Annotated in this window: 54 protein-coding genes and 1 pseudogene (2 of these 55 only partly in view); 25 read left to right on the plus strand and 30 right to left on the minus strand. The window is 37.7% G+C overall.

Going from position 1 to position 57671, the window contains the following annotated elements; translation table 11 throughout:
• A protein-coding gene (locus GYX25_RS01500; RefSeq protein ID WP_174786521.1) for an MATE family efflux transporter crosses the window boundary here: on the minus strand, positions 1-330 show its start. 1050 nt of this gene lie to the left of the window's left edge; only the first 330 of its 1380 coding nucleotides appear in the window; it begins with the start codon at positions 328-330; the stop codon falls past the left edge of the window.
• Positions 331-714: 384 nt separating this feature from the next.
• Here GYX25_RS01500 and yejK point away from each other — a divergent pair, with 384 nt between their 5' ends.
• Positions 715-1719, plus strand: a complete 1005-nt coding sequence (gene yejK, locus GYX25_RS01505; protein WP_174786522.1) for a nucleoid-associated protein YejK — start codon at positions 715-717, stop codon at positions 1717-1719.
• A gap of 31 nt (positions 1720-1750) precedes the next feature.
• Complete coding sequence (nfo, locus tag GYX25_RS01510; protein ID WP_174786523.1) at positions 1751-2596, plus strand: deoxyribonuclease IV; 846 nt, start codon at positions 1751-1753, stop codon at positions 2594-2596.
• 94 nt (positions 2597-2690) lie between these two features.
• Here the strand turns inward: nfo and yccS are convergent, their stop codons facing one another.
• The gene (yccS, locus tag GYX25_RS01515) at positions 2691-4832 is read right to left on the minus strand and encodes a YccS family putative transporter (RefSeq protein ID WP_342211579.1); all 2142 of its coding nucleotides are present in this window, start codon (positions 4830-4832) and stop codon (positions 2691-2693) included.
• A gap of 892 nt (positions 4833-5724) precedes the next feature.
• Between yccS and GYX25_RS01520 the strand changes: the two genes are divergently transcribed.
• A complete protein-coding gene (locus GYX25_RS01520) occupies positions 5725-7371 on the plus strand; it encodes a hypothetical protein (protein WP_174786524.1) in 1647 nt (548 codons plus the stop codon).
• A gap of 1983 nt (positions 7372-9354) precedes the next feature.
• Here the strand turns inward: GYX25_RS01520 and pgm are convergent.
• The 3 genes from pgm to GYX25_RS01535 all read right to left on the minus strand — a co-directional run bounded on the left by pgm (position 9355) and on the right by GYX25_RS01535 (position 11804).
• Positions 9355-10992 carry a phosphoglucomutase (alpha-D-glucose-1,6-bisphosphate-dependent) gene (gene pgm / locus GYX25_RS01525; protein WP_174786525.1) on the minus strand — a complete coding sequence of 546 codons (1638 nt, stop codon included), beginning with the start codon at positions 10990-10992 and terminating at the stop codon, positions 9355-9357.
• 100 nt (positions 10993-11092) lie between these two features.
• Positions 11093-11596: a hypothetical protein gene (locus GYX25_RS01530; RefSeq protein WP_091349483.1), complete on the minus strand. Its 504-nt coding sequence runs from the start codon at positions 11594-11596 to the stop codon at positions 11093-11095.
• A 22-nt stretch (positions 11597-11618) separates the two neighbouring features.
• Positions 11619-11804: a hypothetical protein gene (locus tag GYX25_RS01535; RefSeq protein ID WP_091349485.1), complete on the minus strand. Its 186-nt coding sequence runs from the start codon at positions 11802-11804 to the stop codon at positions 11619-11621.
• A 167-nt stretch (positions 11805-11971) separates the two neighbouring features.
• Here GYX25_RS01535 and GYX25_RS01540 point away from each other — a divergent pair, with 167 nt between their 5' ends.
• Together GYX25_RS01540 and gloA are read left to right on the plus strand one after the other, a co-directional pair.
• A complete protein-coding gene (locus GYX25_RS01540) occupies positions 11972-12472 on the plus strand; it encodes a glycine zipper 2TM domain-containing protein (protein ID WP_091349552.1) in 501 nt (166 codons plus the stop codon).
• A gap of 202 nt (positions 12473-12674) precedes the next feature.
• A complete protein-coding gene (gene gloA, locus GYX25_RS01545) occupies positions 12675-13082 on the plus strand; it encodes a lactoylglutathione lyase (protein ID WP_091349487.1) in 408 nt (135 codons plus the stop codon).
• A 47-nt stretch (positions 13083-13129) separates the two neighbouring features.
• Here the strand turns inward: gloA and gmk are convergent, their stop codons facing one another.
• Positions 13130-13759: a guanylate kinase gene (gene gmk, locus GYX25_RS01550; protein ID WP_091349489.1), complete on the minus strand. Its 630-nt coding sequence runs from the start codon at positions 13757-13759 to the stop codon at positions 13130-13132.
• 208 nt (positions 13760-13967) lie between these two features.
• Between gmk and GYX25_RS01555 the strand changes: the two genes are divergently transcribed.
• Positions 13968-14663 (plus strand): AzlC family ABC transporter permease, encoded by a 696-nt coding sequence (locus GYX25_RS01555; protein WP_238785936.1) that lies wholly within the window; start codon positions 13968-13970, stop codon positions 14661-14663.
• Positions 14660-14983: an AzlD domain-containing protein gene (locus GYX25_RS01560; protein ID WP_160403092.1), complete on the plus strand. Its 324-nt coding sequence runs from the start codon at positions 14660-14662 to the stop codon at positions 14981-14983. The genes GYX25_RS01555 and GYX25_RS01560 overlap by 4 nt, the downstream gene beginning before the upstream one ends.
• 80 nt (positions 14984-15063) lie before the next feature.
• Here GYX25_RS01560 and GYX25_RS01565 read toward each other — a convergent pair whose 3' ends face one another.
• The 8 genes from GYX25_RS01565 to GYX25_RS01600 form a co-directional block, all read right to left on the minus strand.
• Positions 15064-15963 carry a heme biosynthesis HemY N-terminal domain-containing protein gene (locus GYX25_RS01565; protein ID WP_091349493.1) on the minus strand — a complete coding sequence of 300 codons (900 nt, stop codon included), beginning with the start codon at positions 15961-15963 and terminating at the stop codon, positions 15064-15066.
• A gap of 10 nt (positions 15964-15973) precedes the next feature.
• Positions 15974-17443 (minus strand): uroporphyrinogen-III C-methyltransferase, encoded by a 1470-nt coding sequence (locus GYX25_RS01570; RefSeq protein ID WP_174786527.1) that lies wholly within the window; start codon positions 17441-17443, stop codon positions 15974-15976.
• A gap of 18 nt (positions 17444-17461) precedes the next feature.
• The gene (locus tag GYX25_RS01575; protein WP_091349498.1) at positions 17462-18202 is read right to left on the minus strand and encodes a uroporphyrinogen-III synthase; all 741 of its coding nucleotides are present in this window, start codon (positions 18200-18202) and stop codon (positions 17462-17464) included.
• Positions 18199-19119, minus strand: a complete 921-nt coding sequence (gene hemC, locus GYX25_RS01580; RefSeq protein WP_174786528.1) for a hydroxymethylbilane synthase — start codon at positions 19117-19119, stop codon at positions 18199-18201. Before hemC ends, GYX25_RS01575 begins: the two co-directional genes overlap by 4 nt.
• 141 nt (positions 19120-19260) lie before the next feature.
• Complete coding sequence (gene purB / locus GYX25_RS01585) at positions 19261-20631, minus strand: adenylosuccinate lyase (RefSeq protein WP_091349504.1); 1371 nt, start codon at positions 20629-20631, stop codon at positions 19261-19263.
• A gap of 47 nt (positions 20632-20678) precedes the next feature.
• Positions 20679-21326, minus strand: a complete 648-nt coding sequence (hflD, locus tag GYX25_RS01590) for a high frequency lysogenization protein HflD (protein WP_091349507.1) — start codon at positions 21324-21326, stop codon at positions 20679-20681.
• A gap of 1 nt (position 21327) precedes the next feature.
• Entirely contained in the window at positions 21328-22446 is a 1119-nt protein-coding gene (gene mnmA, locus GYX25_RS01595; RefSeq protein WP_174786529.1) for a tRNA 2-thiouridine(34) synthase MnmA, read from the minus strand.
• Between the two features lie 291 nt (positions 22447-22737).
• A complete protein-coding gene (locus tag GYX25_RS01600; RefSeq protein ID WP_091349512.1) occupies positions 22738-23427 on the minus strand; it encodes a LexA family transcriptional regulator in 690 nt (229 codons plus the stop codon).
• Between the two features lie 161 nt (positions 23428-23588).
• On the opposite strand from GYX25_RS01600, the gene GYX25_RS01605 reads away from it, so the two are divergent.
• Positions 23589-23816 (plus strand): helix-turn-helix domain-containing protein, encoded by a 228-nt coding sequence (locus tag GYX25_RS01605; RefSeq protein ID WP_091349515.1) that lies wholly within the window; start codon positions 23589-23591, stop codon positions 23814-23816.
• 63 nt (positions 23817-23879) lie between these two features.
• Here the strand turns inward: GYX25_RS01605 and tpiA are convergent, their stop codons facing one another.
• On the minus strand, positions 23880-24644 hold the full coding sequence (tpiA, locus tag GYX25_RS01610; protein WP_091349517.1) for a triose-phosphate isomerase: 765 nt from the start codon (positions 24642-24644) through the stop codon (positions 23880-23882).
• Positions 24645-24744: 100 nt separating this feature from the next.
• Here tpiA and zapB point away from each other — a divergent pair, with 100 nt between their 5' ends.
• From zapB to GYX25_RS01630, 4 genes are all read left to right on the plus strand, one after another.
• A complete protein-coding gene (gene zapB / locus GYX25_RS01615; protein WP_091349519.1) occupies positions 24745-24990 on the plus strand; it encodes a cell division protein ZapB in 246 nt (81 codons plus the stop codon).
• A 79-nt stretch (positions 24991-25069) separates the two neighbouring features.
• Positions 25070-26377: a DUF2868 domain-containing protein gene (locus GYX25_RS01620; RefSeq protein WP_174786530.1), complete on the plus strand. Its 1308-nt coding sequence runs from the start codon at positions 25070-25072 to the stop codon at positions 26375-26377.
• A 1-nt stretch (position 26378) separates the two neighbouring features.
• Positions 26379-27737, plus strand: a complete 1359-nt coding sequence (locus tag GYX25_RS01625) for a DUF3482 domain-containing protein (RefSeq protein WP_174786531.1) — start codon at positions 26379-26381, stop codon at positions 27735-27737.
• Positions 27685-28218: a C40 family peptidase gene (locus GYX25_RS01630; protein WP_091349525.1), complete on the plus strand. Its 534-nt coding sequence runs from the start codon at positions 27685-27687 to the stop codon at positions 28216-28218. Before GYX25_RS01625 ends, GYX25_RS01630 begins: the two co-directional genes overlap by 53 nt.
• A gap of 108 nt (positions 28219-28326) precedes the next feature.
• On the opposite strand, the gene GYX25_RS01635 is transcribed toward GYX25_RS01630, so the two are convergent.
• Both GYX25_RS01635 and nifJ read right to left on the minus strand, forming a co-directional pair.
• Positions 28327-29514: a pyridoxal phosphate-dependent aminotransferase gene (locus GYX25_RS01635; protein ID WP_091349526.1), complete on the minus strand. Its 1188-nt coding sequence runs from the start codon at positions 29512-29514 to the stop codon at positions 28327-28329.
• 270 nt (positions 29515-29784) lie between these two features.
• Positions 29785-33327 carry a pyruvate:ferredoxin (flavodoxin) oxidoreductase gene (gene nifJ, locus GYX25_RS01640; protein WP_174786532.1) on the minus strand — a complete coding sequence of 1181 codons (3543 nt, stop codon included), beginning with the start codon at positions 33325-33327 and terminating at the stop codon, positions 29785-29787.
• Positions 33328-33868: 541 nt separating this feature from the next.
• Here nifJ and GYX25_RS01645 point away from each other — a divergent pair.
• Complete coding sequence (locus GYX25_RS01645) at positions 33869-35440, plus strand: hypothetical protein (RefSeq protein ID WP_174786533.1); 1572 nt, start codon at positions 33869-33871, stop codon at positions 35438-35440.
• A 170-nt stretch (positions 35441-35610) separates the two neighbouring features.
• Here GYX25_RS01645 and GYX25_RS01650 read toward each other — a convergent pair.
• Positions 35611-35835 (minus strand): annotated as a pseudogene (locus GYX25_RS01650) (AIR synthase-related protein); the annotation flags it as partial.
• A gap of 13 nt (positions 35836-35848) precedes the next feature.
• Here GYX25_RS01650 and GYX25_RS01655 point away from each other — a divergent pair.
• Positions 35849-36241: a hypothetical protein gene (locus GYX25_RS01655; protein ID WP_238785938.1), complete on the plus strand. Its 393-nt coding sequence runs from the start codon at positions 35849-35851 to the stop codon at positions 36239-36241.
• Between the two features lie 17 nt (positions 36242-36258).
• Here GYX25_RS01655 and GYX25_RS01660 read toward each other — a convergent pair whose 3' ends face one another.
• The gene (locus tag GYX25_RS01660) at positions 36259-37560 is read right to left on the minus strand and encodes a tetratricopeptide repeat protein (protein WP_174786535.1); all 1302 of its coding nucleotides are present in this window, start codon (positions 37558-37560) and stop codon (positions 36259-36261) included.
• A 96-nt stretch (positions 37561-37656) separates the two neighbouring features.
• Between GYX25_RS01660 and GYX25_RS01665 the strand changes: the two genes are divergently transcribed.
• Positions 37657-37845, plus strand: coding sequence for a hypothetical protein (locus GYX25_RS01665; RefSeq protein WP_174786536.1), 189 nt, complete (start codon positions 37657-37659; stop codon positions 37843-37845).
• Positions 37846-37863: 18 nt separating this feature from the next.
• On the opposite strand, the gene GYX25_RS01670 is transcribed toward GYX25_RS01665, so the two are convergent.
• The 8 genes from GYX25_RS01670 to rsmE form a co-directional block, all read right to left on the minus strand.
• Positions 37864-39165, minus strand: a complete 1302-nt coding sequence (locus GYX25_RS01670; RefSeq protein WP_174786537.1) for a tetratricopeptide repeat protein — start codon at positions 39163-39165, stop codon at positions 37864-37866.
• A 303-nt stretch (positions 39166-39468) separates the two neighbouring features.
• Positions 39469-40758 (minus strand): tetratricopeptide repeat protein, encoded by a 1290-nt coding sequence (locus GYX25_RS01675; protein ID WP_174786538.1) that lies wholly within the window; start codon positions 40756-40758, stop codon positions 39469-39471.
• Positions 40759-41143: 385 nt separating this feature from the next.
• Positions 41144-42181: a phosphoribosylformylglycinamidine cyclo-ligase gene (purM, locus tag GYX25_RS01680; protein ID WP_174786539.1), complete on the minus strand. Its 1038-nt coding sequence runs from the start codon at positions 42179-42181 to the stop codon at positions 41144-41146.
• Between the two features lie 99 nt (positions 42182-42280).
• On the minus strand, positions 42281-42691 hold the full coding sequence (gene ruvX, locus GYX25_RS01685; RefSeq protein ID WP_091350877.1) for a Holliday junction resolvase RuvX: 411 nt from the start codon (positions 42689-42691) through the stop codon (positions 42281-42283).
• 3 nt (positions 42692-42694) lie between these two features.
• Positions 42695-43252, minus strand: coding sequence for a YqgE/AlgH family protein (locus tag GYX25_RS01690; protein ID WP_091350879.1), 558 nt, complete (start codon positions 43250-43252; stop codon positions 42695-42697).
• Between the two features lie 21 nt (positions 43253-43273).
• On the minus strand, positions 43274-43726 hold the full coding sequence (locus GYX25_RS01695; RefSeq protein ID WP_091350881.1) for a GNAT family N-acetyltransferase: 453 nt from the start codon (positions 43724-43726) through the stop codon (positions 43274-43276).
• 3 nt (positions 43727-43729) lie between these two features.
• A complete protein-coding gene (gene gshB / locus GYX25_RS01700; RefSeq protein ID WP_091350883.1) occupies positions 43730-44686 on the minus strand; it encodes a glutathione synthase in 957 nt (318 codons plus the stop codon).
• A 229-nt stretch (positions 44687-44915) separates the two neighbouring features.
• Positions 44916-45641, minus strand: coding sequence for a 16S rRNA (uracil(1498)-N(3))-methyltransferase (gene rsmE, locus GYX25_RS01705; RefSeq protein WP_091350885.1), 726 nt, complete (start codon positions 45639-45641; stop codon positions 44916-44918).
• A 98-nt stretch (positions 45642-45739) separates the two neighbouring features.
• Here rsmE and folB point away from each other — a divergent pair, with 98 nt between their 5' ends.
• From folB to GYX25_RS01725, 4 genes are read left to right on the plus strand one after another with little or no spacing between them, the layout of a single operon-like run.
• Complete coding sequence (folB, locus tag GYX25_RS01710; RefSeq protein ID WP_174786540.1) at positions 45740-46108, plus strand: dihydroneopterin aldolase; 369 nt, start codon at positions 45740-45742, stop codon at positions 46106-46108.
• 30 nt (positions 46109-46138) lie between these two features.
• Positions 46139-47140 carry an MBL fold metallo-hydrolase gene (locus GYX25_RS01715; RefSeq protein ID WP_174786541.1) on the plus strand — a complete coding sequence of 334 codons (1002 nt, stop codon included), beginning with the start codon at positions 46139-46141 and terminating at the stop codon, positions 47138-47140.
• Positions 47141-47198: 58 nt separating this feature from the next.
• Entirely contained in the window at positions 47199-47405 is a 207-nt protein-coding gene (locus GYX25_RS01720) for a hypothetical protein (protein ID WP_091350890.1), read from the plus strand.
• Position 47406: 1 nt separating this feature from the next.
• On the plus strand, positions 47407-47835 hold the full coding sequence (locus tag GYX25_RS01725; RefSeq protein WP_091350892.1) for an EamA family transporter: 429 nt from the start codon (positions 47407-47409) through the stop codon (positions 47833-47835).
• 30 nt (positions 47836-47865) lie between these two features.
• Here GYX25_RS01725 and moeA read toward each other — a convergent pair whose 3' ends face one another.
• The 3 genes from moeA to rsmI all read right to left on the minus strand — a co-directional run bounded on the left by moeA (position 47866) and on the right by rsmI (position 51265).
• Positions 47866-49092, minus strand: a complete 1227-nt coding sequence (gene moeA / locus GYX25_RS01730) for a molybdopterin molybdotransferase MoeA (RefSeq protein WP_174786542.1) — start codon at positions 49090-49092, stop codon at positions 47866-47868.
• A 110-nt stretch (positions 49093-49202) separates the two neighbouring features.
• Positions 49203-50294 carry a redox-regulated ATPase YchF gene (gene ychF, locus GYX25_RS01735; RefSeq protein WP_091350896.1) on the minus strand — a complete coding sequence of 364 codons (1092 nt, stop codon included), beginning with the start codon at positions 50292-50294 and terminating at the stop codon, positions 49203-49205.
• Between the two features lie 143 nt (positions 50295-50437).
• Positions 50438-51265, minus strand: a complete 828-nt coding sequence (gene rsmI / locus GYX25_RS01740) for a 16S rRNA (cytidine(1402)-2'-O)-methyltransferase (RefSeq protein ID WP_091350898.1) — start codon at positions 51263-51265, stop codon at positions 50438-50440.
• Between the two features lie 505 nt (positions 51266-51770).
• On the opposite strand from rsmI, the gene nlpD reads away from it, so the two are divergent.
• The 6 genes from nlpD to GYX25_RS01770 all read left to right on the plus strand — a co-directional run.
• Positions 51771-52877, plus strand: a complete 1107-nt coding sequence (gene nlpD, locus GYX25_RS01745) for a murein hydrolase activator NlpD (RefSeq protein ID WP_174786543.1) — start codon at positions 51771-51773, stop codon at positions 52875-52877.
• A 121-nt stretch (positions 52878-52998) separates the two neighbouring features.
• A complete protein-coding gene (gpmA, locus tag GYX25_RS01750) occupies positions 52999-53751 on the plus strand; it encodes a 2,3-diphosphoglycerate-dependent phosphoglycerate mutase (protein WP_065637836.1) in 753 nt (250 codons plus the stop codon).
• A 119-nt stretch (positions 53752-53870) separates the two neighbouring features.
• Positions 53871-54449 carry a thymidine kinase gene (locus GYX25_RS01755; RefSeq protein WP_141683378.1) on the plus strand — a complete coding sequence of 193 codons (579 nt, stop codon included), beginning with the start codon at positions 53871-53873 and terminating at the stop codon, positions 54447-54449.
• A gap of 313 nt (positions 54450-54762) precedes the next feature.
• Complete coding sequence (locus tag GYX25_RS01760) at positions 54763-55356, plus strand: UbiX family flavin prenyltransferase (RefSeq protein ID WP_174786544.1); 594 nt, start codon at positions 54763-54765, stop codon at positions 55354-55356.
• An 18-nt stretch (positions 55357-55374) separates the two neighbouring features.
• Entirely contained in the window at positions 55375-55821 is a 447-nt protein-coding gene (locus tag GYX25_RS01765; RefSeq protein WP_174786545.1) for a hypothetical protein, read from the plus strand.
• A gap of 361 nt (positions 55822-56182) precedes the next feature.
• On the plus strand, positions 56183-57671 hold the 5' portion of the coding sequence (locus GYX25_RS01770; protein ID WP_174786546.1) for a hypothetical protein. It continues 209 nt past the right edge of the window; the window shows 1489 of its 1698 coding nt (coding positions 1-1489); its start codon is at positions 56183-56185; its stop codon lies beyond the right edge, outside the window.

A 57671-nucleotide genomic window follows, 5' to 3' on the forward strand; every position in this document is an offset into this window, starting at 1 on the left:
GCCACTCAGCACTGCGGTTAGCATAAACGAGGTACCTGCGACTTTTTCGGCTTTGTCGTTTTCGCCACGACCCAAAAAAATCGAAATCCGGCTCGCCGAGCCAATACCTACCAGCATACCAATGCCTGCAGTTAGGTTCATAACTGGCAAAATAATGCCTGCACCACTCAATGCTTCACGACCAATCCAATGGCCAATAAAAATACCATCAATAATGTTATACAGCGTATTTACAATTGTGCCAATTACCGCAGGCAGTGCATATTGCCAAAATAATAAACTGATTTTTTTATTTTTAAAATCATTATAAACGTCAAGAGAGTGAGCCATTGCTTTTATTTTTCCGCTGCTAAATATTGTAAAGAAGTTTTAGGTAGCTATATGTTTGAGTATAAGGCAGTATCATTATTATTCGAATTATCCATGATATGATCATGGCTGCGTATAGGCTATATTACCAAAATAATATACTGGATTTACTATTTTTACTTATTTTTTATGATTATAGCTTATAGTAATTATCTAAACTTTTCTATTGTTACTGTGTAGTTAAATCTTGTCAAAAAATTTCAGATAACCATGCATTTCAGTATAGATTTAATGCAAGTTAACAGCACTAGTTTAACAGACTGTTAAATTGTTAATAGCACTTTTTTGGTGCTTTGATAGAATAACGTCCTTAATGATTATTGCGATCCAATAGGAACCTCACCAATGAGCGTACAAATAGAAAAGATCATACTGCATAAATTAATTAGAAAAAGTGACACCGAAATCGAATTACAACTTCGCGAATCAATGTTAGGTAATGAACAAGCCGTTGTTAATCTAATCGAAGATATCAACCGCATCTACAACAACAAAAGTAAAGCCTATGGACTATTTAATAGCGATAGCTTATTCGAACAATCACTAAAAGAACTACGCCTTGGCAATCAAGACTTTTTACATTTTAGCCAAGAATCGACCAAACAACTGCGCAACGAATTGGCTAAATACCCTTTTGCTGAAGGGGGAACGGTTGTATTTTGTCAGTACCGTTATTTGGCGGTTGAGTACTTGATTATTGCTGTATTAAATAGTTGTTTAAGTATGCTAGTGAATGAAGATTTAGATATCAGCGAAACACAATACTTAGACATTGACCATGCCGATATTATTGCCCGTATCGACATTACCGAATGGGAAACAGAAGCGGACTCAAAACGTTATTTAACTTTCTTAAAAGGACGAGTAGGACGCAAGGTATCTGACTTTTTTATGGACTATTTAGGTGCTAGCGAAGGATTAGATGCAAAAGCGCAAAATAAAACGCTTGTCAAAGCGGTTGATGATTACTGCCAAGAAATGCAATTTGACAAACAAGACAAAACTAGCGCACGCGAAAACGTTTATAACTACTGCCAAGCCCAATTACAAGCAGGTGAAGAAATTGAACTGAAAAATCTAGCCAACGAACTACCTGCCAGTGTTGACAATAACTTTATTGAATTTATTAAAAACAGTGAATATGATTTAGAAGAAACATTTCCGGTTGATCGCAGTGCACTGCGTCAGCTTAAAAAATTCTCGGGCAGTGGTGGGGGATTAACGTTAAGCTTCGATTCGAATTTATTAGGTGAACGCATTAAGTGGGATCCGCAAACTGACTCCCTAGTAATTAAAGGTGTACCACCTAATTTACGTGATCAGCTACAACGCAATAGCGGTTCCAACTAATTATCAACCAACAACGTTATTAGGACACAACATGAAATACATTGGTGCACATGTCAGTGCAGCAGGTGGGGTAGACAATGCCCCAATTAACGCCTATCAAATTGGCGCAACCGCATTTGCGCTATTTACTAAAAATCAACGACAATGGCACGCCAAACCGCTTGAGACCACAATTATCGACAGCTTCAAAAAACGTTGTGAAAGATATGGCTTTACCAGCAAACAGATCTTGCCACACGATAGTTACTTAATTAATTTAGGTCACCCAGATCAAGAACAGCTCGACAAATCACGTACCGCCTTTTTAGACGAAATGCAACGGTGCGAACAGCTAGGACTGACATTACTTAACTTTCACCCTGGTAGTGACTTAAAACAGATTTCAGTTGATGAATGTTTAGCACGTATTGCCGAATCGATTAATATCACACTTGATAAAACACAAAATGTGGTTGCCGTTATTGAAAATACTGCTGGACAAGGATCTAACTTAGGCTATAAATTTGAACATCTTGCCCAGATCATTGACCAAGTTGAAGACAAAAGCCGAGTTGGCGTTTGTATTGACACTTGCCATGCTTTTGCTGCTGGCTATGACTTGCGTACTGAAAAAGCCTGCCAAGAAACCTTTGCCGAATTTGAAAAAATTGTAGGTTTTCAATACTTGCGAGGCATGCACTTAAACGATGCCAAAAGCGAATTGGCCAGCCATGTCGATCGTCATCATAGCCTAGGCAAAGGCAATATTGGCGAAGCAGCCTTTAAATACATTATGCAAGATCCAAGAATTGATGAAATTCCCCTTATTTTAGAAACCATTGATCCCGATATCTGGGCGCAAGAAATAAACTGGTTAAAGCAGCAGGTAACTGCATAAAAATTATTATATTTTCTACTTGACTATAAACAAAGTGGGTAATGCTTACCCACAAACTAGGTTAAACATTGCATAAATGTTTAAACATGTTTCATTATTCCAATTGCGCTACAAGTTCAATTATTTCCGGCAAAATATCCAAAATTAAAGCCAATTGTTGCATTACAAGCAGATCATTATTGGCTTTATCGTCATCTACTGAATTGACGGAAATGGTATCGATATAATCGACAACAGACTTCTTAATGAATTGGTATTCGCCATCTATCTTTTTATCGCTTAACAGATTAATAATATAGACCGACAAATCGTCAAACAGATCGAGCGTCTGTTTTGAGATACATTTATCACGATGTGCGCCTAAAGTTGAAAGATAACTAATTAACGTATGATTAAGCGTCAATAGACGAAATCCCTGATCAATAACCACCGGATTCATATGTGGCTCTTTGGTCATCAAACTAATTAACGACGATAAATCTGCATTACTATCATGCGTAGCTCGTCTTGCTAATCGATATTGTAGATCATTAGTTTTGCCAGACAAATACTGGCGTCCAATTAACGCCAAATAGTGACTATCATCATGACAAACACGATCAACGAGTTTAGGCAGATTTCTAAACTGCCAGTCAGGCCAAATAAAGCTCACGGCAAACCAAGCAATAAAACAACCAATCAACGTTGCAATAATGCGCGAAACAGCCACCGCAATACTGCTTTCGCCAATCAAGCTAAAACTAAAAAACACCAGTAATGTAATAAATGCTGTCGCGTAAGCATATTGTGAATTCTTAAATAGAAAAAATAGCCAACCGGTAATAATAATTAACACCAACTGTTCAGGTACACTTGGAAATAAAAACGTTAACGGAATACCCACTATGATCCCCAAAATTGTCCCCATTACGCGCAATTTTAGGCGATGTTTTGTGGTGGAATAGTTAGGTTGGCACACAAACAAGCTAGTTAAAATAATCCAATACCCATGTGATAAATCAGAAAAACAAATGACCATATAACCCACAAAAAATACCACACACATACGAATCGCATGGCGAAACAGTGCGGACTTAACCGTCAAATTCCCTTTGATTTTGACAAAAATATCATGAAAACGAGTTAACTCCTCGTCAATTAACTGATTATCTTCTTGATCTTTTGACAGATGCTGCTCAGTATCAATATTGGCAAGTAATAGATCGATAGACAACAAATTTTGATGCAAACTTTTAAGCGCCTTAACCATTAACATATTGGCTTTACCGCTAGTATCATACTGGTTAATTGCTTCTTCAAGATACGAAAAATAACGTGAAAATAGCGGGTCATGATGATAAGTCTGATTTAATTTAATTGTCATTGCTAGTTGGGCACAAGCTTTAGCTTGCAAATTTAAAATACGTGCAAACCGAAATAAGATATCACTATGTTTAAAATGCACACTCAGTGCCTGATAATTCCCATGCGCTGAGCTTGCTCGTTCATGAATATCTTGTGCCACAAAATAGTCGCTTAGCATCTTCCTAATATAAGCCTGTCCACGATAGCTTTTTAGCCGATTAAATAGCGAACGTTTGGTGTGATTAAATGCGCTCACAAGCTGATTATTACTATCGGTCAACTGCAAGGTCTGCTTTACAAAATCATTGGTCTCATCAGGATCGAACATTGCCGCCTTAGCATCAAGATATTGCGCCAAATAAATAAAACATAGTGACAGCGACTGCTGGGTTGTACGAATGGGTTGGATGATCGACTCAATTAACGAAACAACATTATACCAAAGCGCTCCAAGTAACAAAAAACAAGGCAACGTATAATTGTCGGTATATAGGTTATGTCCAAGCATGGTATAAGCCGCAATCAAAAGCGATCCAAAAGCAATCACCCCATAACGTTGACCAAGCGACCCAAGCATAATAAAAATAAAAGTCGAAGACACCAAACCGACAATAAATAACACAGGAATATCAAATAACAGCTCGACCGAAAAAGTCGCAATAGCAAAACAGAACAACGTAAAGAGCAAATTAATACAACGGCTTAATAAACGCGTATCAATCTCGGTCAATCCTGCCGCAACCACCCCAAGTGTAAGGGGAATCACAAGCGATGTTTGCCCCAAATACCAAGGAACCAAAGTCGATCCAGTCAAACTAATTAACATTCGAAGACTAAAAAGAAGGTTGCTACTATAAAAGACTTTGCGTAAAGCCAAAATGAATCCGTGCACGGTATATGAACTTTGAATGGGATAATAGCTAATAGGATACTATATTGAGGGAGATTGGGAAAGTATACTTTGTAATCGTTGGTTTTTGTTAAAAAATAGTTAAATAAAAAACTTGAATAAAATCAATGCCTTTTCTGACCGATTTTTGAGCGGAAAATCAGGCCTTTTTTTGTTTTGGTGAATAGAATAAATTAGGTGCGGTGGTTTCGGACGTTTTGACCTTTGGTGAATAAAATAGCTATTGTGGCCACGTCCGATTTAGGGAATTAAAGCGAATTCCCTTTGCAATCCCATGCTTTAGCTGCAGAATGTGGCCTTCGGCACTACTCGTATCATCCTGATACTCGCCTCTACGAGGCCATCTTCGCTTTGCTCAGATGTTCAAATTTGTTCCAGACAAATTTGTCCTCCGCCGCCGCTCGGTCTTAACGCACCGTTTGTGGACGCGCTCCCGACGCAGCACAAACTCGCCAAACATCCTTGTTTGGCGTGCTAACCTCACTCTGTTGTCGGCACATTCTGACGCCGGAACAAGACAAACAGCATAGCCCTAGGTGTTTTTTGGTAAATTGTTTTTTGTTAAAAAGCAATGTAATTACATCCAAAAAGTGGTCAGGAAAGATATTGATTTTATTTAAGTTTTTATTTTGTGGTTTTTAGCCAAAAATATCACCAAAACCATCCCCCCAAAAAAATAGGCCAACAAAAGTTTAACCTTACACACTTAACAAAACCTTAAAATTTTTAACAAAAACTAGCGTATTCTTAATCAACCGGTTATAATTCAAGCGCATTTAAAACAAGAGAAAGCTCATTAATTGAGCGGAAATTTTAAAAAATCGAAATAAAACAAAAAATTACTTGACAGGATAATTAAAATGTGCTACCATGCATGGCATCTGGCATCTGGCATCTGGCATGCCAAACCTACGCCCTAAATCTTTTTCAATTTCACCGTAGTCTAAATCAGATACAGTTCTTATTATCATCACCGAAGTCATTTCGCGTAGCGAAATCGGCGACGTTGTCGGCAAGGTTATCGCCGATTCCCAAATTGTTATCTAAAACTTCATTATTATCTAAATCTGCATTGGTCTTTGCTCTATTGTTGTTATTGTCGTATAAGCAGGATACAGAGGCGTTGACGGTAAAGACAACCAATACTATTTACGGTAGTGCACCGTATTTAACGTTTGATGGAGGACCGACAAAGGTAACCGATACAGACACCTTTTTGGCAATAGAGTTGCCGGATGGTAGAACTATCACGCCTTCAACTAACACATCGAGTTCGATAAACCCGATAAGGTTACCCAATGGTAATTTTACATTTAATGATATTCATATGGTGTTGCCGTCGGGTTCAGATAGCATAAGTCTCAACAATTTAATTACCCAAGGGAAGTGGGGAGATGATGATGGAGATGGACAGGGAGTCAATGGAGTTACCGCATCAGGGAGTATAGATTTAATAATAAAGGATAAAGATGGCAATACCATTAATCGTAGTGATTCATTAAGTATATGTGGTGCCCCTTATAAAGTAACTTTAAGTAGTACAGGAGGGAATTTAGTTACGCAGTATGGTGTGCCGAATAGGAGTACGTTTGGAGGGGGTACAGCGGAGTATTATATCACTTTGTCGTCGCCAGTTATTTGTTCGGTCAGGCCGAATTTGTTGTTGGGTGGCACAACTGGTATAGATTCTCGCGACGGCCCTTACCGAGCAGGCCCATCTAACATATGGAATCCTGATAAGGGCTTTTTAGTTCAGTCAACGAGTTCATTATCTTACGACCGAAATTTTCCTACAACCGGTTCAGATGGATTGTATTTTGATTTGGATATTGGTGGGATAGATGGAAGTCAGTTGAGTTGGTCTATTTACACAAGTGGTGATATCAGTGCAACGGTGATATGGACAAGGCCGCGTTCAGGCTCACATCAAGACCCATTTATGGGAACAGTTCAAAACGACGCTTGGATTAGAAATAAATCACGGAACGTAACACGGGTAACGTTGAATGGTCCTAGGGCGAGTAGTAGTCAGATAAATTCAAATTATCCTAGTTCACTTAGACGTCCATCTTTGCCGCAGACCTTTGAGTTGGTGGGTAGGGATAGAAGTGGTAATGAGGTGAAGTATGGATTTGTGTTGAGGCAGTGGTTCGTCAATCGGGACGTTCAAATGGCTCACGTTTCTAATCAAGCCACATGGTGTAATAGTTTGGGTTATCGTATGCCAAGGGTAAGTGATTTAACCAATGCGAAGTGTGGTGTAGATAATAGTTGGTTCCCATGTGTAAATGGCATAGATGGCGCCAGTCCGTCGTCAGATGGTTATTATTACCAGCGTCACATAGGGGCGGGTTTTTTCACAGAGTGGGGCTCTATGGGTTACTCCTCTGATGCAGGTTTCGTCGATGGTGTCTACTGGACGAGTGATGCAACAGGTAGCAACCAGTTCTTTGTCTCCTCGGGCACCGGCGCCGTCCGCAGCGATAGCAGTGGCTACTATACTGTTTGTACCGCACCTTAGTTTTTAGCGTTTATTCCTTAATCCTTGGGCCACGGGGGCGGTTATGGTGCCTGAGAGGATAATCTATCAAAGAATAAAGCCCCCGCGTAAGTTGGGGCACTTTTCCTTAGGGTTGCGCTGTTGCGGCGAAGCCACAATCGCGCCGCCCCCCGCCGCCGACGCTGAAAGTGTCGATGGCAATCCTAGTGGATAATGCTGTGGCGGTTTAAATTTGTGGTCTATTTATAGTACGGCAAGGTTTCGGACGTTTTGACCTTGGGTGAACAAAATAGCTACAGTGACCACGTCCGAGCAAAGGGAATTAAAGCGAATTCCCTTTGCAATCCCACGCTTTGGCTACAGAATGTGGCCTGCGGCTGCCCGACGCCGCCGCTCGGTCTTAACGCACCGTTTGTGGACGCGCTCCCGGCGCACCACAAACTCGCCAAACATCCCTGTTTGGCGTGCTAACCTCACTCTGTTGTCGGCACATTCTGACGCCGGAATAGGACAAGCAACATAGCCTTTAGTGCTTTTTGTGAGTTATTTTTGTGTTAAAAAGCAATGTAATTACATCCAAAAAGTGGTCAGGAAAGGTATTGATTTTATTGAAGTTTTTATTTTTGTATTTTCAAGGAAAATCAACCGCTTACATAACCTAAGCAAAGCGCCGACATACAACAAATCAACAAAACCACAAATAGCACCCTAATAACAGCAATTTAACCGCTCCAACCCTTTTTTTTAACGACAATTTAAAATTAAATAAAATCAACATATTAAAAAATAGCTCAAAAAAAGGGTTTTCAAAGCCAAAATTGTTGTTTATCTTTATACAGCAAGATTTATCAAATCTTAAGCTCTACCTTAACGCCGTATAGGCGGTTTAGAAAAAACGTCCAATCGTGATTATCATCTAAGCTTCCCTTAACGCCGTATAGGCGGTTTAGAAAAGAAATCATCTTAAATGCCCACGATTCAGAAACCTTAACGCCGTATAGGCGTTTAATTCAAATAAAATCAATCACATAATTGTAAAGACATAATATCTTCCAAAAAAGATAGTTATGTTGTTTGTCCTATTCCGGCATCAGAATGTGCCGACAACAGAGCGAGGTTAGCACGCCAAACAGGGATGTTTGGCGAGTTTGTGCTGCGTCTGGAACGACAAATTTGTCTGGAACAAATTTGAACATCTGAGCAAAGCGAAGATGGCCTCGAAGAGGCGAGTATCAGGATGATACGAGTAATCATAGCCGGTGCGTTAAGACCGAGCGACGGCGTCGGGCAGCCGCAGGCCACATTCTGCAGCCAAAGCGTGGGTTGTCAGGGAATTCGCTTTAATTCCCTGACTCGGACGTGGTCACTGTAGCTATTTTATCCACCTAAGGTCAAAACGTCCGAAACCACCGCACCTAATTCATTCTATCCACCAACCCAAAAAGGCCTGATTTTCCGCCCAAAATCGGTCAGAAAAGGTATTGATTTTATTAAAGTTTTTTCTGGCTGTTTTTAAACAAAAACCGCCTAATAAAAACACAACAACCCATCCCAAAAACGATGGTTATGTTATTTGTCTTATTCCGGCGTCAGAATGTGCAGACAACAGAGCGAGGTTAGCACGCCAAACAGGGATGTTTGGCGAGTTTGTGGTGCGCCGGGAGCGCGTCCACAAACGGTGCGTCAAGACCGAGCGTCGGCGTCGGGCAGCCGCAGGCCACATTCTGCAGCCAAAGCGTGGGTTGTCAGGGAATTCGCTTTAATTCCCTGACTCGGACGTGGTCACTGTAACTATTTTGTCCACCCAAGGTCAAAACGTCCGAAACCACCGCACCTAATTCATTCTATCCACCAACCCAAAAAGGCCTGATTTTCCGCCCAAAAATCAGTCAGAAAACATATTGATTTTATTAAAGTTTTTATTTTGTGTTTTTACATAAAAACCTACATAAAAAAACAGCAGCCAAATAGCTGCTGTTTTTTTATTGCATTTGTTTTTTTCGATTATTTAATCGCTTTAGCCACAATTTGTTGCGCCTCTTGCTGTAACGTATTTAAATGCTCATTACTTATAAAGCTTTCAGCATAAATTTTGTAAGCATCTTCTGTTCCAGAAGGACGAGCGGCAAACCAGCCATTTTTAGTTATCACTTTAAGTCCACCAATTGCAGCATTGTTAGCCGGTGCAGTGGTTAGGCATTGAGTGATCTTTTCACCAGCTAGGTTGTCGGTGGTTAGTTGGCTGGCATCAAGTTTAGCTAGTTTTTGTTTTTCGCTAAACGATGCAGGCGCTTGGATTCGTCCATAATAAGAAACACCAAATTTATCTTCGAGTTCTTGGTACTGTTCTTGTGGGTTTTTGCCCATTTTGGCTGTCATTTCGGCTGCAAGTAGGCATAGGATAATACCATCTTTGTCGGTTGCCCATACTTTGCCGTTGGTTCTTAAAAACGATGCACCTGCGCTTTCTTCGCCTGCAAAGCCTAGCTTGCCGTTGTAAAGCCCATCGGCATACCATTTAAATCCAACAGGGTATTCTAAGTATTTTTTGTTTAGGCTATTTGCCACGCGGTCGATCATCGAGCTTGTAACTAGTGTTTTGCCAATAGCGATATCTTTGTGCCATTGTGGACGATTTTGGAATAAGTAATTGACACAAGTTGATAGGTAGGCATTTGGGTTCATTAGTCCTTTAGGTGTGACAATACCATGGCGGTCAAAGTCGGTATCATTGCCAAAGGCTAAATCAAATTGGTCTTTTAATTTTAATAACCCTGCCATGGCCCAGCGACTTGAGCAGTCCATTCGAATCACTTCGTCATGATCTAGGTGCATAAAGCTGAATGTTGGATCGACTTTGTTATTTACAATATTGAGGTTGATACCGTATTTTTCGGCTATTCGAGGCCAATAGGTGATGCCAGCACCGCCCAGTGGGTCAACGCCAATTTGTAGCGATGATGATTTGATCAGCGCTAAATCTAAAATGTTTTCAAGGTCGTTGATGTAGTCAGTTTCGTACTCTTTGGTATGAATGTAATTTGAATTAATGGCCTTGTCTAAAGTTACGCGCTTGACTTCATTGAGTTTGTTTTTTAATAGTTCGTTGGCGCGGTTTTCAATTTGTTTGGTGATGTCCGTATCCGCAGGACCGCCATTGGTTGGGTTGTATTTTATTCCGCCATCTTCTGGTGGATTGTGCGATGGGGTTATTACAATGCCGTCGGCTAGTTGAGTTTGTTTGCCTTGGTTGTAGGTTAAAATAGCATGCGATATCACAGGCGTTGGTGTATAACCCCAATCTTGCGCCATGACAACTGTTTGTTCGTTGGCAACAAAGACTTCAAGCACTGATTTTAATGCGAGTTCTGATAATGCATGAGTATCTTGCCCTATAAAGCATGGTCCTGTGATATTGTTGGCTTTGCGGTATTCGGCAATGGCTTGAGCTACGGCTAATATATGTGCTTCGTTAAATGTGCCTTTGTTTGAACTGCCACGATGGCCAGAGGTGCCAAATATGACTAGTTGGCTAGCATTATCCGTGTCAGGTTGAATTTGATAATAATTATTCCGTAATGTTTCAACGTTAATAAGATCTGATGGTTGAGCTAACATTCCTGCGCGGTTTTGCTTGGCCATTTTTTAATCCTCTTTCATAAAATAGTATTTTTATAATGGCTAAAAACGTGAATGAGTTAGAAGAGATCGCGTTTTTAGCTTTTATTTGTTATTTGTCCGGTTAAGGTAAAAAAGCATTGGTGACTTGGTTTATCATCGTTTCGGATATGCCCATGTCACTCATTATTGATTCTATAATATATTGTTTTCTGGCAGTGTTGGTGTTGCTAATAACCCAATAAGGTGTGCCAATGATTTCACGGGGTTTGGTGTTTTTACCTGATGTTTCTAGCAATTGTTTGTCTTTGGCCAAATATTGGCGTTTGCTGCCGTGTAATGAGGTGGCCGCAATGGCAAAGAGTGCTGGGTTGTAGTTATACAGTGCACTAAGTAATAATATAAAGCGATTAATAATGGATTTTTCATTTGTGAAGGTATCGCTGGTTAATAAGTCATTAAAAGGCGTATAATGGCTTTCTTTTTGTGCGGTGATATTTTGTTTTGCCAAGGTTGGCTGATCTATTTTCAATAAACGTCGTAATATACTTGATGCATTTTCGCCGATGTGTTTAGTTTGGCCGGCAATAAATTGGTATAATTCTTCGTCGATTTCTATCGTTTTCATTGTGTTACATGTGCCTATTAAATTATTTTACGGGACATCCTAAAGCAGGAGTGCTGTCTAAATGCAAATTATTCGCCGATGAGTGGTTTAAACAATTATTTGATGGTTGTTTTAATTCAGCACTATCATTTTTTTTGGGCGCTTGATTTGCATCATGGCAAGCCGTTATCATAACTGATAATATTAATGGAAAAAATAACCGTTTCATATACTCATTGTTCGCTCTATAAACTATTGCGCTGAGTATAACCTAACTTAAGGATAAATTGTATTGGCTATTGATAAAATAATGAAAATGATGTTGTCGTTTTTCAAAAACGATATTATCCTAAACAAGGTATAATGAGTAAGATACCGATATTATATGAGGAATTAATTATGAAAAAAATCGTCACATTAGCTATTTTAGCTACAATTTTATCAGGATGTAGCAATAGTGATCTTTATTCTGGCGATGTTTATACTGCTGATCAAGCAAAACAAGTTCAGCAAGTGAGTTATGGTACAGTTGTTTCAGTACGTCCTGTTAAAATTCAAGCTAATGCATCATCAGACGGTAAGAGCGAAAACGTAGCAGGTAACTTAGGCGGTGCGGTTTTAGGTGGTGTATTAGGTAATACTATTGGTGGTGGTACTGGTCGAGTGCTAGCTGTTGCAACCGGTGCTATTGGTGGTGCAATTTTGGGTGATACCATTCAAGATAAAACTAGCCAAGCTAGTGCTGTTGAATTAGAAATTAAACAAGAAAACGGATCAAATATTGTTATTGTACAAAAAGGTTCAGCTAAAGATTTCTTTGCTGGTCAAGCGGTTCGTTTAGTTACTAACGGTAAGAAAATTAGTGCATCACCACGTTATAACAACCAATCAAAATAATCACTAATTGAAAATATAATACTTGATTTTGCTCATCTTGATGATGAGCATTATATTTAGTTGAGTGAGTGGCGATCTGTTTTTTATCCATCATTATTCTTCATACATGTCTCCCTTTCAATAACAAAAATTTGCCTGTCTAAATACTAACGTATAAACTCTATGTGATTTTTATTTGTTATGTTTAAAGGAACAATAAGCAATGCGTATTTTACACACGATGATCCGAGTTGGTGATTTGCAGCGTTCGATCGATTTTTATACCCGTGTAATGGGGATGCGAGTGCTAAGAACAAGCGAAAACACACAATATAAATATTCATTAGCCTTTGTCGGCTATGGCGATGAGACAACGAGCTCAGTTATTGAGCTAACTTATAATTGGGACACAGATACATATGATCATGGAACGGCATTTGGTCATATTGCTATTGGTGTTGATGATGTCGCCCAAATGTGTCACGCCGTTAAGCAAGCCGGAGGTAAAGTAACACGCGAAGCAGGGCCAGTAAAAGGTGGTTCAACGATTATTGCTTTTGTTGAAGATCCTGATGGTTACAAGTTAGAGCTGATTCAAAACGATCAGGCTGATCAAGCCTTAGGTCATTAACCGATCCTAATAGTATATCGCCGGTGTTTTGGCGATATATTTTGTTTTTAATTCGATTGAGTACTCAATAAATCAGCTAATAATTGTTTGTTGATAATTGCTTGTTTTTGTTGCTCTAAGCTAGCCGCGGTAATGATTGCGTTTAATGCGTTTAATGAAGCATCAAAATCATCATTAATAATGATATAGTCGTATTCGTTATAATGCGAAATTTCGGCTTGCGCTTTTTGCATTCTTTTGGCTATGACGGCACTGTTATCTTGGCCACGTTTTATTAGGCGGTTTTCTAGCTCTTTTAGCGAAGGTGGTAATATAAAGATGCTTTTTGCTTGAGGCATTTTTTTGCGTACTTGCCGTGCACCTTGCCAGTCAATATCTAAAAAGACATTAATTCCTTGTGATAGGCTTTGTTCTATTTCTGCTTTGGATGTGCCGTAATAGTGGTCAAATACGTTGGCATATTCTACAAATGCATTTTTATCAATTAAGGATTCAAAGTGTTTATGATCGACAAAATAATAATGTTCGCCATGTGTTTCACCAGGTCGTGGTTCGCGTGTTGTATGCGAAATTGACACTTTGGCTTGATGTGGTTGTTGGTTTAGATAAGCACGAATAAGGCTTGATTTACCTGCACCACTAGGCGCAGAGATGATAAATAGAGTTCCTGTATACATAGATATGTTTGCCACGTTGGTTGCTATTGAGTTATTTGTTTTGATTGCCATTAATACAAGTTAAACGATATTATAGCAAAATTTGGCAATATATTGTGGCTTATTGTTAGTTGAGTAGCTTAATTTAGTGTTTAGGTTTTCGTTTATAAGCACTTTGTTACTTGTTTGCAATATTCTGTATAGGTGTATGTTATCGTAAGGGATGATTATGTCTTTGACTTTTAAAGATGGCGTTTATGCGTGTATTCCAACGTTATTAGGCTATATTGGTATTGGCATTGCTGCAGGGGTTGTGGGTAAGTCGGCAAATCTATCTGTGTTTGAAATTACATTACTGGCTATTATTGTTTATGCTGGTGCATCGCAATTTATTATTGCGGGTTTGATGATGGTGGCTACACCTGTTTCAGCTATTATTTTTACTGTTTTTTTAGTTAATTCCCGTCATTTTTTAATGAGTATGGCAACAGCGCCAGCTTTTCGTAAATTTTCATTTTTAAATAATATCGGTATTGGTAGTTTGTTAACCGACGAAAGCTTTGCTGTTGTGATGAATGCCATTGCCAATAAAGTACCTGTAAATGCTGCTTGGATGCATGGGCTTAATGTTACGGCTTATTTGACTTGGATTATGTCTTGCTTTTTAGGTGCGGTAATCGGTGAATGGTTACCCGATCCTAACTTGTTTGGTTTAGATTATGCCTTAGTTGCCATGTTTATTGGTTTACTTTATTTGCAATTGATTGGTGATAAAAGTAAGAGCCTTAAAAATCGACTGTTAGTAATGGTTACCGTTGCTGTTATGTTAATTTTGTTAATGCGTTTTGTGTCACCTGAAATGGCGATTTTAATTAGCACTTTTGGTGGCTGTTTTATGGGTATGGCAATGGAGCGTGATGGATGACAGTTTATAGTCTATTGATTATTTTAGGTTGTGGCCTAGTTACTTGGTTGCCAAGAGTAATTCCTTTTATGTTGGTTCGAAAGTTGCAGTTGCCAAATGTGGTGATTCGTTTTTTGTCGTATGTACCTTTGTGTATTTTAACTGCACTGTTTGTGCAAAATCTGTTTGTGGCAAAAGAGGGGCAGTTTCCTAGTTTCCATGTGGAATATTGTTTGGCGACAATTCCAACTGTCATTGTTGCTGTTATTACGAAAAACTTAATGTGTATTGTAGTTGCAGGTATGTGCTTTATGGCACTGATTCGTTATTTTGTGGTTTAATTTAGGTCAATTGAACTGACGTTTATTGTTGTTTTTGTGAACTGTTAAAATAAAACAGGGCTATTTGCCCTGTTTTTTTGTTATGTTCTTTCTTTTTGTTCTAGTTTGCTAATCGATTTTAATAGCTTTTCGGCTTCGTTATTTTGGCCTAGTTGATTAAGATAGGTAGCCATCGCTTTTTGATAAGTCATGTTGTTCATAATAGCTCGTGGTTGTGAGTGCCACCATTTTATAAGTGCTTGTGTATCGCTATCGGTCGATAATTGCTTGATTCTAGCAATATAAGCCGCTTGTTTAAACTGATCGAGTTGCGATTCGCTATATGCTTTAGTTTTATACATTACTGGTAATAGATCTATAACTGCTTGGTAATCGCCAGTTTCGTAATAAAGTTGATCGGCTAATCTAAGCACTTCGACATTGCGAGGCTTTTCATTTAGTAATTTTTCTAATACGCTACGTGCGGCAGTGTATTCGCGGTTTTTTAGTTGTAGCCGAATTTGTACTAATTGAAAGGCAAAAATTTCTTTAGGCTGACAGCTTTTAGCTGCTTGTTCTAGCGATTGATTGGCTTGAATTAATTCGTCATTGTCGATTTGCGCTTGCGCGGCAAGTAAATACGATAAAGTAGTGTTTTTTGCCCCTTTGGCACTTTTTACAAAGAGTTTTGCTGCTTGTTGATAATCACCTTCTAGCAATAAAATTTGCGCTTGTTCAATGCGTTTTATCGATTTTTTAGGTGATTTTAAGCGTAACCAATTGCCTAATACAGTTTTAGAATTTAATATTTTATTGAAAATAGAATAAATTAGGTAAAGGAAAAGCAGACCAATTAATTCAAGTATAATAAATGAATTAAACGACATGCTGACACGGTAATTTACAAATTCAAATACCGCCGAACCTTGATGTCCTTGTAATAATGGTCCAAGAAAAAATCCACCCACTAGCACTAAGAAAATAATCAGTATTTTTATCATTATTATTCTCCTATTTTGCCAACATTGAACGAACGCGAGTTTGCATTAGTTTTTCAAGTTCGCTGATACTAGTTAGATTTTCAGGAACGTTTTGGTCGCTGATTGATTGACTTTGTAAAGTCTCGAGTTCATTAATAAATGCTTTAACGCTTGGTGCATTACCATCAAAATAGGCATTCACCCAAGTTGCGGTATCGCTAAGTGCACGTTGATAAATAAGATCTTGATGCCTTGGTACCGCTTGTGCTGCAATCAATAGGCGGAAACGGATATTTTCACGCAGATAAAGCGATTGTTCTATGCTTAACGGTGCTTTTAATATTTGGCAATGGATGATTTGCTTTTCATCTTGGCCAGCGTGTTCTAAGCATGCTTTGAAGCTGTTGTCTTTATTATCAAGCTTTTCAATGGTAATGAATTTATCCATAAAAGTCTTGGTGCTGTTGTATAAATTGTTAGACCAATCACTGGTTGACGATGATATTTCGCTATTTGTATTGTCAGTTGCATTATTTGCTTGTGCTTGCTGATTGTTTGCTACGTTAGCGCTTTTGGTTTGTGGTTCTTTGTTGTCATCTGTATTGGTTGAATCTTCGTTATATTGGGTCATGCCAAGATCGATTTCTTGGTAATGACCCACTAAAGGTAATTCGGTAAGCGAATCTGACAATCCAATTAAGTTAATAATAATGCCGTCAGTATCAATAAAGCTTACTTGAGCAAGTGAGTTAATATCTTTACTGATCGCTTGCCGAGCAGGTAATAGGCTAGGATCATCAGCTTGAGCTAGACTTTCGTCAGCACTTTTAAGGAGTAGTCGTGCTGATGTGTAATCTTGGTCATTCCAAATTTTGCGTCCCGCTAAGTGTACTAAATAATTTGCTTGTGAAATCAACCAAACTTTATGATCTGTGGTTGACATAGCCGCTAAACGTTCGTTGATGTTTTGTAAGCTTTGTTCGTTGAGCTTTAAGGTATCATTTACTTGGTTGCTTAATTGCTGTTGTACTTTTTGCTGATCGCCAAGTTCACGCTCTACGCGCTGTTCTAATGTGTTGAATTGTTGATTTTGTTTGTTAACCGCATCGCTAATACTGCTGTTGAGATCGTCTGTTATGCTCTGCTTAGTGGTTTGTTTTAAATTGGCTAGTTCTGTTTGTAATGTTGAGATGGTCTTTTTTTGCATTTCAACTTGGTTGTTACCATAATAAAAGCCAATACCACTTAAGCAAACGGTTAATGCTATTGCAAGTATTGATAGTTTTGAAACCGGCACTTTGTTTGTGTGACTGTTATTACTGTCTTGGGGTTGAGCTTTAGATTCTAAAGTTGTAGTAGATTGTGAGCTTGTTTGATTTTTTTTGTCTTCTTTCATAATCTTATTCGCTTCATTTTGATTCGCTGTTGTCGTTGGTTGACTAAATGAAGTTGTGTTAATAGTTGAGAGTGTTGCGTTGGCACCATAATATTTTGGCGGCATAAATAACCTCATTTAGATTTATTCAAAATTGATATTGGCATTATGACATAGAGTTAACATTGTTTTAAATAAAATTTGATTATTTGCACCTACTATTTGCAAAACGTTTTGCCAGTTTAGTTGTTGTGCTTTTTTTAAAATTCGCTCACTGGTTACAACGAGCTGGGCTTGCTGTTTGTGTTGTCTTTGACAATAAAGTTCAAGCTGTATTAAGTGTTCAACGCTGGTAATAATGATAATTTGATTGTTTATGTTGTTAGCCAAAATATTGTCACAATAGGTTATTGGCTTTCGATGATAACATGCTAGCAATTTAACTTGCGCTTGTTGTGTTGTGAGTGTGTCTGCTAATAATTGCCGGCCTGAGTTACCCCGTAAAATGAGTACGGTGCGATGTGCTAGCGTTGTGTTTTTGAGTAAGTCTAATAAACCTTCGCTATCTTCTTGTTTAGGGGAGCTGACTTTAGTTGTGGTTAGTTGACTTAATAAGTGTGCCGTTTTGTTACCAATTGCGAAATAATGTACATGCTTTGGAAAGTATAAATCGGGTAAATGTGCTTTGATGGTATGAATTACTTGTGGCGATAGCGCAATAACAATGTCTGATGGCAAAAGGCGGTTAAGTTGTTGCTGTAAATCAACCAGCTCAGAGCTGGGTAAAATATCAAATAAGGGAAGGTGAGTTGCCGGTAAATGGGCTTGATTCAGTTGTTTAGTTAGTTCCTCGCCATTGGGCGAGGGTCTTGTTACATAAATCATTCGTCTATTAATTCCCGTAGTATTTTGTCAGCACCTTGGTTTAATAGCTGTTTGGCTAGGTTGTGACCCAATTGTTCGGCTTGGCTTGCAGGGCCTTTTAGTTCAGCTCTGATTATTTGTGACCCATCAACACAACCAACAAATCCTTGTAAAGTTAACGTGTCATTATTTAGCTGGCTATAGCAGGCAATAGGTACTTGGCATCCACCTTGTAGGGCTTTATTCATTGCTCTTTCTGCTATAATGCATTGGCGGCTATGGTTGTTATCAAGTGGAGCTAATAGTGATAATAGGCATTCGTCATTACTTCGTGTTTCAATGCCAATAGCTCCTTGTCCAACCGCAGGTAAGATTAAATTGATATCAATATACTGTTTTATTCGGTGTTCAAGCGCTAAGCGTTTTAGTCCAACTGACGCTAAAATAATAGCATCGTATTCATTGTTATCAAGCTTTGCTAAACGTGTTCCAACGTTGCCACGTAGTTCTTTAATTTGTAAGTGGGGGTATTTAGCTCGTAGCTGACATTGGCGTCGTAAACTTGATGTACCTACAATTGCACCATTGGGTAATTGGTCTAAGTTGGCGTATTGGTTTGACACAAAAGCATCACGTACTTCGTCGCGTTGACAAATTGTTGCTAACATTAATCCCTCAGGAAACTCAGCAGGAATATCTTTTATTGAGTGAACAGCGATATCCGCTTCGTTGTTTAGTATCGCTTGTTCAAGCTGTTTAACAAATAATCCTTTTCCACCAATTTTTGATAGGGGGCTGTCTAGTAATACGTCGCCTTTAGTGACCATCGGAATCAATTCCACCGTTAAATTAGGGTGAGCAGCTAGCAGTTGTTGCTTAACAAAATTAGCTTGCCATAGCGCTAAAGGGCTTTTTCGTGTTGCAATGCGAATATTCAATTGATTTCTCTATTTTCTTTTTTATTAGGTGATTTATATTTACTGTGCAAGTGCGTTTTTCGTTTGATTTATATCGATCACTTGAATAGTAATATTGCCTAACGCAGTGTGATTTGCATTAGGCTAATTACATTTAAACTGTTAGGCTAAATCGTCAACAAAACTAGCTGCATAACCAATATAGTTAGCCGGTGTTAGCTGTTTTAGCCGTGTTTTTTCGTCTTCGGGCAAATCTAACGAGTCAATAAATTCTTGCATGCCTTTAGCATCAACACGTTTTCCTCGGGTTAGTTCTTTTAGTTTTTCGTAAGGCTTTTCGATGCCGTAACGGCGCATGACGGTTTGGATTGGTTCTGCTAATACTTCCCAGTTTCGATCAAGTTCTTCAAGTAAGTAATCGTGATTAACTTCAAGTTTATTTAAGCCTTTTAAGGTTGATTGGTAAGCTATAATGGCATAACCAATACCTACACCTAAATTGCGTAATACTGTTGAATCGGTCAAATCGCGTTGCCAGCGGGAAATAGGTAATTTGCTACCTAAATGGTTCATGATTGCATTGGCAATACCTAAATTTCCTTCTGAATTTTCAAAGTCGATTGGGTTAACCTTGTGTGGCATGGTTGAAGAGCCAATTTCGCCAGCAATGGTTTTTTGTTTAAAGTGATTTAACGAAATATATCCCCAAACATCGCGATCAAAGTCGATCATAATGGTATTAAAGCGTGCTACACAATCAAAGAACTCGGCAATATAGTCATGGGGTTCAATTTGGGTGGTATAAGGGTTCCATTTTAATCCTAGCGAGCAAACAAATTCTTCGCTGAATTTATGCCAATTTACTTGTGGGTAAGCAACCATATGTGCATTATAATTACCTGTTGCACCATTAATTTTACCCAATATTTCAACTGATTTTAGTTGTTTTAGTTGACGTTTTAAACGGTAAGCGACATTGGCAAATTCTTTACCAATTGTTGATGGTGTAGCAGGCTGACCATGTGTTCTTGAAAGCAGCGGTAAATCGCGATAAGCTTTGGCTTGCGAGGTAATTTTATCAATCAGCTTGTTCCAATATGGTTCTAATACTGTTTCTTTCGCTGTTTTTAGCATTAATGCATAAGATAAGTTGTTGATGTCTTCAGATGTGCAGGCAAAATGGATGAATTCATTAATCGCATGTAATTCTTCATTGGTGCTGACTTTTTCTTTTAAAAAGTATTCTACCGCTTTGACATCGTGATTTGTGGTTCTTTCGATTTCTTTAATACGCTTAGCATCTTGTTCACTAAATTGCTCAACAATTTTATTAAGGTGATCGATAGCTGATTGACTTAAGGATGGAACCTCTAAAATATCTGCTTGAGAGGCTAACTTTTGTAACCAACGAACTTCAACTTGAACACGGTATTTTAATAAGCCATATTCGCTAAAAATGGTGCGTAATTCTGTTGTTTTGTCACCATAACGTCCATCAATTGGTGAAAGGGCAGTAAGTGCAGATAATTCCATCGGTTTAACTCCGTTGCTATTTTGAAATATCAATTATAAAGTGTAAATTAGCTTGCGCGATTAATTTGGTCCAAAAGTTGTTGTGCAGCATTACAAATACGTTTACGGCAAAAAATAAACTGAAAGCGACTACCGCCAACTTGATACCATAAAATGGCTGATCGAACACACCCCAAAAGCGCAGTTCTTACTTTTGCTTGCACTAATGAGTTTTGTAAAAATTCGATTTTACCAGTAACTTTTATTTTAGTTGATATTGGGCTGATGATGTCAGAATAAATTCCCGCTAATGAATAGGACAGATCATCAACATTAGCACTCACAGTTTCATCGTTCATTTCCGAATAAAGTCCTGAAATGCGTCGTAATCGCTGGTCTATTTTATCTAATGCATCGTTATTTTTTAATAATTTACTTGTAATACTAAGTGTGCCAAATATGTAACGAATAATTTGGACTTGCTCTTTTTGTCCTGATGATAATAGTTGTATTAACGTTTGTAAGCCTGTTTTAACATTTTCAATACCATCATAAACATCATCCGTTGTTTTCGGCGAAGTTTTAAACACGCTTTTTATTGCTTGTTCATAAAGTATTGCACTACAAACCCCTGTGTTGGCAAGTTGTGGCACTAATATTGCGCTTTGCGTAGCACCTGCTAGGGCGATGGCAATATGATGGTATTTGTTATTCACTTTAGTACTCCTTACTGCTTTTTATTCGTTCTTCTATAATGCCGCCACCAAGGCATACTTCATTTTTATAAAAGACGGCAGATTGACCTGGTGTAACAGCCGCAACAGGGTTGTCAAAAATGACGTTAATTTTGTCGTCAGCTAGAGGTATTACTTGGCAAGCGATATCTTGTTGGCGATAGCGCGTTTTTACCGTACAGTTAAATGGTTCGGTTACTACTTTACGGTCAACCCAATGGAGTTGTTGAGCAATTAATCCGTCTGAAAATAGTGCGGGGTGGTCATGACCTTGTGCCACAATTAATTCGTTATTGGTTAGGTCTTTGTCAACTACATACCATGGTGTGTCATCGGCTTGTTTTAAACCACCGATACCTAGTCCTTTACGTTGCCCTAATGTGTGATACATCAGACCTTGATGCTGGCCTATAATTTCACCATCAACCGTGCGAATATGACCTGCTTGAGCGGGTAAATATCGGGCTAAAAAATCACTAAATTTGCGCTCACCAATAAAACAGATACCCGTTGAGTCTTTTTTTGCGGCGGTAGCTAAACCAAGTTGCTGGGCAATTTTACGTACTTCAGGCTTTTCAAGCTCTCCGACGGGAAACAAGCTTTGGCTTAGTTGTTTTTCGCTCAAAGTGTAAAGAAAGTAACTTTGGTCTTTATTAGTGTCTATGCCACGTAATAATTCAACTTTACCATCTGTTTCGCGTTTACGAACATAATGCCCAGTGGCAATAAAGTCAGCGCCGAGATCTTCGCCAGCATACTCTAAAAAGGCTTTAAATTTAATTTCTTTATTACATAAAATATCGGGATTTGGTGTTCGGCCTGCTTGATATTCCGATAAAAAATGTTCGAACACGTTGTCCCAATATTCGGCAGCAAAATTGACAGTATGTAATTTGATGTTTAATTTATCACAAACTGCTTGTGCGTCTGCTAAGTCAACGGCAGCGGAGCAGTATTCTTCGGTGTCGTCTTCTTCCCAATTTTTCATAAATAATCCAACAACATCGTATCCTTGTTGTTGCAATAAATATGCCGAAACAGAAGAATCAACACCACCAGACATACCGATAACGACTTTTTTTCGAGTGTTTATATTTGACATAATGACTATAATTAATAGGTAAAATTAATAAAAATTTGACATCAATTTTAGCATAATTAAGGAAAAAAGCATAAAGTTATGCAGATAAAGATTACTGTATTGATTCATTTTTTATACAAATTTAAATTAACTTAATACTACATTTATATTTAAAAGAATACTTTCACGAAGCTTTTTGACGATTTTTGGTTTTTTTTATTTTCGCAGAAAAAAATGCGAACGCATAAGATTAAAACAGCTTTACCAGTAAAAACTTATAAAGCTGCTATTATTTAATAGGTCAAATCAAAATTAGTTAAGATCTTTTAAAAGGTAAACAACAAGCCCAATAATTTTAAAATCTTGTTGACCATATTTATCGCCAATAATGGCAGGGTATTTAGGATTATCACAAAGTAGTGCCAAATTGACGCCTTGATTTTGAATGCGTTTTATGCTGATTTGATCTTCATATTCAACAGCATACAAATAGCCATCAATTGGTTTGTAATGCGCTTTGTTGACAATAAGAATATCGTGGTTTGATATTGTAGGCTCCATGCTATCGCCTTTTGCCCATACTGCAGTTAAATCTTCGCAACTACAACCTTGATGTTTTATTAAAGTCATATCAAATGGGATTGATTCGATTTGCGAATAAGATTTACTTGTTTCGTTTAAATGGTGAAATGGAATATGTACAAAGCTACTATATTTGGACTCTGCCAATAATCGACATTCTCCTTTTCCTGTTGCTAACCACTCAATAGGTACATCACATTTTTGGGCAATAATCGCCAGTCTATTTAATGCAGGATAGGTTTTCCCTGATAGGTAATCCCGTATCACAGCTTCTGACATACCAACTTTTTTTGCAAATGCGTTACCCGATACTCCTTCTAGTACTAAGTTTAATCTTTTCTTAAAATCAATAACTCCTGTACTAGTTAGAATTCGTGTTTTTTCTTCTTCTGTTGTTTTTTTTATTTTGTTTTCTGTCATTTTTCATTTTATTCCATATGCTTTTTTCGTTTTTTTTATTTTAATTCGTTTTTTTATGTGCTATTCTTTGCTTGTAATTTTTATCTTTTGAATATTTTTTGAACGTTGTAATACCGATAATCTTTACAACAGCAAAAGTTTAACCAATAGAGGATCTCATAATGAGAGAGCAAGATCAAGACTGGGCCCCATCTAGAGTAGTGGGAGAAATTAAAATTAGAGGTGGAAATTTAAGAGCATTGTCGAGAGCGAGTGGATTACAAGCTGATACTTTAAGAAATGCATTATATCGACATTGTCCTAAGTATGAACGAATTATTTCCGAGTATTTGCAAGTCCCTGTTGAAAAAATTTGGCCATCGCGCTATCAACCAAAAGCAAAAAAATAATATTAATTTGCAAATAAAAAAGACGCTTATCAACGTCTTTTTTATTATTAGTTATATTGTGATTTATTTTTTAGCCAATTCTGCTGCTTTAACAATTGCCGCAAAAGCATCAGCTTTTAAAGATGCGCCACCGACTAATGCACCATCAATGTCTGGTTGAGTAAATAATTCTGCTGCATTTTTGTCATTAACAGAACCACCATATTGAATGATCACTTGTTGTGCCACTTTTGCATCTTGTTTTGCAATATGATCACGAATAAATTTGTGAACAGCTTGAGCTTGTGCTGGGGTTGCAGATTTGCCAGTTCCAATTGCCCACACAGGTTCATAGGCAATAACAGCACCGTTGAATGCTTGAACTCCAAGTGCTTTGATGACCGCGTCAATTTGACGAGCGCAAACAGCTTGTGTTTGACCAGCTTCGTTTTCAGCTTCAGTTTCGCCAATACATAATACAGGCACTAAACCCGCTTCTTTAATGACACCAAATTTTTTAGCAATAAATTCATCAGATTCTTTGTGATAAGTGCGACGTTCAGAATGACCAATAATGATGTGAGTCACACCAATATCTTTTAACATTTCTACTGATACTTCACCAGTATAAGCGCCAGAAAGATGAATACCGACATCTTGGGCTCCTAAAATGATGTTAGTTCCATCTAATTGGTGCTTTACAGAATCAAGATAGACAACAGGTGGTGCAATTGCAATATTACATGCTGTGTCGTTTGATAGCTCTTTCCGTAGTCCTGCAACTAGGTTTTTAGCCATATCGATACTACCATTGAGCTTCCAGTTTCCCATAACAAGTGGTTTACGCATAATTTTCTCCAACTTAAGGTTTAAAATAGTGTTGATTTTAGAATGAATTCGGTATAATGATTAGCATTATACACCAAATAAATTGAGCCTGAGGAAAAATATGTCATTAGAAATATTGAACCAATTAGAGAATAAAATCCAACACACTGTTAATACTATCACCACATTACAACAAGAAATTGCAACTTTAAAACGAGGTAATCAAGAGTTGGAGCAACTGATCAATGATAGTTCTGATGAAATGAAAGCACTACGTGACGAAAACGAAAAACTAAAACAAGATCAACAAATATGGCAACAACGTATCCAAAATTTATTAAGTAAAATTGGCGAAATTACGCAATAATTGATTCGAATTTTATTAACGCGACTTAGGTCGCGTTTCTTTTATATTATATTCATCATAATGGCGAAGATTAAATCTAATGCGACAAAAGCTAAAATCACTCTGGCTGACCGAAACCATTCATTTAATTGAGACCGAATCTGGACGGTTTGCTGATCAAGATATTAATAGACAAGTAAGAGTAGAACAGATATCGCTCACAGATCGAATTGTGATGCGAGCAACCATGTTGTCTAAACAAAATGGGTTATATTCGGCGCAGAAAATACTGTTAAGATCTGTTAAATTTTCTTTTGTGCTATTACTGCTGTTATCTGTATTTTTGGGGAGCTCTTTAGCATTGGGGGCGTTAAGTCAAAATCCAATCAATTTGTATTGGGCACTTTTTAGTTTATTAGGTGTGCATTTGATTACATTATCTATTTGGCTTAGTTCGTTTTTTTTCTTTGCTAATTTTGGTGGCAGTTTGTTGATTCATGTCTGGTTGTGGTTAGCGAAAAAACTATCTCAGAAAAAGACTGTACAACAGCTTATTCCTGCGTTTGTTGAACTGTTTGGTTCAAGAGTTCGCTGGCTCATTGGTTTTGTTCTTAATCTGTTTTGGACTGTGATTTTAAGTAGTGCATTGTTGGTATTAGTTGTATTATTTTCAACCAGGCATTATAGCTTTGAATGGCAAACGACATTACTTAGTTCTGATACCATTATTAATTTAACTCGTTATTTAGGTTATTTACCATCATTATTGGGTTTTGATATTCCTAAGGATGATGTAATAAAGCTAAGTGAACATGCTTTAAATGCTGGTGAAGTGCGTTCGTCGTGGGCTATTTGGTTGTTGGGTGTGTTTATTATTTACGGGTTAGTCGTACGATTTTTATGTATGGTATTTTGTGGTGTTAATTGGTTAATTAGTTGCCGTCAAATTAAGCTCAATATTTCACACCCAGATTATCAAATATTAGCAAATCAATTACAGCCATTACTGATTAACATTGAAGATGCTGATAAATTTGGTAACAACGATCACCAATGGCATTTGCCAACACATTCTATTGAAGATGGAACAGGCGCTTTTTTGGTTGCGATTGATGTGCAAGAAAGTTGGCATCATCCAGAGTCTGTTTCATTTTTAGGTTTTTTAAATACTCGTGAACAGCGCAGTAAAATTCTAGATTATTTGCAATTAACACCTGCTAAAAAATTATTAATTGCAATTGATACCGATAGATCACCCGATAGGGGGCTATTGAATTTTATTAATCAACTGATTAACAAATCGCAACAAAGTCGTATTTGGTTTATTAATCAAGGTAAGCAGTATCATAATTGGCAATTGCTCTCTTTACAGTTAGCTAAACCTGATTGGTTAAGCGAGGATCTTTAAGATGTTATCAACATTAAAATTAGCTGTGGTTGGTCATGCCAATGTTGGCAAAACATCATTATTACGTACTTTAGTCCGGAATAACCATTTTGGTCAGGTATCGGATCGCCCTGGCACGACAAGACATGTTGAATCAATAACATTGCCACTTGAAGATAATAAATCGATTGTTTTTTATGACACCCCAGGATTAGAAGACAGTTTAGCCCTTTATGATTACATTAACCAACTTGTTCCCGCTAATTCAAAACTTGATGGTATTGATAAATTAACATTTTTTTTACAAAGTCCAGAGTCTGAAAACGTATTTAATCAAGAAGCTAAAGTTATTAGACAATTGTTAAATAGTGATGCAGCCATCTATGTGATAGATGTGCGCGAACCAGTATTATCCAAATATCACGATGAATTAGCTATTTTAGCTAATAGTGATAAACCAATATTAGCCGTTTTAAATTTTATCGCTGATTGCAACCAAAATGAAAAGGAATGGAAAAGATTACTGTCACGCGTTGGAATTCATGCTATTATTAAGTTTGACGCTATTTTTCCACCTTTAGATGGCGAAGAGCGACTATATCGTAGCCTTGCTTTATTGGTTGAACCAGCTAAAGAAATATTAGATAATTGGCTAGATAAAATCTCACAAATTCGTGATTCTCGTAATCAAACCGCTAATCGGATTATTGCCGAAACGCTTGTTGATGTTACTGCCTTTTACAAAATGGCTAAACTAGACGATCGCCAAGCGATTACTGATTTACAAAACAAAGTTAGAAAGCGAGAACAAATAGCGATCGATGAATTATTAAAATTGTATCAATTCGATTCAACTCAAGAGAGTGAAGAGAGCTTGCCTTTAATCAAGGGTCGTTATAATGCTGACCTTTTTAATGTTGATGCACTAAAAACGGTAGGCATGCATTTGACTAAAGGCTTTGTGTCAGGCGCAACAATTGGTGCAAGTATTGACTTAGCAACTGGTGGTATTTCGCTTGGCTCGGCTGCGTTAATTGGCGCAGCAGTTGGTAGTTTAATGCAAACTGCTAAACATTATGGTTCTAGAATGCGGTATCAGCTTTCTGGATATAGTAAATTAAGTGTTGATGATGTTATTATTTGTTTTCTTTCTTTACGATTAATTCGCCTTAAAGAAAGTTTAAATCATCGCAGCCATGCGGACATGAGCCCTGTTAGATTATCTAAATTAGATAAAAATGAATGGGAAAAAGGCGTGTTACCTAGAACTCTAAAGGTAGCAAGACGTTATCCGCATTGGTCGACGTTAAATAAAGGAACAAAAAGAAATGACAAAAAAAGACAATCGACTATTAGGAACGTTGCTCAGCAACTGCATTAATGTAAAGAAACGTTTTTTAATAACTACATTGATCTTTTCTCTCTTTGTGTTATTTGGTTGTAGTACTAGTCAAGGTCAGGTTTCTACTAAAAATATCAAATCAGATTCAGCTATGTTAGCTAAAATAGAATCTCACTATAAAAAATGGCAAAATACGCCGTATCGTTATGGCGGCACAACTTTGGCCGGTAGTGATTGTTCTGCTTTGGTGATGAATTTTTTCAAAAATAGACTTTCAAAACCCTTGCCAAGAAGCGCGGCAGAGCAAGCTCAATTAGGTGTTAAAGTAAACACACCTAAAGCTGGCGATTTAGTGTTCTTTAAAACGGGTCGTAGTCGTAGTGGCTTACATGTTGGTATCTATTATGCTGATGGTAAGTTCTTACATGCCTCAACCTCAAAAGGGGTTATTTATTCAAACTTGAATGAGGATTATTGGAAGAAGCATTACTGGATGGCTCGTCGCATAACGGGTAGCTAAATAACTTCTTTTTTATCATTTTTCACGAATAATTGTCACGAAAAAAGCGCTTTAAATTAATTAATATTTATAGCGCTTATTTTTTATCTACCGTAAAAATAATTATAGTTAAATTTTTCCTTTTTCTTTTAATTCATTCATTATATTAGCTACATAAAGCATTTCGCCAGGTGAGCCAAGTGATATTCGGCACCAATTTGTTGCTGGTTCAAAATCTCGGCCAATCAATATAAAATTATTTTTCATTAGTTCACGATAATCTTTTAAATCGATAGGGCTTTTGTGAAACATAAAATTAGTTTCTGATTTTAGATAGTGTAACCCTAAGTCTGATAGCGTTTTTTCCATGATTTGGCGTGATACATCAACCGCTTTTTTTGAATAAGTCAAAAATGATTGATCATCCATAGATGTCAGCGCTGCACAAACGCCACAATAGTTGAGCTTTTCACCAGCGACATATTGAGCCATATTTTTAATATTTTCAATTGAACTAACTGCATAACCTACTCGTAATCCTGCCATAGCATGAATTTTTGAGAAGGTTTTAAGTAAGATAATATTATCGCAACCTTGTATAATTAGCTTATCGACTGATTTAAATGCAGGATCATTAACAAATTCAGCATAAGCCTCATCAACAATAAAAATTGTATTTTTAGGTTTGCTTTTGATCCAAGGTTCTATTTGATGCGTTGCAAAAATAGTTGAAGTAGGATTGTTGGGATTAACTAAATAGACAATTGAAAAACCTTTATAGTCTTCAACTGCCTTTTGTAAACCTTTGATATCGATTTGCCAATCTGGCAAACTCGGGACTTTGGTTATATTTAAATTAAAAATCTTGGCAAAATATTCTCCATCGCTATAGGTAAGTTCGGGAATTACTAGCTGAGTGTTGGGTTTAACAAATGCGGCAATAGCACTACGAATACCTTCTGATGAGCCAGCAGTTAGCAAAATTTGAGCATCATCAACGTTATGATGTTTAGCTAAACGTTTATTAAGTAGTGGCATTTCGGCTTTGGCATAACGATTAGCTTTTGGTACGGCATTTATTGCTGCTTGTTTTGCACTTGGCGACATTCCAAGTGCATTTTCGTTGAAGTTTAGCCTTACTGGGTTGTTAACATCTGGTATTACCACTTTATCAAGCATGGGAACAGAGAATGAGACTGAGTTTTGTGCTTCTATTGCGTGAGCTTTAGATAGGAATTGATTAATAGATAGCCCTGCAATTGCTGCACTAGAAAATGTGATTAGTTTTCTTCTACTGACATTGATATTAGATACCATGATACACCTCATGTTTTAGTTGATACTTACGTACTTAATTATTGATATTGCAAAATTAATACCAATTTTAAAAAATTGTATTTTTTGCTTATTTTTAATAAAAAGATCATATGTATATAGATAAAAAAAACAGATTTGGTTTCCTATCTGGTATTTTAATATGCACTTAATTGGTGCTTTATTGCTTAATATTAGGAAATAAAAAAACCAGTTACTGCTAAGTCAATAACTGGTTTAATAGATTGGATAATCATAAACTATTCGTTATGATCAACTATCGGCAGGAGGCTCAATATCTGAAAAGGTAGCCAGCATTTGCAAGAATTTATATTTAGAATTCACCATTTTAGTGGAACGCTCATGCAAGGTGTTTGCAATGATTGGCTCTAATGTCTCTAAACGGCGGAAACGCTGCTCTTTCAATAAAATGCTTGATAATAATTCGCTATTTGGTGCTTTTGAATCAAGTACCAAACCTGGTTTACCTTCTATCATACGACGTGGATCATAACGGTAAAGAGGCCAGAAACCAGATTTAACGAGATCCTTCATTTGTTCATGTGATTTAGCAAGATCATAACCATGCTCTTCACAAGGGCTATAAGCAATAACTAGCGATGGCCCATTATAGGCTTCGGCTTCTTGTAAGGCTTTAAGGGTTTGGTTTAGTTGCGAACCTAACGCAACTTGCGCAACATAAACATGACCGTACATCATTACGCTGACCCCTAAATCTTTACGCGCTTTATGTTTACCTAAATCAGCAAATTTTGATACGGCACCCATCGGCGTTGCTTTGGACTGTTGACCCCCTGTATTGGAGTAACATTGCGTGTCTAATACCAATATATTGACGTTATCGGTTAAGCTCATGACATGATCAAGCCCACCAAATCCAATATCGTAAGCCCAACCATCACCACCTATAGCCCAGACTGATTTATCAACTAAGTAATTGGCATCTTGGATTAACTCTTGTGCTTGTGCTGATGCTAAGTGGGCAAGTTGTTCACGTAGCAATACGATTTGTTGGCGTTTTTCAGTGATAGAGGTCTCCGAGGATTTTAACGCCATTACAATTTCAGGCGAAATGTCACCAGCGACATAATCAAGCAAACGTAACGCACGTTTTTTATGTTGGTCATAAGTAATGCGATACCCTAATGCAAATTCGGCATTATCTTCAAATAACGAATTAGCCCAAGCCGGTCCACGACCATCGCGATCAGTGGTATAAGGTGACGACGGCAGGTTGCCGCCATAAATTGATGAACAACCAGTGGCATTGGCAATGGCTAAATGGTCTCCATAAAGTTGGGTTAATAGCTTAATGTAAGGCGTTTCACCACATCCAGCACAAGCACCTGAATATTCAAATAAAGGAGTAAGTAATTGTGAGGTACGAACATCAATGCGTTCAAGTGTTTTTATATCACGATCTGGTAATGCCATAAAATACTCAAAATTGGTGCGCTGAGTATCAAAATTGTCGATGCGCGATTGCATGTTAATAGCTTTAATTTCAAAGTTGTTGCGATCACGTGCTGGGCATACTTCAACACATAAATTACAACCCGTACAATCTTCAGGTGCAACTTGTAACACATAGCGTTGACCTTTCATATCTCGGGCTTTGACTTCTAGTGAACTTAATGAGTCTGGTGCGTTGATCATATCATCTGGCTCAACAACTTTGGCGCGAATAGCCGCATGAGGACAAGCAACTGCACAGTGATTACACTGAGTACACAGTTCAGGTTGCCAAATAGGTATCTGTTCTGCAATATTGCGCTTTTCCCATTTTGTAGTGCCTGTAGGCCATGTACCATCGGGTGGGAATGCTGATACAGGCAAATTATCACCCAAGCCAGCTAACATCGCCGCAGTCACTGTTTTAACAAAAGTAGGGGCGTTCGTTGGTACAATAGGTGGCATGGTCGCACTGCTTTGATCAACACAACTAAGTGGAATTTGCTCCAGCGAAGCGATAGCTAAATCAAGCGCTTTCCAGTTGTTTTCAACTAAATCTTGCCCTTTACTACTGTAACTTTTAGCAATGACTTCCTTTAATTGGGTAATACTAAAATCATTTTTAAAAATTTCAGCAAGGTGAAAGAAAACCGCCTGCATAACGGTATTAATTCTTGCCCCTAAATTACATTCACGAGCAATTTTTGTTGCATTAATGATATAAAAATGTGCTCGTTTTTGAATTAATTGCACTTGTACTTCTTTAGGAAGACGGTGCCAAATTTCATCTTTGCTATATGGAGTATTAAGCAAAAAGATTCCGTCGTCTTTTAATTTATCAACAATTTGGTATTTATCGATAAACTGATCTTGGTGGCATCCAATAAAGTGTGCACTGGTAATTAAATAAGGAGAATCAATAGGATCTAAGCTAACTCTTAAGTGAGAAGTAGTTAAACCACCCGCTTTTTTAGAGTCATAGACAAAATACCCTTGTACATAAAAAGGCGAACTATCACCAATAATTTTAATATTATTTTTTGTTGCCGACACAGTGCCATCACTACCAAGTCCATAAAATAGGGCTTCGAGTGAAGATTTTTGTGGAATAGATTGATCAGGCAATGGTAATGACAGCCCGGTAACATCATCATAAATACCAACGGTAAATCGTGGTTTAGGTTTATCTAATCCCAATTCAGTAAAAATGGCAAGCACACAACGAGGATCAAACTCTTTAGACGATAATCCATAACGCCCACCGACAATGATTGGCATGCTATTGCGTTCACCACGTGATAAGCTTTCAGCAAATGCGGTTATGATGTCTAAATAAAGCGGCTCAGCTTGTGCGCCAGGCTCTTTGGTTCTATCCAGAACGGCTATTTTGTTAACAGTATTAGGAATAACGTTCAGTAAATGGTTAGCTGAAAAAGGGCGAAATAATCTAACGGTCACAACACCAACTTTTTGGTTTTGCTTAATTAAAACATCAACCACTTCTTTAGTCGTACTCGCTCCTGAACCCATAATGATAATAATACGTTCGGCATCGCTAGCACCATAATATTCAAAAGGTTGATATTTTCTACCCGTTTCTATTGCAAAAGCGTCCATAGCATCAACGACATGTTGATATGTGTCATCATAATACGTATTTATTGCTTCTCGGCATTGAAAGTAGGTATCAGGATTGGCAGATGTACCTCGAGTTACTGGATTATCGGGTGTTAAAGCTCGTTCACGATTGGCTTTAATTGCTTCGTGAGGTAATAATTTATGGATTTGTTCATCACTTAGTGGATAGATTTTATTTACTTCGTGCGATGTTCTAAATCCATCAAAAAAGTGAACAAAAGGAACGCGGCTGTTTAAAGTTGCTATTTGTGAAATCAGAGCAAAATCTTGTGCTTCTTGCACAGAACTTGAACAAAGCATAGCAAAACCCGTTTGCCTAATTGCCATCACATCAGAATGATCGCCAAAAATAGATAGAGCATGAGTTGCAACAGTACGTGCGGCTACATGCAAAACAAAAGGGGTAAGTTCGCCCGCTATTTTATACAGCGACGGAATCATTAAAAGCAAACCTTGTGACGAAGTAAACGAAGTGGCTAGTCCACCTGTCATTAATGCACCATGAACAGTTGCAATAGCACCTGCTTCGGACTGCATTTCAATTACTCTTGGCGTATCGCCAAATACGTTTGGCTTATTAAATTCTGCCCACGTGCTAGCTTGCTCGGCCATTGTTGAGCTTGGAGTAATTGGATAAATAGCAATGACTTCGTTTGTACGATAGGCAACGGATGACACCGCACTGTTAGCGTCTGATATGATCATTAAAAAAACCTTATATTTTAAACTATTACGACATTACTAAATTATTATAAATTTGTATCATTGTATCAGAAACTAAGATAGCTTTTTGTTATTTTTATGTTAAATTTTTTATCATTACCGCTTTAGATAAAAAACAAAAATAATGCTTTATGTTAATATCAAGCATCTATCTGCCATACTTCATTTATAACACTTAAAAACTTGATAATACATTAAATAAAATATGTAAAAATGGACTATTTACAAAATAGTTCATTTTTTAAATTTTGCTTTGCAAAACATATTCAGAAGTCTATACCACTTGGTTATTAAAAACGCTGAAAAAAGTGTGTTTTAGAGGACTATTTTAACCATAAATATCTCAAAGATATCTTTAGCTAAAAAGCTTAACAAAGCTTTACAAAATTTAAATTGAAAAAGAATAGCGAACTAAAATTGAGCGGTCTATAATTCGCACGTTTTATATAAATTCAGATCATTAAACGAGTAAATGGCTATAGAAATATAAATTAAACAAAATATATGTAATAGGTGGAATATTATGTTTTACCATAGAAAAAAGCAGTCATATATTCTAAATCTTTTTAATTATTACAGTAGTCAAAAGCAAAATCTTTCCTCACTTTTATCATTGAACTTAACGGACTTATCACAGCCCTCGTTGTTTTTTGCCCCAATTTTGTTATTACCGTTTTCTTTGAGTTTACAGGCATTATCAGCGCAAACTTCAAACGTCATTCAAGGAACAGCCCCGTATTTAACGTTTGATGATGGAGCCACTAAGGTAATGAGTTTTGAAGGGGCATTAGGTATAAAATTGGCAAATATCAGCTATATACCACAAGGTATCAATAGCACGCTTTATCCAAATGCAATTGTTGATACATCAAACATAAATAACCCAATTGAGATGCCAAACACAACCTATACTTTTGCGGATATCCAAACGATCGTACCTATTGCAAGTTACCCTAATATCTCGTTAACTAACTTGGTTAATGCGCCATATAACTATGGGCGAGATGATGATGGAGATGGAGATGGATCTATCAATGCAACAGGCAATTTGACGATTAAGTGGCAAGATAGCAGTGGTAAAGATATTACAGAGGATGTTAAAGCTAATCCAAATATGGAATTAAATTTTTGTAATGCACCTTATCAGCTTACATTAAGTGCAACGGATGGCTACTTATCAACTGAATATGGTATACCTAAAACTACTTACTTTAATAATGCGAACCATAGTTACTATATTAATCCGAATCGAATAAATGCAAAAGTCTGTTTTGCTCAACCAAGTTTACATGCACAACAAGGTGATGAACAAAAAGAATATTGGGTTAGAAAAAAAGGTTTTAAAGTGCAACCATTTAACAACCCAACCAATAATTTTCCAACGACAGGCTCAAATAAAATGTTTTTCTACCTGCTGTTGGCTGGTATTACACCAGAGCAAGTTATTGCAGTCAATGGCTCAACAGTACAGGGAACTGGAGGGAACGTAACATTGCAATTAAGTGCGGCAACCACACATGGTTGGGGAAGTATTAGTTACCCAGAGAGGGAGCGAGCTCTAAAGGTTGAACTAATTGGGCCGACTCGAAACTCGACAAATACAAGATTCTTACCAACAGAGTTTAAATTATATTCTGATAATATTGGTGGTCACTTAATTTATAATTTTAAAATAGAGCGTTGGTTTATACCTCGCCCTGGACAAGTAAATGGGTATTTGAATGCTCAAAATTTTTGTAGAAGTCTAGGGTATGGTTATCGGATTCCTGGCGTTGAAGATTATACTAATGCAAATCGCCCAGATATTGGTTGGAATAATGGTATACCAGGCAGAAATATCGATATGTACCGAAGAGCTTTAAGTTACCGAGACGGTAACCGCTGGGTTGGAGGATTCTTTAATGAGTGGGGAGTTATGAGCGACGCAAATAGTGGTTATCCTGGTACTGATTGGAGCGTCTACGACTATTGGGCTTATCAAGCGCGAGGCGGGAATGAATGGTATAGCGTTGGTTCGGGTGGTGGTAACATTAATACTACTGCTATTTCTAGTCATTTATATAATACTAATAGAGCAGCGTGTGTAAGCCCTTAATATGATGAAGTAATTTGCTCGTTGGTCACAAAACAATAGCTAAATAAAATTTATTAAATGGTACAGTTATACGTTTGCAAATTGTTACGGCTGGCAATAACAATCTGAAAAGGGAGCATATTATCCATCTAATTCATTATATTAATGGATGGATAATATGAAAATACAATTTATTTTATTACAACACGCTCGCCTGATGTAGCGTGTTTAATTTCACCTAATAACCACGCTTTTTCACCATGGTTATTTAGTAAGCTAATTGCTTTATCGGCTGACTGTTTAGGTAATGCGATAATTAAACCGACACCACAGTTAAAAGTTCGGTACATTTCGTGACGATCAACATTGCCTGCTTGTTGTAGCCAATTAAAGATGGCTGGCCATTGCCAACTTGCTAAAATTACGCCAGTGGCAGAAAAGCTAGCAGCACGCTTTGCCCGCAAAGGTGTTCAAAAAGCGTTTAATCTATTTGCAATGCGTACAATATTATACCGTTTTGCTGGGATTGTTGGTCTTGCTGCCTTAGTTTTAGAGTTACTTTATGACTATTTTTCTGACAATCAAATTCAAGTTTGGATCACTTATTCTGCTTTAGGAGTACGTAAAGGTGAGCTAAGATTTAAGATGAGTTTCGATCAAATTAGAGCATTTAAAGAACTTAATCTGTTTGTTGAAAAACTTCAAGAAGAGAGCGGTGTTAATCTTTCCCAAATTGACAAAAAAGCGATTGAAAGTATGAAAAACGATTACGAGTCTATTTTATTAACGACTCAAAATAACGTTCATAAATGGCTTAAATAAAAAAGGGCATGCGGCCCTTATTGTTCAAGCGGGGGATAGCCTGGCCAGTAATTTTCAAATGGTAGCTCTCCCATAGTAATAGCATATTTACGCCAAAGTTGAGCTTGTGTAATATCTTGTGCCTCGCCTTTATAATAATAGCTTAAATAAGTCATGGTCTTATAGTAACCTTGTATTGACTTTTTTACTAAGTAACGTTCTTTTAATGGTGTAATTTCACCCACTGTTTCACCTAATATTACTGACCATGTTGGTCTAGGCCAAATTTCTATAGGACCTATTCCATTGGTAAGATTCAACTGATAGATTCTATTGAAAAATTGAAATTTTTCAGTAATATAGTCTTCATCACTGGAATCGGTTATTTGAAATTTTTCTCGGCGTGGTTTTTTATAATCTTCAATTTTAGCTTTAAGTGAGTATTTTTTATAATTTTCGTTAGTTTCAATACGCCAGATAACATCTTCTAGATTATTATCAGGCATAACACGAAAAGCCTGCACCAAAGTGTCAAAACCTTTAGGTACATCTTGCTCAGTGCCAAGTCCTTGCATATACATAAAGGCCAGTGTTTTAAGCGCTGGTGGGCATTTTTGTTTAGCGGCCTTTTGGTATAACTCAAAGGCTTTTTTTTCGTCTTTTTCAACACCGATACCAAATAGATAAAAATAAGCTAAATTGGTTTGGGCAAGGGCATGGCCTTTATTGGCCGCTTTTTGGTACCATTCGATAGCTTTAGCCAAATCAGGCTCAACGCCTTGACCAAATTCGCTCATTGGGTAAATTGCGCGGGAATAAGGGTCAGAGGGTAATTGAAATTCATAAGGGGCAAATTTGGCTTCGATATAGGGTAAATCAGGGTCAGTATTTTTGCCGTTTTCATCAAAAAAATAGTTGCGGGGTGGTTTACCGCCGGAGCCGTTTTCGTAGATATAGCCAATGCTATTTTGTGCATCAAGATTGCCTTGAGTAGCAGCTTTTTCAAACCAGCTTAATGCAACAGGAAAATTATTAAACTCATCGCGGTATATGGCACCTAAATTATATTGGGCTTTAGCCAGTCCTTGAGCCGCGGCTTTTTCGAACAGTAATCTGGCTTTGGTATGATAGCCTTTATGCAATAGGGCATCTTGATAATAAATTTCCCCAAGGCTATTTTGGGCATTGGCATCACCTTTATCGGCTAGTTTGGTACAAATAGCGATATTGGCTTCATCTTTTTTTAGTGGCAAACATTTTGTGTTGGTTTTAGCAGCACTAGGCAATGATAACCCAACTAACATAATCAATAAAAGGGAGAATTTGGTGTGCGCTAACATAGAGTATTCCAGTTGATTGTTCGATAAAACATCAGTTTATCATAAAATATTCCTAGATAAAACAGACCATTAATGCCGAATAGCCTAGCGCTGAAGATGAAATTCAAGCTGATTCTCGATCAAATTAAATCGTTTAAAGAACTTAATCTATTTGTTGAAAAGTTCCAAGAAGAGAGCGGTGTTAATCTTTCCCAAATTGACAAAAAAGCGATTGAAAGTATGAAAAACGATTACGAGTCTATTTTATTAACGACGCAAAATAACGTTCATAAATGGCTTAAATAAAAAAGGGCATGTATGCCCTTATTGTTCAAGTGGGGGATAGCCTGGCCAGTAATTTTCAAATGGTAGCTCTCCCATAGTAATGGCATATTTACGCCAAAGTTGAGCTTGTGTAATATCTTGCACTTCGCCTTTATAATAGTAACTTAATAAAGTTATGGTTGTATAATATCCTTGGATTGCTTTTTTTATATAATAACGCTCCTTTAGTGAAGAAATTTCACCAATAGTTTCACCTAATACAATTGACCAAGTTGGTCGTTGCCAACTATACATTGATCCAATACCATCTCTAAGATAAAGCTGGTAAATGTTGTTAAAGAATTTAAATTTTTCAGCAATATAGTCTTCATCACTGGAATCGGTTATTTGAAATCGTTGTCGGTGTGGTTCTTTATAATCTTCAATTTTAGCTTTAAGTGAGTATTTTTTATAATTTTCGTTAGTTTCAATACGCCAGATAACATCCTCTAAACTGTAATCAGGCTTAACATGAAAAGCCTGCACTAAAGCGGCAAAACCTTTAGGTACATCTTGCTGAGTGCCAAGACCTTGCATATACATAAAGGCCAGTGTTTTAAGTGCTGGTGCACAGTTTTGTTTAGCGGCTTTTTGGTATAACTCAAAGGCCTGTTTTTCGTCTTTTTCAACACCGATACCAAATAAATAAAAATAAGCTAAATTGGTTTGAGCAAGGGCATGGCCTTTATTGGCCGCTTTTTGGTACCATTCGATAGCTTTAGCCAAATCAGGCTCAACGCCTTGACCAAATTCGCTCATTGGGTAAATTGCGCGGGAATAAGGGTCAGAGGGTAATTGAAATTCATAAGGGGCAAATTTGGCTTCGATATAGGGTAAATCAGGGTCAGTATTTTTGCCGTTTTCATCAAAAAAGTAGTTGCGAGGCGGTTTACCGCCGGAGCCGTTTTCGTAGATATAGCCAATACTATTTTGCGCATCTAGATTGCCTTGAGCCGCGGCTTTTTCAAACCAGCTTAATGCAACAGGAAAATTATTAAACTCATCACGGTATATGGCACCTAAATTATATTGGGCTTTAGCCAATCCTTGAGCCGCGGCTTTTTCGAACAGTAATCTGGCTTTGGTATGATAGCCTTTATGCAATAGGGCATCTTGATAATAAATTTCCCCAAGGCTATTTTGGGCATTGGCATCACCTTTATCGGCTAGTTTGGTACAAATAGCGATATTGGCTTCATCTTTTTTTAGTGGCAAACATTTTGTATTGGTTTTAGCAGCACTAGGCAATGATAACCCAACTAACATAATCAATAAAAGGGAGAATTTGGTGTGCGCTAACATAGAGTATTCCAGTTGATTGTTCGATAAAACATCAGTTTATCATAAAATATTTCTAAATAAAACAGACCATTAATGCCGAATAGCCTGGCACTGAAGATGAAATTTAAGTTGATTCTCGATTAAATTAAATCGTTTAAAGAACTGAATCTATTTGTTGAAAAGTTCCAAGAAGAGAGCGGTGTTAATCTTTCCCAAATTAACAAGAAAGCGATTGAAAGTATAAAAAACGATTACGAGTCTATTTTATTAACGACGCAAAATAACGTTCATAAATGGCTTAAATAAAAAAGGGCATGTATGCCCTTATTGTTCAAGTGGGGGATAGCCTGGCCAGTAATTTTCAAATGGTAGCTCTCCCATAGTAATAGCATATTTACGCCAAAGTTGGGCTTGTGTAATATCTTGTGCTTCTCCTTTATAGTAGTAACTTAATAATGTCATGCATTTATAATATCCTTGTATTGATTCTTTAACAAAAAAACGCTCTTTTAATGGTGTAATTTCACCCACTGTTTCACCTAATATTACTGACCATGTTGGTCTTGTCCAATCATACATTGCCCCAACAGTACCTGTAAAATTTAACTGATAGATTCGATTGAAAAATTGAAATCGTTCAGTAATATAGTCTTCGTCGCTGGAATCATTTGGTTCAAATTTTTGTCGGCGTGGTTCTTTATAATATTTAAGTGTTGTCTTTAAAGAGTAACGAATATACATTTTATGGCTTATCATATGCCATAAATTATCGTCTGGTAAAATTTGGTAAGCCTGCTCTAGAGTCGTAAAAACTTTTGGTATATCTTGCTGAGTGCCAAGTCCTTGCATATACATAAAGGCCAGTGTTTTAAGTGCTGGTGCACAGTTTTGTTTAGCGGCCTTTTGGTATAACTCAAAGGCCTGTTTTTCGTCTTTTTCAACGCCGATACCAAATAAATAAAAATAAGCTAAATTGGTTTGAGCAAGGGCATGGCCTTTATTGGCCGCTTTTTGGTACCATTCAATGGCTTTAGCCAAATCAGGCTCAACGCCTTGACCAAATTCGCTCATTGGGTAAATTGCACGGGAATAAGGGTCAGAAGGTAGTTGAAACTCATAAGGAGCAAATTTGGCTTCGATATAGGGTAAATCAGGGTCAGTATTTTTGCCGTTTTCATCAAAAAAGTAGTTGCGGGGTGGTTTACCGCCGGAGCCGTTTTCGTAGATATAGCCAATACTATTTTGCGCATCTAGATTGCCTTGAGCTGCGGCTTTTTCAAACCAGCTTAATGCAATAGGAAAATTATTAAACTCATCGCGGTATATGGCACCTAAATTATATTGGGCTTTAGCCAGTCCTTGAGCCGCGGCTTTTTCGAACAGTAATCTGGCTTTGGTATGATAGCCTTTATGCAATAGGGCATCTTGATAATAAATTTCCCCAAGGCTATTTTGGGCATTGGCATCACCTTTATCGGCTAGTTTGGTACAAATAGCGATATTGGCTTCATCTTTTTTTAGTGGCAAACATTTTGTGTTGGTTTTAGCAGCACTAGGCAATGATAACCCAACTAACATAATCAATAAAAGGGATAATTTGGTGTGCGCTAACATAAAGTATTCCAGTTGATTGTTCGATAAAACATCAGTTTATCATAAAATATTTCTAGATAAAACAGACCATTAATGCCGAATAGCCTGGCACTGAAGATGAAATTTAAGTAGCGATTTACTACTGGAAATAGCCGCAAATTTTCACAACCAAAGCTGAATTTATTCTTCAATAAACAACAGATTTTTAAGGTAATGGGATATTTATGCAGAAACTTATGCAAGTTCATTTATTAAATGCATATTTCGTTTATAAAAAGATTAATACTCTTCAAAATAGTTTAGTTTTAGAGATCTGTTTATTTATATTGAAAGGTCTTAGCCAAAAAGACTTATATATTCCTCATGGTTTATGGTGTTTAGAAGAATAATATAAGTCATAAATTATTTACTTGATAATAACACGTTCACTTGATGTAGCATGCTTAATTTCACCTAATAACCACGCTTTTTCACCATGGTTATTTAGTAAGCTAATTGCTTTATCGGCTGACTGTTTAGGTAATGCGATAATTAAACCGACACCACAGTTGAAAGTTCGGTACATTTCGTGATGGCTAACATTGCCTACTTGTTGTAGCCAATTAAAGATGGCTGGCCATTGCCAACTTGCTTCATTAATGACTGCTTGAATATTTTCAGGTAAAACACGAGGAATGTTTTCCCAAAATCCGCCACCTGTAATATGGGCAATGGCGTGCACGTCAACTTGAGCGATAAGATCAAGAACAGACTTAACATAGATCTTCGTTGGTGCAAGTAAGTGATCGGCAAGTGGTTTGCCATTTAGCTTTTCGGTAGCAGGGTTTACGCCACTGACTTCAATAATTTTACGTACTAACGAATAGCCATTAGAATGAGCGCCGCTTGATGCTAATGCAATTAATGCATCACCGTCTTGCACTTTGCTACCGTCGATCATGGCAGACTTTTCAACGACGCCAACACAAAATCCTGCCAAATCATAGTCGTTGCCGTGATACATACCTGGCATTTCGGCCGTTTCACCGCCCACTAAAGCACAGCCTGATTGTTTACAACCTTCGGCAATGCCAGTCACTACAGTGGTTGCTACATCGACATCAAGTTTGCCGGTGGCATAATAATCAAGGAAGAATAAAGGTTCAGCACCTTGTACAATTAGATCGTTAACACACATGGCCACTAAATCAATACCAATTGATTCATGGCGGTTTAAATCCATTGCAAGACGTAATTTAGTACCCACACCATCAGTGCCTGATACCAAAATAGGTTCTTTATATTTTTGTGGAATAGCACACAGTGCGCCAAAGCCACCCAGTCCACCCATAACCTCAGGTCGCTTGGTTTCTTTAACGACAGATTTGATGCGATTAACAAGTTCATTGCCAGCATCAATATCGACACCAGCATCTTTATAACTGAGAGATTTATTATTTGACACAGCAAGCAATCCTTACAATAGAAAGTGGGCTACTATTTTAGCAAGGATGAAATTTAATGGCGATTAATTATTTACAAAATAACCAATTAATTAAAGTTGCTAATTATTTTCAAACCAACTTTCTAAAATAATAATGGCAGAAGTTGCATCTACATGGCCTTTTTCTAGTGCACGATAACCCCGTGAAGCAAAAATATGGGATTTTGCTTCAACGGTCGATAACCGCTCATCTTGTAAATGTACTTGATAACCAAATCTACCATGCAGGCGGTTAGCAAATTTACGAGCTCGTGCAGTTAATGGTTGCTCGGTTCCATCCATATTTAAAGGTAGTCCAACGACTAAAAAATCCGGCTTCCAGTCATTTAACACTTTTTCGATAGCTTGCCAGTTAGGAACGCCATCGCGCGCTTTAAAAGAACATAAAGGATTGGCTGTTTTAGTAATATCTTGACCAATAGCCGCTCCAATACTTGCTGTGCCAAAATCAAATGCAATAATTGTAGCCATAGGTTATGCATTACCCATTTGGTGTGACATAGTATTGATATTGATACCAAGTGATGCGGCTGCTTTTTGCCAACGTTCGTCAATAGAAACTTCATAAATAATTTTAGGATCAGCATTTGTTACCAACCAATCATTACGAGCAATTTCGCCTTCAAGTTGTAATGATTGCCAGCTAGAATATCCTAAAGCCAAAAAGATATTTTGCGGTTGCTCGGGGGAGCCGATTGATTTAAGCGCATCAAGTGAAGTGGTAATCATCACATCATCTGAAATCTGAATGCTAGAAGCAAACTCTTGTTGAGGTGTATGCAAAATAAACCCTTGCTCTTCAGCAAGTGGACCGCCACAAAACACAGGATGCTCTAATTCAGCACAACTTTTGGGTGACGTAATTTCTAACCGTGTAAGAACGGTTTCTACATTGAGCTCAACAATCGGTTTATTAATCATAATGCCCATGGCACCATCGCGGTTATGTTCGCAAATATAAATAACAGAACGACTAAACAACGAGTCATCCAATGTTGGCATAGCAATAATAAAATGATCTTTTAAATTCATAATCTCACATCTAGGTAACTTTTATAATGCACATTTGCCAATTTTAACGTTATGTTCAACATGACAGCGCATTAATAACTCAGGCTCATTGGTTTCTTCATTGATCGATTCTGAAACAATATCGAAATTCTGAGCAACATAAAAATCAATCGCCGCAGTATTCTTTTTATAAACATGTACTAATAGTTCATTGTGGCGCTGTTTGGCTTTATTAACTAACGCTTCACCGACACCTTGATGACGGTAATTTTGATCAACAAACAGTCCTGAAATATAGTTTTCGGTTAAACCAATAAACCCTTTTATGCCGCCAAGATCCTGCACGTATAAAGTGGACATTGGGATTAGCATTTTTACTAAATCATAATTTTGTTTAAAAAATTCAGGATCGATAAAGTCATGAGCTTGCAAATTACCTTGCAACCATATTGTCATAACGCTGTTTAAATCTTCGGGTTTATATTCTCTAATCATTGTTTAACTCTTTTTATTTAGTCGATGTTCAATTGCGTCCATTAACATACCGGTGATTGACAGATCAGGGTTGGCTGCTTCAATTTCGCGAACGCAAGTTGGGCTGGTAACGTTAATTTCGGTTAACTTATCACCAATAATATCAAGTCCTACAAACAAAAGGCCTTTTTCTTTTAAAACTGGCGCGATACTTTTAGCTATATGCCAATCACTTTCACTTAATGCTCTCACTTCTCCATGCCCACCTGCAGCAAGGTTACCACGCGTTTCGCCTTTTTGTGGGATTCGTGCTAAACAATAAGGTACAGGTTCGCCATCAACGACTAAAACACGCTTATCACCGTCTTTAATGGCAGGAATGAAGTTTTGTGCCATGCAATAACGCGTATTATGTTCAGTTAATGTTTCAATGATTACTGAAACATTAGGATCGTCTTGTTTGATTCTAAAAATCGATGATCCCCCCATACCATCTAACGGCTTTAAAATAATGTCATGGTGTTTTTGAAAAAACGCTTTAATTTGTTTTGTTTGGCGTGTAACTAGCGTTTGTGGTGTAAATTGTGCAAACCATGCCGTAAACAGTTTTTCGTTACAATCACGCAGACTTTGTGGTTTATTGACCACTAACACACCTTTATCTTCGGCGCGCTCTAAAATATAAGTAGCATAAATAAATTCGGTATCAAAAGGCGGATCTTTACGCATTAAAATCGTATCAAGGTCACTGAGTGGAATGGTCTGTTCTTGCCCAAGCTCGAACCAATGATCTTTATCGTTATAAACTGTCAAAGAACGAGTTGTGGCATAAGCTTCGCCGGTGTCTAAAAAAAGGTCGTTCATTTCAATATAAAAAAGTGCATAACCGCGTTTTTGTGCTTCAAGCAACATGGCGAAACTCGTGTCTTTTTTAATATTGATATGACTAATTGGGTCCATAACAATACCAAGTTTAATCATGGTAACTCCTTACTGATTCTTTGGGTTTTAGCGAACAATGATTGATAACGCGTATTATCCTATACTTGTTTACTGGGTTAGTTTGAACATGCGATAGTTAGTGTTTTAAATCACTATTAAAAGTGTGCTTGCAACTATCATACTCGTTACAGCTTAAGATGCAAAGCAAACATTAGTAATGTCGGGCTAATTTTCTCTATCGCAATAGAGTAAGCAATACGATTTTACCTTATCCTAAATCACCAAAATGTACTTGCAAAGCGGTTAGGGCAGTGAGTGCTGCTGTTTCGGTACGTAACACGCGTGGGCCAAGCAAAATATCAGTGAATTGATAATCATGTGTCATGTTAATTTCACTATCTGACAAACCACCCTCTGGGCCAATTAATAGACTAATATCCTGCTTACCACTAGGTAATTGCTTAACGCCATGTTTGGCTTTAGGGTGCAAATTTAAGCGTAACTGTGTTGTTAAACTGGCGCACCAAGTTTCAAGTTTGATTACAGGATGGATGATGGGTATGACATTACGACCACATTGTTCACAAGCTGAAATCACGATCTTTTGCCATTGTTGGACTTTTTTATCTAACCGTTCGGCATCCAATTTAACCCCACAGCGTTCAGAAAGTAGGGGCGTAATACTACTAACGCCTAACTCTACTGATTTTTGAATCGTAAATTCCATTTTTTCACCGCGTGATATTACTTGCCCCAAATGGATATCTAATGGTGATTCTCGATTGTCTAAAATGGACGAAGCTGTTTTGACTGTCACCGATTTTTTATGAACATCACAGATAACTGCTGGAGTAATTTGATTTGTTCCATCAAATAGAGTGATTTCTTCGCCCACTTTCATGCGCAATACACGAATAAGGTGGTTAAACGCATTATCATCTAGGGTAATAAGGCTATTTTGAGCAATCGTAAAAGGTTGAAAAATTCGCGTCATAATTGCTAGTATCTTAAAATATATTGCAATAAATTATAGCGTAATTTATCAAGATTCGGTAATCTCTATTTAAATAAACTAGGATTTTGGAATCTAGCATGAATACATACAGCAAAGATAGGGTATTAATTGAAGGATTAACCGTTCTAACTACCATAGGTGTTTACGAGTGGGAAAAGACCATCAAACAAAAACTCATACTTGATCTAGAAATGGCATGGGATAATAAACCCGCAGGTGAAAGCGACAAAGTATCGCTTTGTTTGGATTATTTCTTAGTTAGCCAAGCGATCACTCAATTTATTGAATCAAACCAATTTGAATTGATCGAAACGGTGGCGGAGCAGGTTGCTAAATTAATCATACAAAAATTTGCGGTACAATGGCTAAAAGTTAAAGTGTCTAAACCTAGTGCAATTGCTAATGCTAATAATGTTGCGGTGGTGATTGAACGTGTGGCGCATTAAAACAACTGACTAGTTGAAAAGACGATAACCATGACAAAACTTAAACAAGATTTAACGACTAAAAAAACACGTCAAACAGCTAAAGGCTTTCGGTATAATGGATCGTTTAAAATTAAAATAGGCGAATTTATACGTTGGCGTTTAACGCGTAGAGTATTACCACCTAAAGCGGGTTATTACGCTTTTAATCAATCATGGTTTGAACCAATAGATCTTAATTTGCCTGATGATAGGGTTTGGTGGATTGGTCACTCGACAACCTTAATTCGTTTAAGTGGTAAAATGATATTGACTGATCCAATCTTTTTTAAACGAGCTTCGCCATCGCAATGGATTGGTCCCAAACGCCGAACGCCGCCAGCTTTAAGCATCAAGCAATTACCACAAATTGATTTTATTGTCATTTCACACAACCATTATGATCACCTTAACTATCATAGCATTCACCAATTACTTACACGTTTCCCTAATATTGTGGTGATGGTTCCTTTAGGGTTAAAAAAAAACTTACTAAAATGGGGCGCTAAGCATGTTATTGAATTAGATTGGTGGGATTGTGTGACGATTGATGGACTTCGCTTTTCGGCCACTCCTGCTATACACTGGAGCAATCGTAGCTTGTTTGATGTAAATAAATCCTTGTGGTGTGGTTGGGTGATTCAATCTAATATTGATGATCAAAACCAATCAAAAACAGTCTATTTTATGGGCGATACCTGTTATTCTTCTGAGCTAAAAGAGATTGCTAAACACTTTCCATCAATTGATCTAGCATTAATTCCTATTGGCGCTTATGCACCACGTTGGTATATGCAATCACAACATATTGATCCACAACAAGCCGTACAGTTATATGACGAGCTTAATTGTCATTGTGCAATAGCCATCCATTGGGGAGCATTTGAGCTAGCCGATGAATCATTAGATGATCCCCCGCAATTGTTACACGCTCACAAAGCCGAACGTTGTTTTAACCTCATAAAAATAGGCGGCAGCCAAGCTATTAATCGTATTGATTCTAGAGTAAAATAGCTCAAATAAAAACAAACGTAATATGGTTATATTATATGTTTGCAAAAAGGAGGACGAAATGAAATCTGCCATTATAGGTTTATCTTGTTTAGTGTTCAGTTTGATATTAGTTGGTTGTGGCGGCAAAAACGACCAAGGCAAAACCTATCACTGGTCAAAAGCTCACGGAGTTTTAGAAGATTGTCGTGGTGTAATGAATAAATCACAACAATGTGAGACTAATTCAAATAACCAACAATATCTATTCAAAATCGACAGATACTAATATGAGTGCTTGGCTTATTTACGCGCTACTTTCTGCTATAACAGCAGCAAGTGTTGCTATTTTGGGAAAAATCGGCTTACAACACCTTGATGCAAACACCGCAACCGCTATTCGTGCTATTGTCATGGCCATTTTTTTAGTTGGTGTTGTGGTTATACAAGGAAAGCTCAACCTTATCAATACCTTTTTTAACGACAAAAAAGCTTTACTCATTATTGCGCTTAGTGGTATTGCGGGGGCACTATCTTGGCTGTTTTACTTTATGGCAATTAAAGAAGGCAAAGTGTCACAAGTTGCGCCAATTGATAAATTAAGTGTTGTTTTTGCGGTCGTGTTTTCCGTAATTTTATTTGGCGAAAAGATCTCGTTGTTAGCGGGGATTGGTGTTGCCATGATTGCAGCTGGCGCGATATTAGTTGCACTATTTTGATAGTTAATAGTGCATTAATCTAAACATAGGCTACTTTAGTAGCGCATTAAACAGCTCAACAGTAACTAGTTCACCTTTAGCAACATTGCCCCGTTCTTGTTCAAGCACAATAAAACAGTTTGCTTGGTTAAATGACTGCGTAATATGAGAACCTTGCTGCCCAGTTGTGCTCACTTCTAATTCACCCTGTGCATTGATTTGTAACACACCACGTTGAAAGTCCAATCTACCAACGCTTTTTTTAAGATTTGTTGCTGTTTTAACTTTAAAGCTCAACTCCATGGACGAATCTTCAAGCCCTGAAAGCGCTAAAATCAACGGTTGCACTAATTGGTAAAATGTCACCAAAGCCGAAACAGGATTACCCGGCAAACCACAAAATAGTGCATTGCCTATTTTACCAAAGGCAAACGGTTTGCCTGGTTTTATTGCCATTTTCCAAAAGTTAATTGTGCCCAACTCTTCTAAGGCCGCTTTGGTATAATCGGCATCACCGACCGAAACTCCCCCACTGGTTACCACCAAATCAGCCTGACTTGATGCTGTCATTAACGCTTGTTTAATTTGGATGGGATCATCAGCAATAATACCCAGATCAACCACCTCGCAGTTAAGCTTGCTCAATAATAATTTTAACGTAAAACGATTGCTATCATAAATAGCACCATTGCCCGATAATGGCTCACCAATGGGGGTTAATTCGTTACCGGTTGATAAAATAGCTACTTTCAACTTTCTAAACACAACAAGCTCACCAATGCCTAATGTTGCCAATGTTGATAGAGTCGGTATTGTTAATTTCGTTCCTTTGTTGACAGTGATTGCATCTTGTTTAACATCTTCACCCATACGACGGATATTATCGCCGGCTTTCACCTCTCTTAAAAAAGTGATACCCAAATCTGATTTTTCGGTCTGCTCTTGCATAACAACCGCATCAGCATCATTTGGCACTGGAGCCCCCGTCATAATGCGCAAACAGGTGCCTTTTGGCCAATGAAGATTGCTTATATCATCACCAGCAAAAATCGCGCCCGCTTGTGGTAACAACGTAGATTGCTTAAGATCAGCTAACCGAACAGCATAACCATCCATTGCCGAATTATCGAATCCAGGCACATTAATAGGCGAAACCACATTTTCAGCGGTGATCCGATCTAGCGCATCAAATAACCCAACCTTTTCGCTAGTTAGTGATTTTATGGTGGATACGCTTTGCAGTATTTGTTGTTTGGCTTGTTGAAAAGTGAGTAACATAAAAGTTAAATATCCTTATGTTTATCAGTCCACTACAAATTAGTAGATTTGACAAAATTTATAGGTAACCCATATAACAACGTCGCCAAAAGGCGACGTAAAATTATCAATTACACATTAAATAAGAAATTCATAATATCGCCATCTTGCACGACATACTCTTTACCTTCAGCACGCATTTTGCCCGCCTCTTTAGCGCCTTGCTCACCGCCATATTTAATAAAATCATCAAAAGCGATGGTTTGCGCACGGATAAAGCCCTTTTCGAAGTCAGTATGAATTTTGCCTGCTGCTTGTGGCGCCGTATCACCAATCGAAATCGTCCATGCTCGAACTTCTTTAACACCTGCGGTAAAATAAGTTTGCAGGTTAAGTAAGCTGTATCCAGCGCGAATCACTCGATTTAAGCCTGGTTCGGTTAAGCCTAAATCTTGCATAAACTCGTCACGATCAGCATCATCAAGCTCAGCAAGCTCTGCTTCAATTGCCGCACAAACTGGTACCACAACAGCTTTTTCTTGTTCTGCTATTGCTTTGACTTTATCTAAATAAGGATTATTTTCAAAACCGTCTTCATTGACATTTGCAATGTACATGGTTGGTTTTAATGTTAAAAAGCTAAGGTATTTGATAGCTTCAAGTTCTTCTTTGCTAAAATCCAATAACAACAGTTTCTTACCTTGTTCAAGATGAGGCAAACACTTTTCAAGGATTTCTAGTTCAAATTTAGCGTCTTTATCGCCACCTTTAGCACGTTTTTGTAGGCGTGTTATTGCCCGTTCGCAAGCTTCAAGGTCGGATAGGGCAAGTTCGGTGTTAATAATTTCGATATCTTCAGCAGGATCTATTTTGCCTGCGACGTGAATAATATTGTCGTTTTCAAAGCAACGCACAACATGACCGATTGCTTCGGTTTCACGAATGTTAGCTAAAAATTGATTTCCTAAACCTTCACCTTTCGACGCGCCTTTAACTAAACCAGCAATATCAACAAATTCCATGGTTGTTGGCAAAGTGCGTTGTGGTTTAACAATTTTAGCCAGCTCATCTAAACGTGGATCGGGCATTGGCACAACGCCAGTATTTGGCTCGATAGTACAAAACGGAAAGTTAGCTGCCTCAATGCCTGCTTTAGTTAGTGCGTTAAAAAGCGTTGACTTACCTACATTCGGTAATCCGACAATCCCACATTTAAATCCCATACTGTTTGTTACCTTTTATCATAAAATGTTATAAAAATTGCGGGGGATTATATCAAATAACGCACTTTGTACCAATGATCTTATTGCTGATTTTACTTTGTTTAGTAATTCAATCGTAACGCTTTACTATTAGCTTGGTAAAATTATTCTTCTAACATCAATCCAATTTGATAAAGCTGATTCTTTTTTAGCCCATGAATTTCGGCCGTGATCGCAGCGGCTTTTTTAAGGGGTAACTCTTTTTGCAATAACTTAAGGGTATTAATGGCTTTTTGATCAACATCATTCTCTGTTTTTGCATGACCTTCAACAATCAAAACAAATTCGCCTTTTTGCCGATTGGCATCCTCGTTTAGCCATGCAATAAGCTGATTTACGGTAAAGCTGACGATGGTTTCCCATGTTTTGGTGAGTTCTTTGGCCAACACAACACGCTTATCGGCGCCAAAAACGGTTTGCATATCTTGTAACGTATCTAACAAACGGTGGGTTGATTCATAAAAAATCATGGTACGTGGCTCATCGACTAATTGGGACAAACTATCTTGCCGAGCTTTACTTTTTGCTGGCAAAAAGCCTTCATAACTAAATTTATCAGAAGGCAACCCAGCAACAGACAATGCCGCAATAGCAGCACAAGCACCGGGAATAGGGACGACCTGAATATCATTATCACGGCAAGCCTTAACCAAATGATACCCTGGATCATTAATTAGTGGCGTACCGGCATCTGAAATTAAAGCAATAGACAAGCCGGATTTTAATTTCTCAATCAGAAGATGAGACTTTTCTTGCTCATTATGATCATGCAAAGCAAACAGCTTCGCCTTAATGCCAAGATGTTGTAAAAGTAGACCGCTATGGCGAGTATCTTCAGCCGCAATAAGATCAACGCTTTTAAGCGTATTGATTGCTCTAAGCGTAATATCATCTAAGTTTCCGATTGGTGTTGCAACGATATATAAAGTCATTATTTTAAATCACATTAAATTTTTATAGAAATACGGTAAAGATACTGTACGAAAGCCTATTTTATTGTATATACTCATTACTTTCAAAATAAATCCGACAAAGCAAACGAAATAGCGAACATCCCAAGTGCAAAAATGACTAACTAATAGCAAATTTCCTGCATATAACTTTCGCTTACAGATTGATTAATAAAGGATTTAAAAAAGAATCAAATCACATAAATAAAAACAAACAAATAGTGGTGTAATGTCAAATTAATATGCATACTCACGGTTATTAATCACTAAAATAGACTAATAAAATTGATGAGAAAAGATAATCAGCTAAAAAATATCGATTATATTAGGCAAATTATTGATGAATTTGTTGATTTAATCGATAAGTAATCAATATAATAATTTTTTTGATAATAACTTATTTGATAATAGCTTTTTGCTGTAAAAACGCTAAAATGTGCAAATAGAATGCTATTGAACGCAAATTAGCCAAAAACAAAATTCACGAATGAAAGGTGTTGCTTTGAAAAAAATACTGACATTAAGTTGCTTAAGTTTGCTGATTGCTGCTTGTACACAAACTGAGCAGGCCGAAATTGAAGACATTTCTGGCGCAGGTGGACCATCAACGTCCTCTGTCTATACTAAACCACCAGCTAACATCTCAACAGGGGGAAGAATATCTTCTACTCCTACTACTTATAATCCACCTTCATCAACACAGACGGCGGTAACAAACACACAAACAGCTCATACTACTAATAATGCCAGCAACAACAGCCACCATGGCACGGTAATTAGTAACGAGCGCATTGTTTATAACCGTAATTATGAAGATATTCCCAAAGGGGGATATAAAGGCGACACCTACACAGTTAAACGTGGTGATACCTTATTTTACATTGCGTGGGTAACAGGTAATGATTACCGCTCATTAGCGGCTAAAAACAACATCAAAGAACCTTTTGCTGTTAATGTTGGACAAGTGTTAGACGTCAGTGGGGGAACGGTTGTTGTAACCCAAAAAACCACAACAAATCACACAACATCAAACAAGGCCAATAAAGATGACACAAGCATCGCGGCAAGTCAGGTTAAAACCAAACCAACAATAACTAAAACAACAACGACTTCGGTTACCACCACGGATCAAAATCAACAACCAACTACGACCGAAACAACCGAAACAGTTACTGAACCATTAGATTCAGCTAGCAGTATACCAACTACAACTCCTCCAAAATCAAATGTCGCTAACATTGCATGGCAATGGCCATCAAAAGGTAAAATTATTGAAAAATTCTCAAGTGCAAGCAAAGGTATTGATATATCGGGTTCACTTGGCGACAAAGTGATGGCAGCGGCAGATGGACGAGTGGTGTATTCGGGCAATGCGTTGCCGGGGTATGGCAATTTAATTATCATCAAACATAACGATGACTACTTAACGGCTTATGCGCACAACCAATCTATATTAGTTAAAGAACAACAAACCGTGCGTGCAGGTGAACAAATTGCCACAATGGGGGCAACAGGTACCTCGTCGGTTAGATTACACTTTGAAATTCGATACAAAGCGCAATCAGTTGATCCGTTAAAATACTTACCAAAATAGCAAGCGTTTTGCGTTAATCGATTAACGCAAAACCAATGGATATGCTCAGCAACAGCTAAGTCTATCCATAAAAGAACAGGATATACTAAAATTAAATCTACGTAATAAAGGAGTTATACTCATGGCTGTAAAAAAATTAGTGCTTATTCGACATGGAGAAAGTGTTTGGAACCAAGAAAACCGTTTTTGTGGTTGGACTGATGTTGATTTATCTGACAAAGGTAACAAAGAAGCGGCTGAAGCAGGTAAATTGCTAAAAAAAGAAGGTTTCACATTTGATTATGCCTACACATCAGTATTAAAGCGCGCTATTCACACATTATGGCACGTTTTAGATGAAGTTGATCAAGCATGGTTACCGGTTGAAAAAAGTTGGAAATTAAATGAACGTCACTATGGTGCATTACAAGGTTTAAACAAAGCTGAAACAGCAGCAAAATATGGTGATGACCAAGTAAAATTATGGCGTCGTGGCTTTGCAATCACTCCACCAGCACTTGAAAAATCAGACGAACGCTTCCCTGGTCACGATTCTCGTTACAGCAAATTACCAGAATCAGAACTACCATTAACCGAAAGCTTAGCATTAACCATCAAACGCGTATTACCTTACTGGGAATCAACTATTGCCCCACGTGTAGCTAAAGGTGAGCGTGTTATTATTGCCGCTCACGGTAACTCACTACGTGCATTAGTAAAACACCTAGATAATATCAGCGATGACGACATCATTGAACTTAACATCCCAACAGGTGTGCCATTAGTGTACGAATTTGATGACAACATGAAAGTTATCAAACACTATTACCTAGGCAACGCAGACGAAATCGCGGCAAAACAAGCAGCGGTTGCAAACCAAGGTAAAGCAAAATAATTATTTCTTAAACAAACAAAAAGGTAGGTTATTTAACTTACCTTTTTTATTATCTGCATAATGGCTTTTTATTCATCCATTTTTATTGACTGACTTATTTTAATTTTGAGAGCGTTATTTTGTCTAAGATCTACTATATATATGGCGTAATGAATGCCGGCAAATCTACCGAATTACTTCAAATTGACCACAACTACCTAAGTAACAACATGCAAACGTTACTGCTTAAATCATCGGTTGACACGCGTGACTCCGCAGTTGAAATCGTCTCGCGTTTAGGGTTACGCAAAAAAGCGTTACAGCTTGATGACACAACGGTTGATAGCATCATAGAGCACATCAAACAAAGCAACTACGCTTGCATACTCATTGACGAAAGCCAATTCCTGTCACGCAACACCATCTGGAAACTTTCCGATGTCTGTGACGAACAAGGCGTACCCATCATGTTTTTTGGCATCAAAACCGATTATATGGGACATTTATTTGAAGGTTCAAAAACACTACTCGAAATTGCCGACAACTTTAGAGAGCTCAAAACCGTATGTTGGTGTGGAAAAAAAGCCACCATGATCTTATTAGAAGGTGAAGACGGACAAATTGTAAAATTTGGTAACTCCATCCATCTTGGCGACAGCGAATACCACTCAGTATGCCGAAAACATTGGAAAGCAGGTCAAATAAGACCTAAAAGCTGATCTTTTTATATATTTCACACTTATTCCTACATATAGACTACATTTATCAGTGAGCCTATAGGATAGTGAAAAAGTGTGAATAAACTCAACCCAATAAACAACTAGCTTCCCCCCTAATTTATATATTATTAATGCAATAACCATGTTCGTAACTATCTGCTACTTGATTCACTATCAATAGATAGGTATAGTCAATCCTTTCATAGCAAGCTTTAGTATCGCTTATTTTTTTAAAGTATCATTTGATTGGTTAACTACTTAAAATAGTGATTAACAATTTTTATTGCAATTTGATATTAATAAAGGAACCAACATGACACAACAGCGGATAGTGATTGGCATTAGTGGCGCAACCGGGTTTGCGTACGGAATAAAAGCCCTAACGCTTTTAAAACCACTCAACATCCAAACACACTTAGTGATCTCAAAAGCGGCACACATCACGCGTGCTCACGAAGCGCCCGATCTAAGTTTAGCTCAAATCGCATCACTGGCCGACAAGGTCTACCCCGTTAACAACATTGGTGCTGCCATTGCAAGTGGCTCATTTAAAACTATGGGCATGCTAATTGCCCCTTGCTCAATGCGCACGCTTGCCGCCATAGCACAAGGCCTATCTGATAATTTACTGACTCGCGCTGCCGATGTTGTATTAAAAGAACGCCGTCGCTTAGTGCTAATGGTCCGCGAATCGCCTTTTAACCTAGCACATCTAAAAAACATGGAAACAATCACCCTTATGGGCGGCGTTATTTGTCCACCTGTGCCTGCGTTATATCAACATATTAACAGCATTGATGACATCATCACCCACAGTGTTGCCAGAGCGCTCGACTTATTTGGAATTGATATCCCAACACTACCACGCTGGGGTGAAGACCTGCACCTAAATAACAAACCCGAATAACTCCCACAAGCCCAAACTATGCAAGCCGATCCTAAAATCACCAAATTTATCAAAAAGAACCATGTATTAACGCTCAGCGTCATCTTACCCGACAACACTCCATGGGCATGCAATACCTTCTATGCATTTGATGAACAGCTAATGCACCTATATCTTCTTTCCGAACTAAAAACCCAACACGCCAAAGCCATGATAATGCACCCTCAGGTGGCAGGAACAATTAGTATCACTCCCAAAACCATTGCACAAATCCAAGGCATCCAATTCCAAGCTAAAGCAACCCAATTACAAAATGAACAAGCCGAACAAGCCGAACAAGCCTATAGACAATATTATCGAGCGTTTCCTTTTGCAAGAGTCATCAAAGCGCCGATTTGGGCATTAGAACTGCAAAGCATAAAAATGACCAACAACTTGTTAGGATTTGCCAAAAAAACGCATTGGGTAAAACAACAAAACAGATAAAATAAAAGATCCTTCGTCCACCCTGAAAAAGTTTGGGGTGTTTTTTTGTTAAAAAACAACGTAATTACCATCCAAAAAGTGGTCAGGAAAGGTATTGATTTTATTCAATTTTTTATTTATTGGTTTTTAGCCAAAAACCACCAGCAAAAGTCGTCCCCAGTAGCCCGCCAACATAGGCTGACTCGTTCTTTAACAAAACTTTACAAATTTTTAACAAAAAAGGTAGCGCATTATTGGTCAAGCGGTTATAATTTAAGCGCTTTCAAAGCAAGGGATTGCTCATTAGTCGAGCAGTCAGTTATAAAAAATCTAAATAAAACAAAAAATTACTTGACAGGATGATCGAAATGCATTACCATTTATGGCATCTGGCATCTGGCATCTGGCCTGCCAAACCTACGCCTTAATTCTTTTTCAATTTCACCGTAGTCTAAAACAGACACAGTTCTTATTTTCATCACCGAGGTCATTTCGCGTAGCGAAATCGGAGCCGTTATCGGCAGGGTTATCGCCGAGGTCAAGGCGTTTACCTCTTCTATCTAAATTTTCAGGTTTACCAAGTTTACCAAGCTTATCAGGCTTATCAGGTTTACTCAGCTTACTTAGATTATTTAGATTCCTTAAATCGGCGTTGTTCTTCGTGGCATTGTTGTTGTTGTCATATACACAGAGTTCTGTGGCATTAACGCCTTGTTCACAGCCATTCATGGCGTGTACTTCAAGGGTAATAGAGGGTAGTGCGCCGTATTTAGCGTTCAACTATGGTCTAACAAAGGCAACAGATACAGACAGTTTGTTGTCTATAAGGTTGGAGGATGGTCGGGTAATCAGGCCATCTACTAATACATCAAGCGTATCAAATCCAATAAGCTTACCTCGTGCAGGTAGTAGATTGGGAGATATAGGAATGATATTCCCACCATTAACAGCTAGTTCAGTGAGTTTAAGTGATTTAGCCACAAGGTTTGGTTATTGGCGAGATGATGATGGAGATGAGCCGGCAGCAAATGGTATATCAGGGAGTATATCGGCATCCTTTACAGATAAGGATGGCAATGATGTTAGTTTTAATGAAGAATTAAGTGGATGTAAGGCGCCTTATAGGGTAACTTTAAGTAGTACAGAGGGATATTTACAGACCCAGTACGGTGTTCCTAATAGGACCAATTTTAGCAGTCAGAGGGTGACATATTATATCAATCCGTATGGTGTTACTGGTGGTCCTGTTACTTGTTACTTTGCGAGTAGCGCAAGGCCGAATCTCGTCTATGGCACAGGCAATTACGCCGGCCCATCTAACATATGGGACCCTAATAAGGGTTTTTTAACTCAGTCAACTGATTCATCCTCTTACGACCGAAATTTTCCTACAACGGGTGCTGATGGGTTGTATTTTGACTTAGAGATGCCTACTGGAGTTAATGCAAGTCAGTTGACATGGTCTGTTGTCACGAATGGTGATATAACAGCTACGGTGACAAGTGTAGCAGCTAATGATAGATGGATTCCTAGTGTTGATAGAGGAAAAGTTGTCGCACGAGTTAAGTTAAGTGGTCCTAGGGCTGATGATACTCAGAAAAATTCAAGTAATCCTAGTCCGCTAGATGTCCCCTCTTTGCCACAGACATTTGAGTTAGTCGGTAGGGATAGTCGAGGTCATGGGGTGAGGTATGGGTTTGTCTTAAAACAGTGGTTCGTCAATCGGGGTAATAAAGATGATACTCAGTCTAACCAATCCACTTGGTGTAGTAGTTTGGGTTATCGTTTGCCACGGATTAAGGATTTAACTAACGCGAAGTGTGGTACATCTTCTTCTTCATTTCCTTGTGTAAATGGCATAGATGGCGCCA

Origin of the sequence: Gilliamella sp. ESL0254 (genome assembly GCF_013344985.1) — a bacterium.
GTDB classification, from domain to species: Bacteria; Pseudomonadota; Gammaproteobacteria; order Enterobacterales; family Orbaceae; genus Gilliamella; species Gilliamella bombicola.

Bases quoted from the DNA above. Each gene is read 5' to 3' on its own strand.
- yejK (WP_174786522.1), top strand. From the start codon at position 715: ATGAGCGTACAAATAGAAAAGATCATACTGCATAAATTAATTAGAAAA.
- nfo (WP_174786523.1), top strand. From the start codon at position 1,751: ATGAAATACATTGGTGCACATGTCAGTGCAGCAGGTGGGGTAGACAAT.
- GYX25_RS01520 (WP_174786524.1), top strand. From the start codon at position 5,725: ATGGCATCTGGCATCTGGCATCTGGCATGCCAAACCTACGCCCTAAAT.
- pgm (WP_174786525.1), bottom strand. From the start codon at position 10,992: ATGGCCAAGCAAAACCGCGCAGGAATGTTAGCTCAACCATCAGATCTT.
- GYX25_RS01530 (WP_091349483.1), bottom strand. From the start codon at position 11,596: ATGAAAACGATAGAAATCGACGAAGAATTATACCAATTTATTGCCGGC.
- GYX25_RS01535 (WP_091349485.1), bottom strand. From the start codon at position 11,804: ATGAAACGGTTATTTTTTCCATTAATATTATCAGTTATGATAACGGCT.
- gloA (WP_091349487.1), top strand. From the start codon at position 12,675: ATGCGTATTTTACACACGATGATCCGAGTTGGTGATTTGCAGCGTTCG.
- gmk (WP_091349489.1), bottom strand. From the start codon at position 13,759: ATGTATACAGGAACTCTATTTATCATCTCTGCGCCTAGTGGTGCAGGT.
- GYX25_RS01555 (WP_238785936.1), top strand. From the start codon at position 13,968: ATGTCTTTGACTTTTAAAGATGGCGTTTATGCGTGTATTCCAACGTTA.
- GYX25_RS01560 (WP_160403092.1), top strand. From the start codon at position 14,660: ATGACAGTTTATAGTCTATTGATTATTTTAGGTTGTGGCCTAGTTACT.
- GYX25_RS01565 (WP_091349493.1), bottom strand. From the start codon at position 15,963: ATGATAAAAATACTGATTATTTTCTTAGTGCTAGTGGGTGGATTTTTT.
- GYX25_RS01570 (WP_174786527.1), bottom strand. From the start codon at position 17,443: ATGCCGCCAAAATATTATGGTGCCAACGCAACACTCTCAACTATTAAC.
- GYX25_RS01575 (WP_091349498.1), bottom strand. From the start codon at position 18,202: ATGATTTATGTAACAAGACCCTCGCCCAATGGCGAGGAACTAACTAAA.
- purB (WP_091349504.1), bottom strand. From the start codon at position 20,631: ATGGAATTATCTGCACTTACTGCCCTTTCACCAATTGATGGACGTTAT.
- mnmA (WP_174786529.1), bottom strand. From the start codon at position 22,446: ATGTCAAATATAAACACTCGAAAAAAAGTCGTTATCGGTATGTCTGGT.
- GYX25_RS01600 (WP_091349512.1), bottom strand. From the start codon at position 23,427: ATGACAGAAAACAAAATAAAAAAAACAACAGAAGAAGAAAAAACACGA.
- GYX25_RS01605 (WP_091349515.1), top strand. From the start codon at position 23,589: ATGAGAGAGCAAGATCAAGACTGGGCCCCATCTAGAGTAGTGGGAGAA.
- tpiA (WP_091349517.1), bottom strand. From the start codon at position 24,644: ATGCGTAAACCACTTGTTATGGGAAACTGGAAGCTCAATGGTAGTATC.
- zapB (WP_091349519.1), top strand. From the start codon at position 24,745: ATGTCATTAGAAATATTGAACCAATTAGAGAATAAAATCCAACACACT.
- GYX25_RS01620 (WP_174786530.1), top strand. From the start codon at position 25,070: ATGCGACAAAAGCTAAAATCACTCTGGCTGACCGAAACCATTCATTTA.
- GYX25_RS01625 (WP_174786531.1), top strand. From the start codon at position 26,379: ATGTTATCAACATTAAAATTAGCTGTGGTTGGTCATGCCAATGTTGGC.
- GYX25_RS01630 (WP_091349525.1), top strand. From the start codon at position 27,685: ATGACAAAAAAAGACAATCGACTATTAGGAACGTTGCTCAGCAACTGC.
- GYX25_RS01635 (WP_091349526.1), bottom strand. From the start codon at position 29,514: ATGGTATCTAATATCAATGTCAGTAGAAGAAAACTAATCACATTTTCT.
- nifJ (WP_174786532.1), bottom strand. From the start codon at position 33,327: ATGATCATATCAGACGCTAACAGTGCGGTGTCATCCGTTGCCTATCGT.
- GYX25_RS01645 (WP_174786533.1), top strand. From the start codon at position 33,869: ATGTTTTACCATAGAAAAAAGCAGTCATATATTCTAAATCTTTTTAAT.
- GYX25_RS01660 (WP_174786535.1), bottom strand. From the start codon at position 37,560: ATGTTAGCGCACACCAAATTCTCCCTTTTATTGATTATGTTAGTTGGG.
- GYX25_RS01665 (WP_174786536.1), top strand. From the start codon at position 37,657: ATGAAATTCAAGCTGATTCTCGATCAAATTAAATCGTTTAAAGAACTT.
- GYX25_RS01670 (WP_174786537.1), bottom strand. From the start codon at position 39,165: ATGTTAGCGCACACCAAATTCTCCCTTTTATTGATTATGTTAGTTGGG.
- GYX25_RS01675 (WP_174786538.1), bottom strand. From the start codon at position 40,758: ATGTTAGCGCACACCAAATTATCCCTTTTATTGATTATGTTAGTTGGG.
- ruvX (WP_091350877.1), bottom strand. From the start codon at position 42,691: ATGGCTACAATTATTGCATTTGATTTTGGCACAGCAAGTATTGGAGCG.
- GYX25_RS01690 (WP_091350879.1), bottom strand. From the start codon at position 43,252: ATGAATTTAAAAGATCATTTTATTATTGCTATGCCAACATTGGATGAC.
- GYX25_RS01695 (WP_091350881.1), bottom strand. From the start codon at position 43,726: ATGATTAGAGAATATAAACCCGAAGATTTAAACAGCGTTATGACAATA.
- gshB (WP_091350883.1), bottom strand. From the start codon at position 44,686: ATGATTAAACTTGGTATTGTTATGGACCCAATTAGTCATATCAATATT.
- rsmE (WP_091350885.1), bottom strand. From the start codon at position 45,641: ATGACGCGAATTTTTCAACCTTTTACGATTGCTCAAAATAGCCTTATT.
- folB (WP_174786540.1), top strand. From the start codon at position 45,740: ATGAATACATACAGCAAAGATAGGGTATTAATTGAAGGATTAACCGTT.
- GYX25_RS01715 (WP_174786541.1), top strand. From the start codon at position 46,139: ATGACAAAACTTAAACAAGATTTAACGACTAAAAAAACACGTCAAACA.
- GYX25_RS01720 (WP_091350890.1), top strand. From the start codon at position 47,199: ATGAAATCTGCCATTATAGGTTTATCTTGTTTAGTGTTCAGTTTGATA.
- GYX25_RS01725 (WP_091350892.1), top strand. From the start codon at position 47,407: ATGAGTGCTTGGCTTATTTACGCGCTACTTTCTGCTATAACAGCAGCA.
- moeA (WP_174786542.1), bottom strand. From the start codon at position 49,092: ATGTTACTCACTTTTCAACAAGCCAAACAACAAATACTGCAAAGCGTA.
- ychF (WP_091350896.1), bottom strand. From the start codon at position 50,294: ATGGGATTTAAATGTGGGATTGTCGGATTACCGAATGTAGGTAAGTCA.
- rsmI (WP_091350898.1), bottom strand. From the start codon at position 51,265: ATGACTTTATATATCGTTGCAACACCAATCGGAAACTTAGATGATATT.
- nlpD (WP_174786543.1), top strand. From the start codon at position 51,771: ATGAAAGGTGTTGCTTTGAAAAAAATACTGACATTAAGTTGCTTAAGT.
- gpmA (WP_065637836.1), top strand. From the start codon at position 52,999: ATGGCTGTAAAAAAATTAGTGCTTATTCGACATGGAGAAAGTGTTTGG.
- GYX25_RS01760 (WP_174786544.1), top strand. From the start codon at position 54,763: ATGACACAACAGCGGATAGTGATTGGCATTAGTGGCGCAACCGGGTTT.
- GYX25_RS01765 (WP_174786545.1), top strand. From the start codon at position 55,375: ATGCAAGCCGATCCTAAAATCACCAAATTTATCAAAAAGAACCATGTA.